The organism is Lentzea flaviverrucosa (assembly GCF_003350445.1).
Classification (GTDB): Bacteria; Actinomycetota; Actinomycetes; order Mycobacteriales; family Pseudonocardiaceae; genus Lentzea; species Lentzea californiensis.
The window spans coordinates 1-57,671 of sequence record NZ_QQAU01000012.1; the positions used below are offsets into that span (position 1 = coordinate 1).

A 57,671-nucleotide genomic window follows, 5' to 3' on the forward strand; every position below is an offset into this window, starting at 1 on the left:
AACCAGCGCGGGATCGACTGGCAGTTCACCACCGACGACGCCCGCACCCGACTCCGCCACCTCTACCCCAAAGATTAGAAGCGACGGTCTACTAGTCGCCAGCGCGGCGGTGACGCGGTCACCGTCCCCGGTCGCCAGCAGATCCAGCAACGCACCTCGCAGCAACGCGAGCTCACGCGTGCGTAGGGCCAGCCCGTCAGCGGTGTCACGCACGTCCTCGGGCTGGGAGGTCTTGAGCACCTCCAGCCAGTCCTCCACGGTCGCACGCGCGAAGCCCGCCCACGGCCCGTCAGGCTCCACGAGAGAGCGGGCATACGCCTCCAGCCACAACGTCAGCAACGGCCGGTGTGCCGGCGCGGCCAGCCACTCCCACAACCGCCGGACCACTCCCGGCCCCGCGCCGATGTCGGCGAGCAACGCCAGTTCATCGGCGCGAGCGCGCGCCAGCAGCGCCTTGACCAGACCTTCCTTGCTGCCGAAGAGGTAGAGCAGCACGCGCGTGCTCGATCCGATGGCCGCCGCGAGCGGCCGCAACGACACGTCGGCGAGGCCGTGGGTGAGCACGTACCGGTAGGCGGCTTCGAGCAGTTCGGTCTCGCGGGCGGACGGCATGGCGCTAGTCTCGCATCACTGAAACACTCGTGTCAGTGGAGGCGACCATGCTGATCCGCCCGCTCGGCCACCCCGGAGACCTGGGTTGGGTGGTCCAGGCGCACGGAGAGCTCTACGCGTCCGAACTCGCCTGGGACACCTCGTTCGAGGCGCTGGTCGCCAAGATCGTCGGTGACTACGCGGCGGACCACGACCCCGCGAGAGAAGGCGCGTGGATCGCCGAACTCGACGGCCGACGCGTCGGATGCGTGTTCTGCGTTCGTGAGGACGACACGACCGCGAAGTTGCGTGTGCTGCTCGTCCACCCGGACGCGCGTGGCCACGGCGCGGGCAACGCGCTCGTCACGACGTGCGTCGAGTTCGCCCGAGGCGCGGGCTACGAACGCATGGTGCTGTGGACGGTCGACGGGCTCGCGTCCGCCAGGAAGATCTACGAGGCGCACGGGTTCGAACTGGCCGAGGAGACGCCCCAGCACAGCTTCGGCCACGACGTGACCGGCCAGCTCTGGGCACGTGGCCTCTGAGCCGGCCGCGGTCCGCCGCTAGGAACAGGCCCAGGTGGACGGTCCCCAGAAGTCGTCCTCGGCGCGCCACTGGCGGAAGCCCGCCACGACACCGGTGTCCGTGACCGCGTAGACACGCGCCTCAGGTTCGAGGTCGCCGACGAACGTGCCGTTGAGCCACGTGCCGTACGTGTTGCCGACGACGCCGCGCTTGAAGTACGCGCTGAGGAGCAGGCCATCGCGGTTGATGCCCAACGGGCTGCTCGGCATGATCTTGTAGTCGCGCACGACCGCGCCGGTGAGGCTCCACTCCCGCAGCGAGTCGAACGCGCGGTCGACGCGGCCGACCACCCGGCCGCCCTGGAACTTCTCGAGCTGCACGGCCGGATAGCCGGCGATCTGCACGGTGGTGCCGTCAGCCGAGCGGATCACGCCGCTGCGGAATGCGATGCGGCCCTCGTCGTCGATCGCGACCGGGTTCGCGGTCGCGATGAGCTCGTAGGTGCCGGGGTTCGCGGCCTTCCACACGATCGCCGGGCTTCCGCCGTCGAGGTACCCGAGCACGTCACCGAGCTCGTTGATGTCGCGGACGGACGCCCGGCGTCCGGCAGGCACCGGCAGGTACTGCTTCGTGCCGTCGCGGTGCACGAACGCACCGGTGCTGTCGTTGCTGATGACGTGGCCGCTGCCGTTGACGCCGTGCGCCAGCGAGGCGCCCTCCGTGCCGGCGAGCTCGATCAGCTGACGGTCCTGCCAGAGCAGCAGCCCGCCGTCCTCCTCCTTGCCGGCGAAGTACCTGCCGTCCGGGCTCGCGGCCGACATCTGCCCGCTGGTCGCGTCCGCCGGGAGCGGCAGGTCGGTCGGTCTCCAGACACAGCCGGTCTGCGCCTGAGCGGGCGCGGCGGCCGCCAGGACGGTGATGACGGCAGCGCACAACGCAGCCACACGCATGATGGATCCCCCAGGTCGAAATGATGCTGCTCTTGCGAGAGCAGCATCATCTACGACGAAGTCACAACATGCGAGTGACATACGGCATGATGCCGCCGTACCTCACAGGTGAGATCCGCACCACGGCACCGGAATGCGGCGCTTCCACCATCATCCCTCCGCCCAGGTACAGCGCCACGTGCGTGCCGCCGCCCGGCCCCCAGAAGATCATGTCGCCGGGAGCCATCTGTGACAGCGGCACCTTGCGGCCGGAGTTGTACTGGTAACCGCTGTAGTGCGGCAGGAACACGCCGGCGCCCGCGAAGGCGTACATCATCAGGCCGGAGCAGTCGAAGCCGATCTTGCGGAAGTCGCCGTACGAGTCGGCGACGCCGCCGTCGCGCACGCCGTAGGTCGGGCCGTAGTGGTTGCCGCCGCCCCACGCGTAGATGACACCGCGCTGGGCCAGCGCCCGGTTGATCACGGTCTGCACGCGGTTGCCGGACGGCGCGGGTGCTGCCGCGATCGGGCGGGGCGCCTGGGGCTTCGGCGCGGCCTGGGCGGCGGCCGCGGCGGCGGCACGACGGGCGTTCTCCTCGTCCTCGCGCCTCTTCGCCTCGGTCCACTGGTCGTACTGCTGGCGCTGTGCTTCCAGGCCGTTGACCGCACCTCGCGCGGCGGCCAGCTCCCGTTCGACGGCGTCCCTGTCGGCCTGCAGCTCCTCGGTCGCCGCGGCCTGCGCCGAGTGCGCGTTCACGGCCACCTGCTGGGCCTGCTCGGCGACCTTCTTGGCCTCGTCCGCGGCGGCCTGCTTCGTCTCGGCCTTGGTGAGCGCGGCGCGGGCGGCGGAGTCGAGGTTCGCGGCGGTGCCCTGGTCACGGGTGACCTGGTCGAGCCGGTTCAGGCTGGACGCCGACACCGCCTCCAGCATCTGGGCACGGGCCAGCAGGTCCTCGGGCGACTTGGCGCCGATGTACGCGGAGAACGAGCCGACGGTGGTGCCCTGCGCATAGGAGGCCGCGGCGAACTCGTCCAGTTCGAGGCGGCTCTTCTCCACGGCCGCGGAGGCCGCGTCGGCCTCCACACGGGCGGCAGCGGCCTCACGACGGGCGGCCTCCGCCTCGGAGATCGCCGTCTCGAGGTCGACGCGCGCCTTGTTGGCGAGCTCGCGCTTGTACGAGACGTCGTCGAACAGCTCCTGCAGGCGTGACTCGGCCTGCGTGAGCCGCCCGGTCAGTTCGCCCACGCGGGCGGCCTTCGCATCCGCTTCCGCCCGCGACGCCGAGATCTCCGAGTCGCTCGGGTTCGGCGGCGGAGGCGGCGCGGCAGCGGCCGTCCCCGTGAGGACGGCCGTCATCAACACCGCGACCACGGCGGAGAGTCGTGTCAACACGGGACATCACCTCCAACCGCATTAGACCAATCAGACGCATCCGGCGCATCAGGAACTAACGCACCGTCAACCACTCGTGTCACAGTGGAACACGGTCGGTGGTCCTTTTGGGACGATCGGAGGTCTGGCGTGTCGCCGGTATGGACCAGCCGGCGCCTCTAGTTCACGCCTCGGTCCCGTCCGGTCCAGTACGGCTCGCGGAGCTTGAACTTCTGGATCTTGCCGGTCGCCGTGCGCGGGATGGAGTCGCGGAACTCGATCGACGTCGGCGCCTTGTACCCGGCGAGCCGCTCCTTGCAGTGCTCGACCAGTTCGGCCTCGGTGGCCTCGCCGGAGAGCACGACCAGCGCCTTGATCGTTTCACCCCACTTCTCGTGGGGTACACCGATGACCGCGACCTCGGCGACGGCCGGGTGCGAGAACAGGCAGTCCTCGACCTCGATGGACGAGACGTTCTCGCCGCCGGTGATGATCACGTCCTTCTTGCGGTCGGAGATCGTCAGGTAGCCGTCGTCGTCGAAGTAGCCGCCGTCGCCGGTGTGGAACCAGCCGTCCTCGATCGCGTCCGCGGTGGACTCCGGGTTCTCCCAGTAGCCCTCCATGACGACGTTCGAGCGCGCCATCACCTCGCCGTTCTCCGAGATCCGCAGCTGTGCCCCGAGCGCCGGCGCGCCCGCCCGCGACTGCTTCTTCGCCTTCTCGATACCGTCCACGCCCTCCGGCCCTGGCTGGGCGCGGTTGAAGGTGAGCAGCGGTGCCGTCTCGGTCAGGCCGTAGATCTGCAGGAACTCCCAGCCGAGTTCCTCGGTCACGCGCTGGATCGTGCGCGAGGGCGGCGGCGCACCGGCGCACACGATCCGCACGGTGCCACGGCCGGGGATCTCGCCGTCCCACGACGCGGCGGCGTCCAGCACGGCGTTCCACACGGCCGGTGCGCCGCACATGAGCGTGACGCCGTGGTCGCGCACGCGGCGCAGGATCTCGGCGCCGTCGACCTTGCGCAGCACCACCTGGGGCACCCCGAGCCCCGCGAGCCCGAACGGCATTCCCCAGCCGTTGCAGTGGAACATCGGCAGCACGTGCATGTACACGTCGCCCTCCCACGCACGGGTGTGCATGGCGAACGTAACGGCGTTGAGCCAGATGTTGCGGTGCGTCAGCTGCACGCCCTTGGGGCGCGCGGTCGTGCCGGACGTGTAGTTGATGGTCGCCGTCGCGTCCTCCGAGGGCGCGCTCCACGGCCGTGGCTCCACATCGAACCGGAGCAACGCCTCCGACTCCTCGCCGAGCGTGAACCGGTGGCGCGCCACGACGTCGTCCAGTTCCAGTTCCGGGTCGACGAACAACGCCGAGGCACCGCTGTGCTCGACGATGTACTTCACCTCGTCGGGGCGCAGGCGGAAGTTCACCGGCACGCAGATCCGCCCGCTGCCGGGCAGCGCGTGCAGCAGTTCGAGCATCCGCGCGGAGTTGTGGCTGACGACGGCGACCCGCTCGCCCTCGCCGACGCCCAGTGCGTCGAACCCGGCCTGCCACGCGCGCACGCGGGTCGCCATCTCCGCGTAGGTCGTCGTCGCGACCGGCTTCGCGGGCTGGCCGGGCTCGTCGATGGTCGCCGTCGTCGCCGCGAACGCGAACGACGCCCGGTCCAGGAAGTCGGTGGTGATCAGCGGTACGCGCATGAACCCGACCCTACGACCAGGTGCTCGGATCTCCCCAGGACGAGAATCGGCCTCCCCCGGATGGAGGAACGGAGCTCAGGTCGGGCAGCACGTCCCCCACGGGTTCGTGCAGCACAACGGCCGCCACGGCGTCGTACGGCGTCGGTTCGGCGTTGCAGATGATGACCTGCGCACCGGCCTTGGCCGCCAGCGACACGAGACCCGCGGCGGGCTGCACCGACAGCGATGTTCCCGCCACCAGCAGCACGTCGCAGTCCAGGGCGGCGAGCCGGGCGCGGCGCAGCACCTCGCCGTCGAGCTCCTGCCCGAACGAGATGGTGGCGGACTTGAGGATTCCCCGGCACCGCGGGCAGTCCGGCTCCTGCTCGCCGCCGGCCACGCGCTTCAACGCGTCCCGCATAGGACCCGTGGCACCACATCCCAGGCACACGGTGGCATGCAGCGTGCCGTGCAACTCCAGCACGCGATGGGGATCGGAGCCCGCCTTCTGGTGCAGGCCGTCGATGTTCTGGGTGACCACGGTGCGCAACCGGCCGGACCGTTCCAGTTCCACCAGCGCCTTGTGCGCCGCGTTCGGCCTGGCCGTCCACACGGGACTGTCGAGCTTCGCGCGCCAGGCGAGCCTGCGCAGTTCCGCATCGGCGAGGTAGGCCTGCAGCGACGACCCGCGCCCGGCGTCGGCGTCGCGGGTCCACAGCCCGGCCGGGCCGCGGAAGTCCGGGATGCCCGAATCGGTGGAGACGCCCGCCCCCGTCAGCACCGTGATCCGGTGCGCCGACGCGACCAGAGCGCGTGCCTCTGCGCACGCCTGGGAAGGCATCGGTTCACACTAGTCCCGTGCGCAGCGCTGTGGGAGCCGCGATCGCGGCAGTGGGCTTGGTCACCACCATCGTCGGGACTTTCCTGCCGTGGCTGAAATCCGGATCGACCACGAGAGACAGTTACGAAGTGCTTTCGCTGCGTGATCTCGCCGGGTTGGACGGGGTGTCGGGCACCGTCGTCACGTCGGTCTGGGTGGGACTGACACCGCTGGCGATGGTCACGATCGCGCTGTACGTGGTCCGATTTCCGCGGTTTGCCGGGTGCATCGGAATTCTCTTTGGCACGATCGGGGGAACCGTGGCCATGGTTGCCACAGTCCAAGGGGACAACAAGGGTGCGTTGGTCGGGATCAGCACCTCCGGACCAGTCACGACCCTTGCCGGTGCCGTACTGACGATCGTGGGGGCGATCACGGTGCTCACCTCGACAAGGCGCAGCGCAGTGAGAACCTCAGGAGGGAACCCGTGAGCTACCCAGGTGGTGGCGGCGACCAGTGGCAGCCGCAGAACAACCCGTACGGGCAGCAGCCCCAGCAGGGCGGCTACCAGCAGCAGCCGCAGCAGCCGGGTGGCTACCCGCAGCAGCCAGGCGGCTACCCGCAGCAGGGCGGACACCCGCAGCAGCCCCAGCAGGGCGGCTACCCGCAGACCGGGCCGCAGGGCTTCCCGCAGCAGGGCTACCCGCAGACGGGCCCGCAGGGCTTTCCCCAGCAGGGCTTCCCCCAGCAGCCGTACGGCTACGCGCCGATGGGCGGCGAGCCGCCGAAGAAGAAGCGCACCGGCCTGGTCGTCACGGCCGTCGTCGCCGTGCTGCTGCTGATCGGCGGCGGTGTCACCTTCTTCGCGATCCAGAAGGCCGACCCCGGGGCGAACGCGGGCCAGGACTCCCCGGCCGTCGCGGCGAAGAACCTCGTCGAGCAGCTGGGCAGCGGTGACGTCGTCGGCATCATGGCCTCGCTCGCGCCGGCCGAGGCCGCGTTGTCGAAGGACTACATGGACTCGATGACGAAGGAGATGAAGCGTCTCGAGATCCTCAAGCCGGAGGCCGACCCGAACAAGCTGAGCGGCGTCGAGTTCAAGAGCGAGAACATCAAGTTCGACGAGGCCAAGGCCGAGAAGATCAACGACCACCTCACCATCAACAAGCTGGTCGAGGGCAAGATCACGATCACCTCGGACGCGTCGAAGATCCCGCTCACCGACAAGCTCGTCGACGCGATCGGTGACGACCTGAACCTCACCTCGTCGAAGTCCGAGACCTTCGACATCACCGCCGAGGTGCAGAAGCGCGGCACGCCGATCGGCATCGCGTCGATCAAGGTCGGCGACAAGTGGTACCCGAGCGCCTTCTACACGATCGCCAACGCGGTCCTGGAGGAGGACAAGAAGAAGTGGCCGGCACAGGGCATCGCACCGCAGGGCGCGAGCTCGGCCGAGGACGCCGCCAAGCAGATGGTGAACGCCGCGCTCGACGCCGACCTGACGAAGGTCATCGCGCTGCTGCCGCCCGACGAGGCCGGTGTGCTGCAGGACCTCGGTCCGCTTCTGCTGGCCGAGGCCGGCAAGCAGAAGCCGACCGGCGCCAAGCTGAACGCGCTGGAGACCGACGTCAAGGACGTGGCCGGCGGCAAGCAGGTCACGGTCAAGAAGGTGTCGATCACCGCTGAGGGCGAGACGGTGACGATCACCCGCGAGGGCGACTGCTACGCCGCCGACGTGCCCGGCCAGGGCTCGCAGAAGCTGTGCGCGGACGAGATCACGCAGCTGCTGCAGCAGCAGGGCGGCAAGAAGATCCCCGCCGAGGCCGTAGAGATCATCGGCCGGGTGGCCGGGTCGGTCATGAAGACCGGTGTCGGCGTCGTCACCACCGAGGTCGACGGCAAGTGGTACGTCAGCCCGGTCCGCTCCTACTACGAGCTGGCCCTGACGCTGTTCCGCGGCTTCGAGCCGAAGGACGTCGACGCGCTGATCGCGCTGCTCAAGAAGTAAGTTCTCGCAGGTCCGCCACGGCCCTGTCACCCGCAACAGCGTGGTGGCAGGGCCGTGGCAGTCGCGGGGCCGAACCTCTGGTCATGGACACTCAGGTTCTGATCATCGGCGCCGGCCCGACCGGCCTCACCCTCGCCCTCGACCTCTCCCGCCGCGGGGTGCCGTTCCGCATCGTCGACGCGGCGTCCGCGCCGTTCGCCGGCTCTCGCGGCAAGGGCCTCCAGCCGCGCAGCATGGAGGTCTTCCACGACCTGGGCGTGATCGAGCCCGTGCTGGCGTCCGGCCGGCTCGACCTGACCATGCGCGCCTACAAGGGCCGCGAGGTGCTGCGTGAGTGGGACGTGCACGAGGGCCGCCACCCCACGGTCGAACGCCCGTACGCCCGCACCATGCTCATCCCGCAGTTCCGGGTCGAGCAGGTCCTTCGGGAAGCACTCCCCCAGCCCGTCGAGCACGGGATGCCGCTGACGTCGTTCACCCAGGACGACTCCGGCGTGACGGCCGTCGTCGGCTCGGAGACCGTGCGGGCGAAGTACCTCGTCGGGTGCGACGGCGGCAAGTCGTTCGTGCGCAAGGAACTCGGCGTCTCGTTCGTCGGCGAGACCCACGACGACCTGCGGATGCTCGTCGGCGACGTGCGGGTCTCCGGCCTCGACCGTGACCACTGGCACCAGTGGGGCAGCCGCGCCGGCCAGTGGCTCGCCCTGTGCCCGCTGCCCGGCACGGACCTCTTCCAGTTCCAGGCGGCCGCCGACGGCGACCACGAACCGTCGTTGGAGCTGTACCAGCGGATCGTCCGCGAGTGCACCGGCCTGGACGACGTGGTCCTGCACGACGCGACGTGGATGTCCCCGCACCGCACCAACATCCGCATGGTGGACAGGTTCCGCGCCGGCCGGGTGTTCCTCGCGGGCGACGCCGCGCACGTGCACTCCCCCGCCGGTGCGCAGGGCATGAACACCGGCATCCAGGACGCCTACAACCTGGGCTGGAAGCTCGGGATGGAGACGCTGCTCGACACCTACGAGGCCGAGCGCAAGCCCGTCGCCGAGTGGCTGCTCGGCATGACCACCGCGATCATGATGTCCGGCAACCCGTTCGAACGCCGCGGGGACGAGACGCTGCAGCTCTCGCTGTCGTACCGGACCGAGGACGGCCCCGGTCTGCGCGCGGGCGACCGCGTGCCCGACGGGATCACCGAGCAGGGCCGGATCTTCGACCTGCTGCGCGGCCCCGACTTCGTGACGCTCGACTTCGCCGGCGGCCCGGTCCTGGTGCGCCCGGACGGGTACGTCGCCGCGATCGGACGGTCAGCGATCGACGCGTACTTCGGCGCGAACCCGGTCACGCAGCTGCACCACCGCCGGGTCGCTGCTCGGTCCGCCGCGTAGCCGTTCGGCCTCGTCCAGGGCGTTCCCCGCGCTGACGGGATCGCCCTGGGCGCACAGCCAGTCCGCGTACCACTCCAGCACCATGGCGCGGGCCGGGCCGTCAGCGCTCCTGTTGACGGTGTCGAGCGCCCGGCCGTGGTGCTCGCCCGCCTCGGCGAGCTGACCGAGACGCGTCAGCGCCAGTCCCAGTCCCGCGTGGGCGGTGGCGCGGAACTGGTTCGCGGGCGAGTCCTCCGTGGCGTCGAGCACCTGCCGGTACAAGGCGACGGCCTGCTCGAAGTCACCGCGGAAGTACGCCATCTCCCCGTGTGCCTGGGTGATCCGTGCCTGGTCCAGCTCGAACGGGGACGGCGGTACCAGCTTCAGGTCCTCACGGGCGCCGGCGAAGTCACCGATCCTGATCTTGATGCGCGCCGCCTGCATGAGCACCGACATCGGCACCAGCACCGACTCCGGCTCGCCCAGCTCGGCCGCCACCTGCCTCGCCTCGGAGACCGCCCGCAGGCCCTCGGCGAACGCACCCCGGTTGATCAGCACCATGACCAGGCAGGACAACCCGAACACCACGGCCCACCGGTCGCCCACCGCCCGGAACCCGCGCAGCGCCTCCCGGTAGGCGGCCTCCGCCCGCGGCGCCGAACCCTCGCTGAACTCACCGGCCACCAGCCCCCGCACGAGCGCCGCGAACGCGCGCATCCACGCGTCCGGCGACCGGTCCAGCCGGCCGGCCAGCACCTCGAGCCGTTCCGCCAGCGCGGTCTGACCCCAGACCTGACCGCTCGTCAGCATCAACGCGCACAACGCAGTCGGCAGGTCCTCCTGCCACAACCGCTCCGCCGCGACGACGGCGGCCGGCGTGCCGAGCGAGGCCAGCACCTCCGACAGCGGGTCGTCCGGTGTGAGCGACGCCCAGCGGCGGATCTCCTCGAACCGCTTCGTCATCACGAGCCAATGCCACGTGCGTGCGGCCATCATGCGCCGCGCGATCGCCGGGTCGTGCCGGACGGCCCACGCCTGCGCCGCGTCGAGGTTGGCGCGTTCCACGTCGAAGACCTTCAACGCGTCCAGCTGCTCCGGGCCGCGCAGCAGCGGTTCGTTCCGCTCGGCCAGCTCCACGTAGTAGGCGGCGTGCTTCGCAGGATCGGTCTGCCCCTGCTCCAACGCGTACTCGCGCACGGTCTCCAGCAGCCGGTAGCGCTCGCCCACGCGCACGACCAGCGACTTCTCCACGAGCGCGGCCAGCAGGTCCTCGGTGTCCCAGAGGTCCTGATCTTGTCGGACCTCCTGAGTACGTTGTGATGCAGGGGTTCCCAGCAAGGGGGTACCCCTGCGCGAGCCTGCCCCGGACGCCTCGTTCACCGTCGCGGCGGTCTCCCCGCTCATGCCGGCGGTCTCCCCGCTCACGCCGGCCGCATCCAGGCCGGCCCTGCGCATGTCATTCGCCGCTGCGGAACCAGCCCCACCTGAGCCGGTCCCACCAGCACCACGCCCGCCCGTGTCGTGTGCCGGTCCGCCCAGGCCGGCCGCGCACACGACAGTCCCGCCACCCTGCTGCGCCGCCCCACCCAAGCCGGCCCCACCCGAGCCAGGGCCGCCCGCCTCGTCCACCACAGCCGACACACTCGCGCCGGCCGCGCACACCTCGTGCACCGCCGCAGCGGTCGCCCCGCCCGCGAAAACGGCCAGTCGCGCCAGCAACGCGCGCTCGGCCTCGTCCAGCAGCTCCCAGCTCCAGTCGATCACCGCCCGCAGCGTCCGGTGCCGCGCCGGCCCGGTCCGCGCGCCGCGGTCGAGCAGCCGCAGCCGGCTGTCCACTCGCGACTCCAGCTGCGCCGCCGACAACGACCGGGCCCGCGCCGCCGCCAACTCCAGGGCGAGCGGAATCCCTTCCAGCGCGGCACAAACCCGCCGCACCACGTCAGCGTCCAACGCCGTCCCGACCCGCGCCGAGAACAACCGCACGGCGTGGTCGAGGTCGAGCGGCGCGACCGGGCACACGACCTCGCCCGGAATGCCCAGCGGTTCGCGTGACGTCGCCAGGACGCGCGCGTCCGGCGCCTCGGCCAGCAGCCGGACGCACAACGCCGCGGCCGCGTCCACGACGTGCTCGCAGTTGTCGAGCAGCACCAGCGACGACCCGAGCCGCGAGAACACCGGCGCCGCCAACGGGTTCGGGCCCAGGGCGGCGTCCAGTGCCGCCAGCGGTTCGGCCGCCGAGTCGAGCTCGACGAACCACGCCTGCGGCTCCGACGCGGCGTGCGTCAGCGCGAGACGTGTCTTGCCCACGCCTCCGAACCCGGTCAGCGTCACCAACCGGTTGTCGCGCAACAACGAGGCCAACGCGGCCAGGTCCGCGCCGCGCCCGACGAACGACCCGACCTGCGCCGGCAGGTTCCCGCGCGCGACGCGCTCGCGCAGCACCGTCAGATGGGCGGCCGCCAGCGCCTCACCGGGATCCACGCCCAGCTCGTCGGCCAGAGCCGTGCGAACGCGCGCGAACACCGCCAGCGCGTCCGACCGCCGTCCGGCGGCGTTCAGCGCCAGCATCAACCGGGCCTGCACGTCCTCGCGCAGCGGATGCGCCGCCGCCAGCGCCTCCAGACCCGCGAGGTCGTCGCGCAGCAACGAAAGCCGCACGGCCTCGTCGACCGCGAACGGTGCCTCCTCGAACGCCGCGCCACGCCACAACGCCGCGTCACGCGTCCGCGAGAAGACCTCGACGTCGGTCTCCGCCTCCAGCCGGTAGCCCGCCGCGTGCGACGAGATCACGGCGGCACCGAGCACCCGCCGCAGCCGCGACACGAGCGACTGCAACGCCGCGGCACCGTCGACCGGCGGCTCGTCCGGCCACAGGTCGGCGATCAGCCGGTCCGGCGCGACGACGGTGCCGGGTTCCACCGCCAGCCGGATCAGCAGCCACCGCAGCCGTTTGCCGCGCACCTCGACCGGTGCGCCGTCGTCGGCCACGACCCGCAGCGGCCCGAGCACGTCGACCCGCATCAGGCCCGCCGCACCCCGGCCACCACCGCGGCCGCCACGAGCGCGACGCCGACCGCCGCCGTCCCCAGCAGGGACAGCGACACCCTGTTGTGGCCCAGGGCGTCCAGCACCCACCCGAGCGGGGTCGCCCGCCCCAGCGGGTACGTCAGCACCACCACCGAGAACACCGCCAGCACGGTGCGCCCGGTGGAGTCGAGGACGGGACGGGCGAACAGCAGGCCGACCCCGACGCCGAGCAGCGCACACCCAGTATGGGCCGCCAGTCCGACAAAAAATTCGCCTGCCGTGTACGGGTGGGGGTTCGTGACCACCGGCCACACCGCCGCCAGCACCGCCATGGCCATCGCGAACATCACCGCGACCAGCGCCGCCGCCGTCAGCACCCGCGGCCAGCCACCCGCTGTGACCACGGTGATCTCGCGCCGCACCACGTCCTCGGACGTCGCCACGACCACGGCCATCCACGCCGCGATCGGGTAGAGCAACGCGGACGAACCCGAATACGCCTCCAGCGGCTGCCCGGCGTCGGCCGAGAACAACATCCCCATCACGCCGAGGAACACGAGCAGCGGCGCCAAATACCGTTGCCCGCGAAGGACATCGACCGCGAGGTACCGGACGAGTGAGATCACCGCACGCTCCGCACCGAGCAGCCGAGCCGCAACGCCTCCGCCAGCACCTGGTCGCTCTGCTCCGGCGCCACCACCACCCGCACCGACGACCCGCGCGCCTGCACCGACCGCACGCCTTCCAGCGCCTCCAACGCGTCGGGCGCCGCGACCCGGCTGAGCTCGATCGTCACGTGCCCGCCGGAGAGGTCCACGCGCGCCGCCGACGCGAGGTGTCCCTCGTGGTCGGACACCAGCGCCGTCCGTCCCTCCAGCAACGACACCAGTTCGGCGGACGCCGCAGGGTCGAGCCCGGACCACGGCTCGTCGAGCACGAGCACGTCGGACGCCGCCAAAGCCTGCGCCAGCGCGACCTTCTGCGTGTTGCCCTTGGACAGCTCGGACATCGGCGCCGTCATCGAGCCGACGAACCCCAGTCGTTCCAGCGCATCGCCGGCCTCGGCGCCGCGGACGCGCCCCATGTGCGCGAGGTAGGACGAAGCGGACATCCTGACGTCCGAAGGGAACCGCTCGGGCACATAACCGACCGAGGCGGGCCGCTCGACACGTCCGGACGTCGGCCTCAGGACGCCGGCGGCGATCTTGAGCAACGTCGACTTGCCGGTGCCGTTCGCGCCGGTCAGCACGGTCAGGCCGGAGACCTCCAGCGAGAGGTCGCGCAGCACCCAGGGCCCACGCCCGTACCGCTTCGAAACACGATCTAGGAGCACCACGCCAAGATAACCACCCATGACACCGCTTCCGCTCGCTTTGGCGTGCATCTGGCTCGGCATGGTGCTGGCGATCTCGATCGAGGCGCCGCTGAAGTTCCGCGCGCCCGGCATCACGCTGCCGCTGGGACTCGGCATCGGCCGGCTGGTGTTCCGCGCCCTGAACTCGGCGGAGATCGTGCTCGCGGCGGCCACGACGATCACGTTCGCGCTCGTCCCGCGCCCGGTGGCCGCGACCGTGCTGCTGGTCGCGCTGGCCGTGACCCTGGCGGTCCAGGTGACGGTGCTGCGGCCCCGGCTCGAAGCCAGGGCCGCGCTGATCATCGCGGGAGAGACCCCGCCGAAGTCCCGGGCGCACCTCGCCTACATCGCACTGGAGGGCGCGAAGGTGCTGGTGCTGATCGCGTTCGCGGTCATCCTGCTGTGATCAGGTCCGCCAGCTCGGCGGGCCTCGACAGGAACGGCGAGTGCGAGCCCGGCAACCGCAGCGCACCGCGCGCCCGGAGCCGGTCCGCGAACGGTGCCGGGAAGATCACGTCGTCCGCGCACAGGATCGACGTGGTCGGAACGGTCCGCCAGGCGGCCGCGGTCACCGGCTCCTCGAACGACCGGGCGCTCTGCGGCCGCAACCGCGCAGCCGCCCACGCCGCCCGCTCGTCCGGCACGTCGGCGAACAGCAGGTCGCGGGCGGGCTCCGGCACGTCCAGCAGCTTCGTCCCCGGCTCGTACCAGGGACCGCCCAGCGGCGACACCACGGACTCGCCGGGCTCGAGCAGGTGCGCCGCCAGGTAGACGAGCCGGTCCGCGGCCTGGGCGGCCTCGCCGACCGGCACCCCGGCGTACGAGTGGGCCAGCACGGTCACCGGCCCGTCCAGTGCCCCGATCGCCGCCCGCACCACCTCGGCGTCCTCGCGCACGCCCGCGGCCGGGGCGCCCGAGGCGCTCGGCAGGTCGAGCACCGACGTCGTCCAGCCCCGGGAGCGCAGTTCGGGAACGAGCAGGTCCCAGCACCACGACCCGTGCCAGGCACCGTGCACGAGCAGCAGGTTCCCGCGGTCCATCAAGATCTCCTTCATCCGTTCGGACCTACGCTAGCCCCCCAAGATCACCGGCGACCGTCGTCAGAGTCCGCCCTTCTGTCGGGAGAGTCCGTGAACCCGCTCGAGCAGGTCCTGTCGGCGCTGAGCGTGAACTGGGTCGTCGCGACGCCCCTGCACGCCGGCGGACGGTGGGCGCTGCACTTCGTCGAACGGCTGGACCTGCGGGTGGAGGTCGTGGTGCACGGCCGTGCGCACGTGACGGTGGCCGGTGAGAGCTTCTGGGCCGAGCAGGACGACCGCTACGTCATCGCCGGGCGGCGGCCGTACCGCATCGCCGCGGACCCGGACACGCCGTCGGTGTTCGCTGCCCCCTACTACGAGGACCTGCGGCACCCGTGGACCGTCAGGGAGCGGGCCGCGGTCGCGGCGGTGTCGCGATCGGCGTTCTTCGCGCGGTTCGGGGAGAGCACGGGCATGACACCGCTCGGCTACCTGTACCGGCTGCGCATGCGGCACGCGGCCCGGCTGCTGCGCGACACCGGGGGCACCGTCGCCTCGGTCGCCGCGGCCACCGGACATCGGACGGAAAGCGCGTTCTGCGCCGCGTTCAGGAGGTTCGCCGGACGATCTCCCGGCGAGTACCGCACCGGGATCGTGACTTAGGGCAACCTGGCTTGAACCGGCTTACAGGACAAGCGTACTGTTTGGGGTCGAGGGGCAGGGGCCGACCCGGTGAGGAAGACTCTCCCCCATCCCGAACTGACCACCGCGCCGTCACCAGTTATGGAGTTGCACGTGACTGCACCAGCTAGCAAGGACAGCTTCGGCGCCCGCGGCACGCTCAACGTCGGCGACGCCTCTTACGAGGTGTTCCGGCTGAGCGCCGTGGAGGGCGCCGAGCGTCTGCCGTTCAGCCTGAAGATCCTGCTGGAGAACCTGCTGCGGACCGAGGACGGCGCGAACATCACCGCCGACCACGTGCGCGCTCTCGCCAACTGGGACCCGGCCGCCGAGCCGAGCACCGAGATCCAGTTCACGCCCGCCCGCGTCGTGATGCAGGACTTCACCGGTGTGCCCTGCGTCGTCGACCTCGCCACCATGCGCGAGGCCGTCACCCAGCTCGGCGGCGACGCCGAGAAGGTCAACCCGCTCGCGCCCGCCGAGCTCGTGATCGACCACTCGGTCATCGCCGACATCTTCGGCCGCCCGGACGCGTTCGAGCTGAACGTCGACCTGGAGTACGAGCGCAACCGCGAGCGCTACCAGTTCCTGCGCTGGGGCCAGACCGCGTTCGACGAGTTCAAGGTCGTCCCGCCCGGCACCGGCATCGTGCACCAGGTCAACATCGAGCACCTGGCCCGCGTCGTCATGGTCCGCAACGGCCAGGCGTACCCGGACACGCTGGTCGGCACCGACTCGCACACCACGATGGTCAACGGCATCGGCGTGCTGGGCTGGGGCGTCGGCGGCATCGAGGCCGAGGCCGCGATGCTCGGCCAGCCGGTCTCCATGCTGATCCCGCGCGTCGTGGGCTTCAAGCTCTCCGGTGAGCTGCCCCCCGGCGCCACCGCGACCGACCTCGTGCTCACGATCACCGAGATGCTGCGCAAGCAGGGCGTCGTCGGCAAGTTCGTCGAGTTCTACGGCGAGGGCGTCAGCGCCGTGCCGCTCGCGAACCGCGCCACGATCGGCAACATGTCGCCGGAGTTCGGCTCCACGGTCGGCATCTTCCCGATCGACGGCGAGACCATCGACTACCTGCGCCTGACCGGCCGCACCGAGGAGCAGATCGCGCTCGTCGAGGCCTACGCCAAGGAACAGGGCCTCTGGCACGACGCGTCCCGCGAGCCGGTGTTCTCCGAGACGCTGGAGCTCGACCTGGCGACGGTCGTCCCGTCCATCGCCGGCCCGAAGCGGCCGCAGGACCGCATCGAGCTGACGAACGCCAAAGAGGCGTTCCGCCAGGCCCTGGGTGCCTACGTCGCGCACACCGACTCCCCGGAGCTGTCCGGTGTGGACGAGGCCGTCGACGACACGTTCCCGGCCAGCGACCCGGTTGCCGTGCACGAGGGCGAGAACGGCTCGGGTACCCCGAAGGTGTTCCACACCGCCGCAGAGGGTGCCACCGGCCGCGTGTCGAAGCCGGTCAAGGTCACCCTCGACGGTGCCGAGTTCGAGCTGGACCACGGCGCCGTCGCGATCGCCGCGATCACGTCGTGCACCAACACCTCGAACCCGTCCGTGATGCTCGGTGCCGCTCTTCTCGCGAAGAAGGCCGTCGAGCGCGGTCTCGAGCGCAAGCCGTGGGTCAAGACGACCCTGGCGCCGGGCTCGAAGGTCGTCATGGACTACTACGAGCGCGCCGGCCTCATGCCGTACCTGGAGAAGCTCGGCTTCCACCTGGTCGGCTACGGCTGCACCACCTGCATCGGCAACTCGGGCCCGCTGCAGGACGAGATCTCGGCGGGCGTGCAGGAAGGCGACCTCGCGGTCGTCTCGGTGCTGTCCGGCAACCGCAACTTCGAGGGCCGGATCAACCCGGACATCAAGATGAACTACCTCGCGTCGCCGCCGCTGGTCGTGGCGTACGCGCTGGCCGGTTCGATGGACAAGGACATCACCACCGAGCCGCTCGCGTACGACCCCGAGGGCAAGCCGGTGTACCTGTCGGAGATCTGGCCGACCCCGGCCGAGATCGCCGAGGTCATCTCGACCTCGATCTCCGCGGAGGGCTTCACCAAGGGCTACAAGAACGTGTTCTCCGGTGACGAGCGCTGGCAGTCGCTGCCCACGCCGACCGGCAACACGTTCGAGTGGGACACCGAGTCCACCTACGTGCGCAAGCCCCCGTACTTCGAGGGCATGGAGATGGAGCCGAAGCCGGTCACCGACATCTCGGGTGCCCGCGTGCTGGCCCTGCTGGGCGACTCGGTCACCACGGACCACATCTCCCCCGCCGGTTCGATCAAGGCCGACTCGCCCGCGGGCAGGTACCTGACCGAGCACGGCGTGGAGCGCAAGGACTTCAACTCCTACGGCTCCCGCCGCGGCAACCACGAGGTGATGATCCGCGGCACGTTCGCGAACATCCGCCTGCGCAACCTGCTGCTCGACGACGTCCAGGGCGGCTTCACCCGCGACTTCCTGGCCGACGGCGCCCCGCAGACCACCATCTACGACGCGTCCGTGTCGTACGCGGAGGCCGGCGTCCCGCTGGTCGTGCTGGCGGGCAAGGAGTACGGCTCCGGTTCGTCGCGCGACTGGGCGGCCAAGGGCACCTCGCTGCTCGGCGTCCGCGCCGTCATCGCCGAGTCCTACGAGCGCATCCACCGCTCGAACCTCATCGGCATGGGCGTGCTGCCGCTGCAGTACCCGGCGGGCGACACCGCGTCGTCGCTGGGTCTCGACGGCACCGAGACGTTCGACTTCAGCGGCGTCACGGAGCTGAACAACGGCACCACGCCGTCGACGGTGCACGTCGTCGCCACCAAGGCGGACGGCTCGAAGGTCGAGTTCGACGCGGTCGTCCGCATCGACACGCCCGGTGAGGCCGACTACTACCGCAACGGCGGCATCATGCAGTACGTGCTGCGCAAGATGGTCCGCAGCTAGTCACCGTTTTGCCGAAAGGGCCGTCCACCACCGGTGGGCGGCCCTTTCGCCGTGAATGCACTCGTAACGGCGAGCGTGCACCCCGCGATGCCAAGTCACCCTGATCACCGCGGGAGACCCCTCATGAGCTTGACCGTGCTCGGCGACCTCAACTGGTTGGCCGTCGTCGTCGCCACGATCGCGTACTTCGCGCTCGGCCTGGTCTGGTACGCGAACTACGCCTTCGGCAGGGCCTGGCAACGCGCGGCCGGCTGGGACCTGAGCCCACCCGAGAAGGTAGGAGTGGGCGTCTTCGCCATCCCGCTGGTCACGTGCTTCGTCATCACGCTCGCCACCGCGATGATCGGCTACGCCTCCCGCACCGACAACATCATGGAAGGCATCCTGCTGGGACTGGTCGTCGGTCTCGGCATCGCCCTGCCGGTCAGGTTCGTGACCGGCGCCTACGACATGACGAAGCCCGCCCCGATCACCTTCGCGGCCATCGGAGCGGGCTATCACGTCGTCGGACTCACGCTCGCGGGCGCGATCCTCGGTCAGTGGATCTAGTTCCTAGCTGCCTTGTGGAGCTCACGCAACGCGCGCACGGACGAAACAGCGTAATCGCGGTCCACGGCCTGCACGGCCATCACCGAGATGTACTCGTCGTCCGGCAGCTCCAGCCGGGCCCACGCGGCACCGTCCGGGAAGCTGACCGACAGCACGTCGTTCCAGTCGAAGTGGTGTGACGTCACGACGTTGCGCACGTCGACACCCGACGCGTCGGCCGTGACGCGCGGACGGGTCAGCAGCAGCACACCACCCGCGAGCAGGAAGCCCAGCAGGATCATGGCGATCTGGTCGGAGGTCCGGAAGATCACGCCGGTCGGCGTGTTGCCCAGCAGCAGCCCCACCACCGTGAACACCACGACCAGACCGACCGCGCACGCCCACGCGACGCGGCGGATCTTCTTGGGGCGCAGGACGAGCGCTTCTGCCGTCATCATTCGAAACCCCGCTCGGTCCAGGGCTGGCGCAGGCCGCGCAGCACCAGTGCCGTGTCGATCGCGGCGACGGTCGCCTCGTACCCCTTGTCCTCCACCGAGTCCGGCAGGCCGGCGCGGGCCAGGGCCTGCTCCTCGGTGTTGGTCGTCAGCACGCCGTTGCCCACGGGCGTGGACTCGTCGAGCGCGACGCGCGTGAGCCCGTCCGTCACCGAGTCGCACACGTACTCGAAGTGCGGGGTGCCGCCGCGGATGACCACGCCCAGCGCGACCACCGCGTCGTGGTGACGCGCCAGTTCCTGCACCACGACGGGGAGTTCGATCGCCCCCGCCACGCGCACGACGGTCGTGTCGACGCAGCCCGCGTCCTCGGCGGCCTTCAGGGCGCGCTCGACGAGCTGGTCGGTGATCTTGGTGTGCCAGCGCGTCGCCGCGATCGCGACGCTCAGGCCCTTGCCGTCGAGCCTGGTCTGGTCTGGACGGCCCTCGCCGCTCATTCCTGGTCCTCCGTAGCGGGAACAACGGTCTCGTACTGCTCCAGCTGGTGCAGTTCGTGACCCATCCGGTCGCGCTTGGTGCGCAGGTACCGCAGGTTCTCCGGGTTCGGGGAGACCGGCAGCGGCACCCGGTCGAGCACCCGGAGACCGTATCCGGCCTCCAGCCCGACGCGCTTGGCCGGGTTGTTCGTCAGCAGCCGCATGGACTTGATGCCGAGTTCCACGAGGATCTGCGCGCCCGTGCCGTAGTCGCGCGCGTCGGCGGGCAGGCCCTGCACCAGGTTCGCGTCCACGGTGTCGGCGCCCTGGTCCTGCAACTGGTACGCCTGCAGCTTGTGCATCAGGCCGATGCCACGGCCCTCGTGGCCGCGCATGTACAGCACGACGCCACGGCCTTGTGCCGCAACGGCTTCCATCGCCGCGTCGAGCTGCGGGCCGCAGTCGCAGCGCAACGAGCCCAGGACGTCGCCGGTGAGGCACTCGGAGTGCACGCGCACCAGCACGTCCTCGCCGTCGCCGATCTCGCCGTACACCAGGGCGACGTGCTCGATGCCGTCGAGCAGGCTGTCGTAGCCGAACGCCGTGAACACGCCGTGCGCGGTCGGGATGCGGGCCTCGGCGGCGCGCACGACCTGGGTCTCGACCCGGCGGCGGTACGCGATGAGGTCGGCGATCGTGATGATCGCGAGGTCGTGGTCCGCGGCGAAGACCTCCAGCTCGTCGCGGCGGGCCATGTCGCCCTCGTCCTTCTGCGACACGATCTCGCAGAGCACGCCCGCGGGCGACAACCCGGCCATCCGCGCCAGGTCGACGGCGGCCTCGGTGTGCCCGGGACGGCGCAGCACGCCACCGGCCTTGGCCCGCAACGGCACGACGTGGCCCGGGCGGTTGAAGTCGCTGGCCTTCGCGGTCGGGTCCGCGAGCAGCCGGATCGTGCGGGCGCGGTCCGCGGCCGAGATGCCGGTGCTCACGCCCTCACGCGCGTCGACCGTGACGGTGTAGGCGGTGCCGCGCACGTCCTGGTTCGTGTGGAACATCGGCGGCAGGTCGAGGCGGTCGCAGTCCTCCTCGGTCAGCGGCACGCAGATGTAGCCGGACGTGTAGCGGACCATGAACGCGAGCAGCTCGGGCGTCGCCTTCTCGGCGGCGAAGATCAGGTCGCCCTCGTTCTCGCGGTCCTCGTCGTCCACGACGACCACGGGACGACCGGCGGCGACGTCCCTGATCGCGCGCTCGATCTCAGCGAAGTCCGTGCTCACTGGGCCTCCTCGCCCGCGATGGCCCGCAGGTGCGGGATCGCCAGTCGTTCGACGTACTTCGCCAGCACGTCGACCTCCAGGTTCACCAGGTCGCCCGGAATCCGCTGCCCGAGCGTGGTGAGTTCGAGGGTCGTCGGGATCAGGCTCACGGTGAACTGGTCCTCGGAGACCGTCACGACCGTCAGCGAGACCCCGTCGACCGTGATGGAGCCCTTCTCCACGACGTACCGGGAGAGGCTCGGCGGGAGTCCGATGTGGACGATCTCCCAGTGCTCCGCCTTCTCCCGCGCGAGGATCGTGCCCGTGCCGTCGACGTGGCCCTGCACGATGTGGCCGCCGAGGCGCTGGCCGACCGCGGCCGCGCGCTCCAGGTTGACCCGGTCGCCCGCGGCGACCTTCGCGAGGCTGCTGCGCGTGAGGGTCTCGCGCATCACGTCCGCGGTGAAGCTGTCGTTCTCGACTTCCACGACGGTGAGGCAGACGCCGCTCACCGCGATGGAGTCGCCGTGCTTCGCGTCGCTGGTCACGATCGGCCCGGCGATGCGGATCCGTGCCGCGTCAGGCAGGTCCTCAATCGCCTCGACGTGGCCGAGTTCCTCGACGATCCCGGTGAACACCGCTCCTCCTAAGTTCGCGGAACCGCGCTGATCCGCAAGTCCGGTCCGCTCATGGTGACGTCTTCCACGGTCAGCCTCACAGCGTCCGTGATGGTTGACACGCCCGCGTCCAGCACCGCCGCGGGACCGTCCCCGAGCAGCGTGGGCGCGATGTAGGCGAGGACCCGGTCGATCCTGCCGGCGCGCCAGAACGCACCGGCGAGCGTCGGGCCGCCCTCCAGCACCACGTCGACCACGCCGCGCTCGGCGAGCGCCGCCAGGACGGCGTCCGGCTCGTGCGTGCGCAGGTGCAGTGCCGTGTGCTGGAGCTTCGCTCCCTCCGGCAGGTCGCTCGTGCCCACCACCACCGGCAACGGCTGGTGGGGCAACGGCATTCCACCGGCATCCCTGGCCGTCAGCGCGGGGTCGTCCAGCCTCACCGTGTTCATGCCCACGACGATCGCGTCGAGCTTGGCGCGCAGACCGTGGACCTCCTTGCGGGAGGTCTCCGAGCTGATCCACTGGCTGGTGCCGTCCCTGGCCGCGATCCGGCCGTCGAGCGAGGCCGCGTACTTCCACGTGACGTGCGGACGGCCCGTGCGCGCGTAGTGCAGCCACGCCCTGAGGGGACCTCGGCTGACTTCCTGCTCCATCAGACCGCTCTCGACGGTGACGCCGGCAGCTCTCAGGACCTCGACGCCGCCCGCGGCCTTCGGGTTCGGGTCACTGGTGGCGTGGATGACGTGCTTGATGCCGGCTTCGATGAGCGTCTCGGCACACGGCGGCGTACGGCCGTGGTGCGCACACGGTTCGAGAGTGACAACCGCGGTGCCGCCACGAGCCTTCGAGCCCGCTGCCCTGAGCGCCATCACCTCGGCGTGCGGCCCGCCGACCGGCTGCGTGCCACCGAACCCGACCGCGTCACCGCCCTCGTCGAGGATGACGCAGCCGACCGGCGGGTTGGGGCTGGTGGTGCCGCGGACCCGTTCGCTCTCCGCGATGGCGAGCGTCATCGCGTCCTCCGGGGTCACCTCGCACCGGCTGCCTGGGCGCGCAGTGCCTCGACGGCCTTGCCGGGGTCCGCGGCGTCGTACACGGCGGACCCCGCGACGAAGCAGTCCACACCGGCCTGCGCGGCCTGCTCGATCGTGTCGGCGTTGATGCCGCCGTCGATCTCCACCAGCAGCTTGAGGTGCCCGGTGTCGACGAGATGACGGGCCTGGCGGACCTTGTCCAGCACGTCGGCCATGAAGCTCTGCCCGCCGAAGCCCGGCTCGACCGACATGACCAGCAGCGTGTCGTAGTGCTTGAGGACCTCGACGTACGGCTCCAGCGGGGTGCCGGGCTTGATGCTCAGACCGGCCTTGCTGCCCGCGGCCCTCAGGTTCTTGGCCAGCGCCACCGGGTCGTTCGCCGCCTCGACGTGCACGGTCACGTTGTACGCGCCGGCCTCCGCGTAGCCGATGGCCCAGCGGTCCGGGTCGTCGATCATCAGGTGGCAGTCGATCGGGATGTCGGTGACCTTCAGCAGCGACTTCACCACGGGCAGGCCGAGCGTCAGGTTCGGCACGAAGTGGTTGTCCATGACGTCGACGTGGATCCAGTCCGACGTGGGCACCGCGGCGAGCTCGTCGGCGAGGCGCGCGAAGTCGGCGGACAGGATGCTGGGGGCGATCATCGGCGTGTGGACCACAAGGGTGAAGTCTAGGTGTCCAGCAGGTCGAGCAGCCTGCCGGGAGCCACCTCTGAGACCACGACGACACCCGCATTGGTGAGTGTCGTGACGTGCGTCTCCCACATGGGGTGACGGCGCTTGTCCGCGTTGGCCTGGGGCAGGACGACGACCTTGCAGTTCTCGGCGCCGATGCCCTCGTTCAGGGCGGTCAGCGCCTGGTTGTCGCCGATGCCCAGGGCCAGCTTCGCCACGGAGTTCGCGCTGGCCGGGGCGAAGAGGAACGCGTCCGGCGTCGGGTAGGGCTTGGGCTGGCTCGGCATCCTCGGCTCCCAGCGGATCGGGAGGTCCGTCAGCGCCTGCAGCTCGCCGAGTTCACCGGCCTCCTCGAACCACGGGACGACTGCCGGCGTGAACGTGATGGCCAGCCGCCACCCCCGTCGCACGGCCGGCTCGGCGAGTTCCTTGCGGAACCACGACTCGACACCGCCGCACGCGGAAGCGACCAATCCGAGCAATCCACGCGTAGTCACTGCTGCGATGTTAGGCGGTCTTTTTTGTCGGGCACCGCCGATAACGTCCCCTACCGCGGGTGATCACCCGCACACTGAGGGGAGCAAGATGCGCAAGTGGAACCGGTGGCTCAGCGCCACCGCGATGACGGCCGTCCTGGTGGCGGCCACAGCCCTTCCCGCGTCCGCCGAACCGCCGCAGCGCACCGTGCCGCTGGCGCTGAAGTCCTTCTCGGACATCGCGGTCGACCCGACGCTGGGCCACGTGTTCGTGAGCAGCAAGACCGACAACGCCGTCGCCGTCACGGACCTGTCGGGCAACCCGGTCACCAAGCTGTCGAACCTGCCCGGCGCCACGGGTCTGGCGCTGAGCCCGGACGGCGAGACGGTCTTCGTCGCCCTGTCCCAGTACGGCGCGATCGCCGCGCTGGACACGCTCACGCTGACCGAGCGGGCTCGCTACCCGGTCGGTGAGGTGTGCCCGTCCGATCTCGCGATCACCGGCAACCGCCTGTACTTCAGCTACGGCTGCAACACGTGGGGCGGCGGCATCGGCCGTGTCTCGTTCAACGGCGCGGACGCCCGCACGGGCCTCGTGACCGGGCACTACAGCCCGCAGCAGCTCGCGACGTCGCCCGCCAGGCCCGGTCTGCTGGCGGCGGGCCAGCCGAGCCTGTCGCCCTCGGACCTCGTCGTCCTGCGCGAGCAGGGCGACGGGCTCGCCGTCCAGGCCTCCCGCGAAGCGGGCAGCAACCTGGCCGACGTCGAGTTCTCCCAGGACGGCAGCCAGGTCCACGTGGCGAGTGGGGCGCCGTACCAGATCCAGTCGTACACGAGCGACACCCTCGCGGTGCGCGGCACCTACAACACCGGGCCCTACCCGGTGGCGGTGGCGGTGAGCGCCGACTCGGGTGCTCTCGCCGCGGGGGTCAACAGCGGCACGTCCGTGCGCCTCTACCCGGCGGGCTCGCTCGACGAGTCCCGTTCGTACGAGGCACCGGACCTGTACCAGGCGAGCCTGGCGTGGGGTCCCGGCGGCCGCTGGGTCTACGCGGTGGGCAACCGGTTCGGCCAGCCGGCTCAGCTGCACGTGCTGAAGGCCTGACCTGAGTGGCCGGGCGAGCTGCTGCTCGCCCGGCCCGTGGTCCGGGCAGCGCTTCGTCACCCGATCCGGTGAACCCCGAAGCCGTTGCGCCCCTTTTGCGAGCCGACGGGGCCGAACCTGTCAGACCCCGTCGCTAGCGTCCTTCACGAGCGCTCAAGCAGGGCGTCGCAGCACCACGCAGAACATCGCGTCGGTGCCGTGCAGATGGGGCCACAGCTGAACATGCGGTCCTTCCCCGAGGTCCGGAACTCCGGGGAAGAACTCCCGCGTGTCCAGCACTTCGGCCCCGGTCCGCTGCGCGACGTCCGTCAACACCCCTACGGTCTCGGAGAGATGAGGTGAGCACACGACATAAGCCACCACGCCGCCAGGGCGCACCAGCCGCAGCGCCTCGGTCAGCAGCTCGCGTTGCAGCTTCGTGAGCGTGCCGACATCGGCGGGCTGGCGCCTCCACCGCGCCTCCGGGCGCCTGCGCAGCGCACCGAGACCGGTGCAGGGCGCATCGACCAGCACGCGGTCGAACGCTCCTTCGACGAAGCCGGTCTCGAGGCCGTCGGCCACCTCCACGGTGACCGGCAGGCCTGAGGTGAGCTTGCGCACGAGCTCGGCGCGGTGGGGCGCCTTCTCGACGGCGATCAACTCGCCGCCTTCGATGCCGACCAGCGCGGCGAGCAGGGCGGCCTTGCCGCCGGGGCCCGCGCAGAGATCGAGCCAGCGGTCGTCCGTACCTTCGATCGGCGCGCGCGTCAGTGCGAGTGCGCAGAGCTGGCTGCCCTCGTCCTGGACGTGGGCGAGGCGCTCCCGGACGGGCTCGAGATCGCCCGGGTCGCCCGCCCCGGCCTCCAGGTGCACGCCGTAGGGCGAGTACGGCGCCACGTCACCGCCGGTGATGGCGGCGAGCTCGTCGGCGCTCACCTCGCCCGGGCGGGCCACCAGATGCACGGCCGGCCGTGCGTCATCGGCCTCCAGGGCACGCTTGAGCGGCTCCTCGCGGCTGCCGAGGGCCTCCGCGAACGCCTGCGCGATCCAGCGCGGGTGGGCGTGGGTGAAGGCCAGGTTGCCGATCGGGTCGGTCTCCGGGTCGGGGGCGAGCTCGTCGACCCAGGCCGCCTCGTCCTGCGCCGCGACCCGGCGCAGGACGGCGTTGACGAAGCCCGCGATCCCGGAGCCCCGCTCGGCCCGGACGAGGTCGACGGTCGAGGCGACCGCCGCGTGTGACGGAATGCGGGTGCGCAGCAGCTGATACGCACCGAGCCGCAACGCGTCGAGCGCCGAACCGTCCACTTCGGACAGCGGCCGGTCGGAGCACGACTCGATGACGGCGTCGAGCAGGCCCTGCGCTCGCGACGTGCCGTAGGTGAGTTCGGTGGCGAGCGCCGCGTCACGGCCGGTGATGCGGCGTTCGCGCAGCAGCTGCGGCAGCACGAGGTTGGCGTACGCGTCGCGCTGGCGCACCGCGCGCAGCGTCTCCAGCGCGGCGAGGCGTGCCGGGTCCTCCACGGGTGGCCGGGAGGGGCCGGTGCGCCGCTTCGGCGGGTGGGGACTGCTCGGGCGCGACGGCTTGGAAGCTCCTCGCGAATGGCCGGTCATGCGATGCGCTCCCCTGCTTCGATACGCGTGCCGCGGGCCCAGTCGGTGGCGCCCATGCGTTTCTTGCCCTGTGCCTGTACCTCGCCCAGCGCCACGGCGGTGGTCGCCGTGCCCACGAGCACGCGCTTGCGTTCGACGAGGATCTCGCCGGCCGGCAACGTCACGTCGTCCACCGGCGTCACGGGGCCGAGCTTCAACCGCTCGCCGCGGAACTCGGCCCACGCGCCGGGTTCCGGCGTCACGGCGCGCGCCAGGCGGTCCACCGCCACGGCGGGCGCGGTGAAGTCGAGGCGCGCGTCCTCGACGGTGATCTTCCCGGCGTAGGTGACGCCGTCGGTGGGCTGGTCGACGGCGACCAGCGTGCCGTCCTCGATGCCGTCCACGGTGGACAGCAGGAGGTGGGCACCGGACTCGGACAGCCGGGTCAGCAGGTCGCCGGAGGTGTCGCGGTCGCGCACCTTCTCGGTGACGACGCCGAACACCGGGCCCGCGTCGAGCTCCTTCACGATGCGGAACGTCGAGGCGCCCGTGATGTCGTCGCCGTTGCGCACGGAGGCCTGCACCGGCGCGGCGCCGCGCCACGCGGGCAGCACGGAGAAGTGGAGGTTGACCCAGCCGAACTTCGGCACGTCGAGGGTGCGCTGCGGGAGCAGGTTGCCGTAGGCGACGACCGGGCAGAGGTCGGGTTCCAGCGCGCGCAGGCGGTCCAGGAACTCGGGTTCCCCCGCCTTGGCGGGCGTGAGGACCTCGATGCCGTGCTCGTCGGCGAGCGCGCCCACCGGGGAGCGCTCAAGCCTGCGGCCACGGCCGGAGGGTGCGTCGGGACGGGTGACCACGGCGACGACGTCGTGGCGGGAGGAGGCGATGAGGGCGCGCAGCGAGGGCAGTGCGACCTCGGGCGTACCGGCGAACACGAGTCGCATGGTCAGCTGGACCTGCCGAAGAGTGGGTGCGGGCTCTGTTTCAAGGTGGGCACCGTACCGTCGAACCACTCGGACTGCCGGATCTCCCGCATGGCCTGCTTGCGGGTGTCGGCGTCGAGGCGGTCGAGGAACAACACGCCGTCGAGGTGGTCCGACTCGTGCTGGATGCAGCGGGCCAGCGTCTCGGTGCCTTCGACCTCGACGGGCTCACCGTGCATGTTCCAGCCCTTGGCCACGACGTGCAGGTGGCGCTTGCAGTCCCACGACATGCCGGGGATCGACAGGCAGCCTTCGGAGCCGTCCTGCATCTCCTCGCCCACCACGTCCCACGTCGGGTTGACGAGATGGCCTGCGAAACCGTCGCAGTGGTACGTGAACACCCGCAGTCCGACACCGAGCTGAGGCGCGGCGAGTCCTGCCCCGCCCGCGTCCTGCATCGTGTCCCACAGGTCTTTGACCAGGGTGCGCAGTTCCTTGTCGAAGTCGGTGACCTCGGTGGCCGCGGTGCGCAGCACGGGGTCGCCGAACAGGCGGATGGGTTGGACGGTCACGCAGTGCTCCTCGTGTGGACTGGAGGTCAGTCTACGAGGAGCGCGGTCAGTGCTCGGACGCGCTGCCGAGGAAGATCACGCCCACCAGAGCCACGAGGAAGTGGCCGGTGAACCGCAGCGCCGTCAGCACGGGGCGGAACAGCGCGTGGAAGTCGATGTGGGCTGCCGGGGCGCGGGAAACAGTGGTCGTCGTCATGCCATGAACTGTGCCGTTCACGCAGGTCAACACACATCGGCTCGCGGTATCGAGCCTGCATCAGCCCAGGGTAGGAAGATCACGCGCCGACCTCGGCCGGAAGGTGGATCCGCCGAGGTCATGAGGCTGATGCGACGAGGCTGGGCGGTATCGGCTAGGCATGACTCCATGACCTGGACGGCACCCGAAGTCACCCCGGCCGACGAACCGCTGCTCGGCGCGGAGCGCCCGATGCTCGAAGCGTGGCTGGACCGCCACCGCGCCACCTTCCTGGCCAACTGCGCGGGCCTCTCCGGCGAGCAGCTCGCCGTGGCGTCCACGCCGCCGTCGAACCTGAGCCTGCTGGGCCTGATCCGCCACCTCACGGACGTGGAGCGCGTCTGGTTCCGCCGCCGCCTGGCGGGCGAGGACGTCGAGGCCCGCTACAGCGTGCCGGGCGACTGGGACGGCGCCTTCGAGCACCTGGACCCCGCACGCGCCGAGGCGGAGTACGCCGGCCTGCTCGCGGCCATGGCCGTGTCCCGCACGGCGGTGGCGACCCGGGACCTCGACGACACCTTCGTGCACGAGCGCGTGGGCGAGATCTCGGTGCGCTGGCTCTACATCCACCTGATCGAGGAGTACGCGCAGCACAACGGTCACGCCGACCTCATCCGCGAACGCATCGACGGACGCACCAACGAGTAGCGGCCTCCCTCTGCTGTGGCGGAGGATCACCGCGCGACTCGGCGCCGTGCTCGCCGCAGGCGTGGCGGCGGTGTCCGCTGTCAGCCCACCGGCCGGGGCGGCGACGGGGGAACTGCCTGCTCCCTGCGGCCTCACGCTGAGACCAGGCGGACTCGCCCGCCACCTACCTCCCGAGTTCCAGAACGGGGTCGAGGACTGGCCGCGGCTATGGCGACGTCTGGTTCTCCTTCAACAAGTTCGCGGACCCGCAGACCTAGGTGGGCGTCCACTGCGCCGCGGATCCCGGCCAGGACCTGTTCTGGGGCGAGACCGACGTGGTGTGACCGACCGGCTGGAGCGCGGCGTCGCGCACTCCAGCCGGTCGGTTCACCTCAGCCGACCTTCACCACGCGGGCGGCACCTCCGCCGCGCCGGGTCGGCTCGGCGACGGCACGCCAGCGGCCGTCCCCGGCCCGTTCGACGGCCGTGGCGGCGCCGATCTCGGCGTTCTGGCTGAACCTGTGCCCGATGGCCTGCAGGCCCGCCGTGGCCGAGGCCGCGATGAACGCCGCCTCGGCCGGGGTGGTGGCCGCGTTGCGCTGCGAGGCGCGCGGGGCCGCCACCGCGTCGACGAGGGACATCTTGCGGTCCAGGCGGGCGGTCAGGATCTGGGTGACCGTGGTGATGATGGTGGAGCCGCCCGGCGAGCCGACGGCGAGCAGGGCCTTGCCGTGGTCGAGGACGATCGTCGGGGCCATGGACGAGCGCGGGCGCTTGCCGGGGCCGGGGAGGTTCGGGTGCGGGACGCCGGGGGTCGGGGCGACGAACTCGAAGTCGGTGAGCTCGTTGTTGAGCAGGAAGCCGCGGTTCGGCACGACGATGCCGCTGCCGCCCTCCGCCTCGATCGTCAGGGTGTAGGCGACGACGTTGCCCCAGCGGTCGGCCGTGGTGAGGTGCGTGGTGCGTTCGGCGTCCTCGCGCTGCGCCGAGATGCCGGCGGTGGCCTCGCAGGCCTGGGGGTTGCGCGGGTCGGCGGCGGGCTGCGGGGCGGGCAGCACGGCGTCGGGCTTGATCAGGCACGCGCGGCTGTCCGCGAACTTCTGCGAGAGCAGGCCCTCGGTCGGCACGCGGGAGAAGGCCGGGTCGCCGACCCAGCGCAGGCGGTCGGCGAAAGAGAGCTTCGTCGACTCGATGAAGCGGTGCAGGTACTCGACGTCGGAGACCTTCGAGAGGTCGGCCGACTCGAGGATGTTGAGCGCCTCGCCGACGGTCGTGCCACCGGACGACGGTGCGGCCATGCCGTAGACGTCGAGGCCCCGGTAGCGCGTGTGCGTCGGGTCGCGGCGCTCGACCTGGTAGCGGGTCAGGTCGGAGAGCTGCATGTCGCCGGCGCGGACGTTGCGGGTCGAGCCGGGCACGACCGGCGGCTTCCGCACGGCCTGCACCAGGTCGCGGCCGACCGCACCCCCGTAGAGCGACGCGAGTTCGGTGCGGGCGAGCTCGCGGTAGGTGTCGGCGAGCTGCGGGTTGCGGAACGTGCTGCCGACCGCGGGAGCCTGCCCGCCGGGCAGGTAGAGGTCGCGAGTCGAGGTGAAGTCGGCGAAGCGGGCGGCGTTGTTCGTGATCTGCGAGTTGAACGTCTGGTCGACCACGAAGCCACGCCGTGCCAGCGCTTCCGCGGGCGCCATGGCCTCACGCAGGTCGAGCGTGCCCCACTTGCGCAGCGCCTGCTGCCACGTCTTGGGCGTGCCGGGGACGCCGACGGACTTGCCGCTGGTCATCGCCTCGGCGAACGGCAGGGGCTTGCCGTCCTCCACGAAGAGCTGGTCGGTGGCGGACCGCGGCGCGGTCTCCCGGCCGTCCAAAGTGGACACGCGGCGGGTGCGGGCGTCGTAGTGGACGAAGAACCCGCCGCCACCGATGCCCGCGCTGAACGGGTCGGTCACGCCGAGCGCGGCGGCGGTGGCGACGGCGGCGTCGACGGCGTTGCCACCGCGGCGGAGCACGTCGATGCCGATCTGGGACGCGTCGGGGTCGACGCTCGAGACCGCGCCTCCCCAGCCCACCTGCTCGGGCACGCGTGGCGATGATTCCGCCGCGCCTGCCGGAGCAGGGGCGACCAGTACGACGGAGAGCGTCAGTGCGGCAACCGTTCGCAACATGCGGAAACTTCTACTCCGTTACGACCGGATGGCAACACTCCTTGAGGAAGGCCTAAGGTGCGGGCGTGTCGATCGATCTTGACCAGTTGCGAACCAGTTTCACGAACACCCCGCTCGACGAGGCGGACCGCGAGGAAGCGCTGCACCTCCTGCTGCGCGAACGCCGCGACGGCGACGCCGATCTGCTGCGCCACCTGCTAGCCCAGGAGACCGCCTCCCACCAGGAGGGCTGGGGCGTGAGCGAGGCGTTGGGGCTCGCCGCCCTGCTGCTCGCCGAGTGCGGCCGCGAGGAGGACGTCTGGGCCCTGTGGGAGGCCAAGAACGCCTCCTTCGACACCATGGCGGGCCTCGACGGCTTCCTGCTGTTCCCGGCCGGCATCGCGGGCACGACGGCGCACGTCATCGCGGGCGAGGACCACCCCGAACGCGGCGACCTCATGACGTACCTGAGCGAGTACCTCGAGTACGAGAAGCTCACCGACGAGGACATCCGTGAGCACATGGCGGGTCTGCGCTCCCACTACGAGGGCTGACGCGCGGCAACCCCGGCGGGTAGTCCTCGATGACGGCGAACGGCTCCTCGTACTCCCAGTCGCTCCACTGCGCCGCGGTGATGACGTCGTTCTCCACGAAGATGTCGAGGTAGTCCTGGCCGTCATCCGGACCGCCGCAGTGCGTGCAGCTGTTCGCGGCGATGCCGCTCGCAACGACGAGGCGGTGGCCCTCCTCGCCGTAGGTCACTCCGTCCCAGGTGAGCTTGTCCCCCAGGGCGTACCAGGTGACGCAGTCGAGGTTCCCCCACTTGTGCTGGAACTCGAAACAGGACAGCCGGCCGCACGCTCGGCACTCGAAGTCGTGCAGTTCCAGCCAGGCGTAGGACCCCATGCACGAAGGCTGGGGACGGCCCGGCGCCGGCTCCACCGGTTTCAGCGCTACAGGACCTCCAGCGGGTCGAGCTTGATGCGCACCAGGTCCTGCTCCTTGCGGGCCGTCCGCACGGCCTGCGCCTCGGCCAGCACGGCCGCGAGCTGGCGGCCTTCCGCCCGGGAGACCCGGACCAGCGCGCGTTCCTTCGTCTCGTCGTCGCCCAGCGGCACCGGGCCGAGGATCTCGCCGGTGGGCGGCAGGCGGAGTTCGTCGAGCATGGCGTTCACCGCGTCCGGAGTGCCGTCGACCGTCGCCATGCGGACCGCCGGCGGAAAGCCGAGCTCGGTGCGGGCGGCCAGTTCGGTGGCGGCGTGCCACACCGGGTCCCAGCGGACCAGGGCCTGCACCGGGGTCAGGGACGAGTCGGCGATCACGACCACCCGGCCGTTGCCCGGCCGCACCAGGCCCGCCGCCGTCATCCACCGCCGCAGCGCCTCTTCGGAGGCCCTCAGGTCGGCCCTGCCCAGCAACGCCCACCCGTCGAGCAGCAGCACCGCGCCGTAGCCGCCCTCGGCCACGGGTTCGGCGCCCGGTGTCGCGACCACCAGCGCCGGTTTGCCCGGCACCTCGGTCAGCACCGCGTCCGCGCCGCTCGTCCGCACCGGGTGACCGGGGAACGCCCGCCCGAGCTCCTCCGCCGTGCGCTTGGCACCGATGACCTGGCCGCGCAGCTTGCGCGATCCGCACGTGGGACAGCGGAACCCGGCCTCCGTCGCCGCGCACCACCGGCAGTACGCGGGCTTCGGCAGCCCGTCCTCGGTGCCGCCGGGCAAGGCCAGCGGACCGGCGCACCGGCGGCACCGCGCGGGACCGCGGCACTGGCCGCAGGCGAGCGACGGCACGTAGCCCCGGCGTGGCACCTGGATCAGCACAGGTGAGTCGGCGAGGGCGAACCGGGCCGCGTCGAACGCGATGGACGGCAGCCGGGCGGTGCGAGCGGCCGGGTCCTTGACGTCCTGCCACTCGTTGTCGCCCACCGAGACCACCCGCGGCGCGACGGACCTCAGCGTCTCGCGCGACGCCACGATCTCGTGCGCCCAGCCCGTCTCGATCAGCAGCTGCGCCTCGGCCGTGCGGGCGAACCCGCCGATGAGCAGCGCGGCACCGGTCATGTGCGCGCGCTGCACCAGCACGTCACGCACGTTCGGATACGGCGACCTCTGTTCGACGTGCAGGTCGTCGCCGTCGTCCCAGACCACGAGCAGCCCGGGGTCCCGCACCGGCGCGAACGCCGTCGCACGCGTACCGACCACCACTCGCGCGACACCACGGCGCACGGACAGCCAACGCTTGTAGCGCTCCGACGGCCCGAGATCGGCCGACAGCGTCACCACGCCCTCGATCAACGCGTCACACGCCTTGGCGACACGAGCCAGATCGCGGTGGTCGGGCACCACGATGATCACCCCGCGCCCGGACGACGCGACCGCGGCGGCCGCCTCCGCGAGCCGGGCGGGCCAGTCCTCGGCGGGCAGCGCCTGCCAGACGGCGTGGGCGGGACGGCCCTCGTGCAGGGCCTCCAGGTACTTGGGGCCGCGGGGATAGCGCGACCAGGCGTCGGCCGGAACGGGCGGCAGCTGCGACCGCGCGGGCTCACCGTCGGCGGCGGACACGGGCATCCAGGCGGGAAGCTGAGGCAACGGCGGCGGCTCCCCCTGCGCCGCGGCCTCCGCGCGGGCGTGGCGGGGCGGGACGGCCAGCCGCAGCACGTCGATCATGCCGCCCGCGTACCTGTCCGCGATCGTGCGCGCCAGCGCGGCGATCTCGGGCGCGAGCACCGGTTCGGGCGACACGACCTTCTCGATGAAGGCGAGCTTCTTGCCGTACTCCGACGTCTCGACGCGCTCCAGCAGGTAGCCGTCGACCAGCTGGCCCGCGAACCTCACCCTGACCCGGCAGCCGGGCACCGCGGCAACGTCCAGTTCGGACGGAACCGAGTAGTCGAACGGCCGGTCCAGGTGGGCCAGCGGCACGTCCACCACGATCCGGGCGACCGGCAGCGACTCCGCGGGGACCCGCTCCCCTTTTCTCGCTCCGGTCTTCGCGTTCATGCCTCCTGGTGTATCAGACACCCCCGACAGTCACGCGTTGCGCCTCACCAATCCGGTGAAGCCCGCCACGAACAGGGTGGCGAAAGCCCACGCCAGGACCTGCAGCAGCCACGTCGACGCCAGCACCGCCTGGCCCGCGGCCGTACCCCCGTCGACCGTGCAGCGGGCGGCGTCGACCTTGACCAGCGGCGTCGCCACGTTCAGGGCGTAGCCGACCTGCTCGACAGTCGAGCACCGCACGGCACCGGAGATCAGCACCACACCCACCGACACGGCGAGCACCCCGGCGAGCCACACGAGCGCGAGGCCGGGCCGGTAGCCGTGCCCGACGGTCACACCGCGGACCAGGTGCCAGACGCGTCCCCAGCGCGAGAGCTGACCGCGCCGGCGCAGATCACGTTGCTGGGCAACGCGGATCCGCCGCACGTCGCGTTCGTGTCCGGCGGCCTGGTGCGCCGAGGCCAGCTGGGCCCACGGCTGTGCCGAGTAGCGCAGAGTGCGCTCCGACAACAACGACAGCCATTCGTCCACTGTGGCGTCGCGCGGCAGCCCCTCGTAGGTGAGCCCTTCGAGCTGCACCTGGCCGTCGATCCCGCCGAACGGCATCAGCAGGTCCTTGCCGACGCGCACGTGACGCAGGTCGAGCGCGACGCCGGACGAGCTGAAGCGCCCTTCGCGCAGGACGACCTGCCCGTCCACGCGGGTCCCACGCAGGCGCACTGCAGCGTGTCTGCCGCCGCCCGAGACCTCACACCCCGAGTTCAGGAAGATGCCGTCGCCCACCTGCAGGTCCACCAGGGTCAGCCCCGACTCGAACCGCCCGCCGCCGAACATCAGCACGCCGGCGACCCGCGATCCGCTCAGCGTCACGGAACCCGGCGCGTGGAACCCCTCGTCCAGGTAGACGCTGCCGCCGATGCGCATGTGCAGCGCGTCGACCGACTCCCCGGCGCCCAGCCGGGCACCGCTGAGCCGGAGGTGGTGGTCGACGGTCAGGCCGCGGGCCTCGACCGCCGGCGCGACCAGGCCTCGCAGGTCCAGCAGCGAGAACTGCGCCCGGTTGAGCAGCACCGGCTGCTCCGTCGTGCAGTCCCGCAGCACCAAGGGCTTCTTGGCGACGACGTCGGACAGGTCGAGCCGGCCGGTGATCGTCGCGCCGACGATCTTCAGGCCTCCGGGGTCCAGCGCCTCGTGCTCGATCATCCGCTTCCGGATCTCATCCCCCGTGATCTCCACGGGGCCACGTTAGCCGGAGATCGACTCCTGACCGTTCTCAATGTGACCGCACAAACGGCGGCGGAACCTCGGCTCCTCCTCCACCGTCACCGTCAGGTCGTACCAGCCGGAGTTCATGGCGGTCAGCCAAGGGATGACGTGCCGATGCCCCGGCCTCACGACGTAACGACGCCGCCCCAGCACGAACGTCAACCGCGACGACCCGCTGTTCTCGAACGTCAACGTCAGCACACGACTGTATCCGCGCACCGACGACGAGACGCGCGCACGGTCAGAGGAAGACCCGGCGAATTCACGGCGGAAACCGTTGGGTCCCAGCAACACGAGGTCGTGGTCACCCGCGACCTCCACCGACGACGACGACGACGAGACGTCGAAGTGCTGTGGCAGCGCGAACTGCCCGGAGTAGGGGTACAGAGCGAAGTGCACGGACGACGCCCCGGAGTTCGACATCTCCAGCGTGGACCCGCGCAACGACGCGTCGGGCTGATAAGGCAGAGCGCGCGCACGCCGCCGTCCGGGCTCCTGCTCCGGCATCTTCTGCTCGGAAGGAGGTGCGGGACGCCACCGCGGCGTCGCGGGCGGTACCGGGGCGGGCTCGCCGACCTCGGGCCACGTCCGGCGCCGGTCGAAGTCGAACGCCGAGGTCAGGTCACCGGCGACGGTCCGGCGCCACGCGGAGATCTCCTCCGACCGCACCCCGGTCCACCTCTCCAGGAACCGCGTCATCGATGTGTGGTCGAACACCTGCGAGTTCACATAACCGCCCACGGACCACGGCGAGACGACGGTCATCGGCACGCGCGCACCCAGTCCCAACGGCCGGTCACCCACGTACTCGTCGGTGACGGACAACGGCGGGCGCGGCGGCGGGACGTGGTCGTAGAAGCCGTCGTTCTCGTCGTAGGTGATGAACAGGACCGTGGACTCCCACACCTCCTGGTTGGACGCCAGCGCGTCCAGCACCTGGTAGGTGATCGAGGCGGAGGCCGCGGGCGAGGACGCGCCGGGGTGCTCGGAGTCCACAGAGGACGGGACCAGGTACGACACGGCGGGCAGCCGGCCCGCGGCGACGTCCGCGCGGAACGCCTCCCCCAGTCCTCCAGGCTTCACGCGGTGCAATCCGCGCGAGTACAGGGACTTCTCAGCGGCGGTCAGACCGGAGAGGTCGAGCGAACCGATCAGCGCGGGGTCGCCGGTCCCGTACAGCTTGTCCAGCGACTTGAACCCGGCGGGCAGCACCTTGCGCGCGATCTCCTTGAACCGCGCGTAGAACTCCAGGTTGTTGTCCTGGAAGTTGTCCCACTCCTGATACACCCGCCACGACTTGCCGGCGGCTTCCAGGCGTTCCGGGTACGTCTTCCACGTGTACCCCGTGTGCGTGTCCTCGCTGTAAGCGGCGTTGCCCGTCGCACGGCCACCGGAGGGCTCGAAACCGGTGTACCCGGACACCCAGTAGTTGCGGTTCGGCGAGGTCGAGGACGGCACCGAGCAGTGGTAGGCGTCGCACAGCGTGAAGGTGTCCGCGAGCTCGTAGTGGAACGGGATGTCCTGGCGCGTGTAGAACGCCATCGTCGCCCCGGTCTTCGCGGGCACCCAGTTGTCGTTCCAGCCGCCGCGCAACGCCGAGTGCCCGCCGTTCCAGCTGTGGTCCAGGTCACCGATGTACTGGACGTCCCGCCCGGACGCCGCCTCCCGCACCGGGAACGGCAGCACACCCGACTGGTTGAACACACCCCTCAGCGCGTTGCGGTCGGAGAACCCCCGCACGCCACGGAGCGTTCCGTAGTAGTGGTCGAACGAACGGTTCTCCTGCATCAACAGCACGACGTGCTTGATCGCGCGCAACCCTCCCGCACGGGGCTCACGAGCCAATGCGGCGTACACCGACGGTGGCAGCAGCGTGCCCGCACCAGCAGCAGCGACGGCAGCCATGAACCCACGACGAGAGAGCGACATGAACCGAGTTTGTAGTCCGGGTACATGGCGCGGAACCAACCCTCGTATGAACAAAGGCCCTGGATGACCAGGGCCTTGTTCACAGATCACATCACGCGGCGGCCATGGCGGCCGCGACGCTCGCCTGGGCGTCGAGCAAGCCCTTGCCGCACTGGGTGGCCGCCGGCAGCACCTTTGCCTTCAAGTGCAGCAACACCTGTGCGGGTGTCAGCGACAACTTGCCCTGCTGCACGCGGGCATGCTGCATCAACGCCACGACACCGGCCACGTGCGGTGTGGCCATGCTGGTGCCCTGGTAGCGCGCGTAGAACGATGCGGCCGGTACGGTCGGGCCGTTGTTCAGCGTCGAGAGCACACCGTTCGCCGCCGACGGCGAGGTCTCACCGCCGGGCGCGCACACCTCGATCGTGACCCCGAAGTTCGCGTACGAGGCCCTGTTCGCCTGACGGTCCGTGGCGCCCGTGGTGATCACACCGGCGCAGTTCGCCGGAGTGGCTCCCGCGGCGTTGACGGCACTGTTGCCCGCGGCGACCACCACGGTCGCGCGGTGCACGTTGCGGGCGGTGTTGATCGCGCTCTGCAGCGTCGCGGGGCAGACCGCCGAGGGACCGCCCAGGGACAGGTTCAGCACCTTGGCCGGGTTCGGGTTCGCCGGAACACCCGGCACAGCGCCACCTGCCGCCCACACGATGCCCGCGGCGATGTCCGCCAAGGTGCCACCGCACGTGCCGAGGACGCGCACGGGCACGACCCTGGCCGACGGGGCGACGCCCGTGACACCGGTCAGGTTGTTGCGCAACGCCGCCACAGTGCCGGCGACGTGCAGCCCGTGCCAGCTCGACGCCCGCGCCGCCGTGCCGGGACCGCACTGGTTCGCCAGCCGCCAGTCGCCCTGGTCCGCCGGGTTGGCGTCCCGGCCGCCGCCGTCCTTGGCGTAGCCCGCGTTGCTGATGAAGTCGTAGCCGCCGATGTAGTTGGCGGACATGTCCGGGTGCGCGGTGCGGCCGGTGTCGATCACCGCGACCCGCTGGCCGGAGCCGGACGGCCCGAGGTCCCACGCCTGTGAGAGCCGGATGCCGCCGACGGCCTCCCAGTAGTGCCACTGCTGCGGCCACAGCGGGTCGTTCGGCACGGCTGTCGCCTCGAGCACGATGTTCGGCTCGGCGTACTCGACGTCGCCGCGCGCCATCAGCACGCGGATCGACTCGGTCGCGTCGCGGGAGGCGAGCACCTCGGCACCGTCCGTGGCGTCGGCGACGGCCCGTGTCCGCGACTGGGTCAGCGCGTCCCCTCGCGACGCACCGTCCCGGAACTTGACGATGATCTCCTGCTCTTCCGGTTCCTCCTGGGCAGCCGCGGACAGCGAGGTCAACGCGGGCGTCACCGTCAGCGCCATCACGACGCCCAACAGGGTTGCCATGCCGGTTCTCATGGTGTTCCTCCCCTTCACGAACGAACTGACGGCGAGAAGGGGAAACCCACGCGGTTGTGGCACGGATGCGGCCGCCACAACAGATTCACAACAGGCCGCGCGTACCCACGTGCACAACGTCTCCGAGGGGAACACCATGCTCACGCTCGTCGTCGCGGCCGTTCTGGCCGCATCGGGAACCGCCGCCGCATCGGACCCCGCGACCGTCGCGCGGGTCGAGGCCGGCAGGCTCGTCATCACCGGAGCGCCTGCGCGCGCCAGCAAGATCCACGTCTCCGGCACCACCATCAGCGATGCCGGCACGATGCGGCCGGGCACAGGGTGCACGCGCCTGTCGGCCTCACGCGTGCACTGCGCACCGGTCCAGAAGATCGTCATCCACCTGGGCGACCGCGACGACACCGTGCTCTACGACAGCGCCGTGCCGACCGAGCAGCACGGCGGTGCCGGTGACGACTCCCTGCGCGGCGGCTCCGGGGCGGACGTCCTGCAGGGCGGCGAGGGCGACGACGCGCTGAGCGGCGGCTTGGGCCCCGACCAACTCTTCGGCGGCGACGGCGACGACGTGCTGAACGAGCCGCAGGCCGACGCGGGCGGCAACCTCCTGCAGGGCGGCTACGGCAACGACAAGATCGACGGCACGAAGCAGAACATGCGCGACCGGGCGGACTTCAGCGACCACGCCGAGGGCATGACGATCGACCTCGCGGCGGGCACGGCGAGCAGGCCGGGCGAGATCGACGAGGTCGACAACGTGCAGGACGTCCACGGCACCCAGGGCGACGACGTGCTGAGCGGCAACGCCTGGCCCAACACGATGTTCGGCCTCGGCGGCACCGACACGTGCACACCGGGCCTCCACGACCTGTGCGTCCAGTGATTCGACCGCCCGATGTATCAGGAGCGGGCGTGAGAACTCCGCTCATGCGTGGACCAACTGGACGTCCGCCTGCTCGGACCTCTCGAAGTGACCGGGCCGGGCGGCGTGCTGCGCCTCGCCGGCACGCGCCAGCGCTCCCTCCTGGCGCTGCTGGCGTTGCGCGCACCCTCGGTGCTCCCCGCAGCGCGTCTCATCGACGCGCTGTGGGGCACCGAGCCCCCACCGACGGCGTTGCGGACGCTGCACAGCCACATCGCGCGCGTCCGTTCGGCCCTCGCCGCGATCGGACTCCCGGAGGTCCTGGTCACCACCAGCGCGGGCTATGCGCTGCGGATCGATCCATCGCACGTCGACGTCACACGGTTCGAGCGCGCTCCCTCACCTCGTGCGGCACTCTCGTTGTGGCGCGGCGATCCCCTGACCGACTGCGCCGTCTCCGAATGGGCGTCCGCTGAGATCACCCGGCTGCACGAAGCGCGCCTCGCGGCGGAGGAAGCGTTGGCGCGTCAGGAGATCGGCCGAGGTGCCTGCGGAACCGCCGCCGCGCAACTCGAACGGCTCGTCGTGAGTCATCCGCTGCGAGAACACTTCTGGGAGTTGCTCGCCGACGCACAACTACGTGACGGCCGACGAGCTGATGCGTTGAGCACGGTCCGACGAGCCCGCACCGTGCTTGTCGAGGAGCTGGGCGTCGACCCCGGACCGGGTCTGCGCGCGGTCGAGGCGGAAGCGCTGGCCTGTCCGCCACCGGACGCCGGCACGGGGCTCGTCGGACGGCAGCGCGAGACCCAGGACGTCGTGCGGCTGCTGGAGACGTCCCGGCTCGTGACCCTCACCGGACCGGCGGGCTGCGGCAAGTCGCGGCTCGCCCAGCACGTCACGCCGTCGTCCAGGGTGGTCGACCTGACTTCCGCGTCGTGCGTCGAGGACGCGGTCGCGGCGGCGTTCGCGATCACCACACGCGAGCTGAGCACGCTCGGCGACACGTTGGTGCTGCTGGACAACTGCGAACACCTGCGGGCTGAGTGTGCGGCGTTCACCGAGGCTCATCCTCGGCTCCGTGTACTCGCCACCAGCCGTGAACCCCTTGCTGTGCAGGGTGAAACGGTCTACCCGTTGCCACCTCTGGCCGTCCCCGACCCGGACGTGTCGCGCTCGCTGGCCGAACTGGCCGCGTACGACGCCGTGCGGCTGTTCCTGGACCGTGCGGCGCACACGTACACCGACGCCGATGCATCCGCGATCGCCCAGCTCTGCGCGGCGCTCGACGGCCTGCCGCTCGCGCTGGAACTGGCCGCCGCCCGCACGTCCGTGCTCACCCCCGCCCAGGTCGTGCGACGGCAGCGCGACCGGTTCGGGCTGCTGGAGCCGTTGCGGGCGGCGATCGCGTGGAGCCACGACCTGCTGACGCCGCCGGAACGCGCGCTGTTCGCCGATCTCGCGGTGTGCGCGGGCGGGTTCCCGGCAGATCTGGTCGAGGCGCTGGGAAGTTCGCTCGACGCGCTGACCGGCCTGGTCGCCAAATCGCTCGTGCGGGTCTCCCGGGTCGCCGGCGAGACCCGGTTCTCCATGCTGGAAACCGTGCAAGCGTTCGCGACGGAACAACAGTCGTCCGCGCACGCTCGGGCCGCCGACTTCTTCTTATGTCTGGCCGAACGCGCCGAAGCCGACCCCACGGGCACATTGCTCAACGAGCTGCGTGTGGAGCACGCGAACCTGCAACGCACCATGGAGTGGTTCAGGTCGGCCGGCGACGCGGACAAGGTCCTCCGCCTAGTGGTGGCGTTGACCCGCTACTGGCACCGCACCGGCAACTACGGCGAGGGCCGCCGATGGCTGGCGGTGGCACTGCGTGGCTCAGGACCTTTGCGCGGCAAGGCTTTGGCGTCCGCAGCCGCGCTGGCGCTGCTGGAGTGCGATTACGCCGAAGCGGTGCGCTATGCTCGTGATGGATTGGAGACCGATCCATCTCTGGCCGGAAGGCTGCACCGGCTGCTCGGCTCGGTCGCGCGAGAACGCGGTCACTACGAAGCTGCGCTGCACCACTACCAAGAGGCCGCGCGCGCCTCGAATCCAATGAACGCCGCCTACGCCCGGCAACTCGCGGGCGCCACGTCCTGGCTGGCCGGTGATCTCGCCGTGGCCGAGGCTGATCTTCAGGCATCACTGAAGTCACTGCGCGAACTGGGTGACCGACGTGGTGCCACCTCGTCGCTCGCCTACCTCGGTGCCGTCGCCTGGTACCGGGGCGATGTCACGCGGGCGCGCGGGATGCTGGACGAAGCGCTGGACACGTTCGGGGAACTGGAGTTCAAGGAGGGCATCGCCTGGGCGCTCAACCTGCTCGGTGTGGTCGAACACGGCACCGGCAACCCGCGGGCCGCGCGGCCGTTGCTGGAGCGCAGTCTCACGCTGCACCGCGAACTCGGCGACCGCTGGCGTGAGGCGAGCGTCCTGGAGGCGCTCGCCCGCTCGACCGGCCGGCGCGAACTGCTGAGGGAGGCGGCGGCGATCCGCAGCAGGATCGGGGCGCCGGTGCCGATCGTCGAACGGGACCTGGCGCGCTCCGGTTAGCGTTCGGGCAACGCACGGTCGCGACTCTCTCTTCAGGCAAGAAACCGAAGAGGGGAAACGACCATGAGACTGCGCATCGCCGCCGCCGCGCTCGCCATCGGACTGTGCACCGCCGGTGTCGCCCAGGCGGACGACGTCCCGCCGGAGTTCCAGAACAGACCCACCCCGGCGGCCTGCTACAACGCCGTGCCCACGATCGTCGGCGCGGGCTTCATCACCGGTGGCGCCGGACCGGACGTCATCGTCGGCAGCAACGGCCCGGACACCATCGTCGGATTGGAGGGCAACGACATCATCCTCGGGCTCGGCGCCGACGACGTGATCTTCGGCGGCGAGGGCAACGACCTGGTCTGCGCCGGGTGGGGCGACGACAAGGTCCAGGGTGGCCCGCACCACGACACGCTCTACGGCGAGGCCGGCAACGACAAGTTGCGCGGCGGCGACGGGATGGACCTGCTCTCGGGCGACCCGAACTTCGACGAGGGTGACGGCGAGGCCGGGTTCGACTTCTGCACGGCGTCCACCGAGGTCACCGTCAGCTGCTAGCGACCGCCTGCCTCAACAGGATCTCGGTGGCGGCGTCGGGTCCGACCCCGAGCTGCCGCAACGAGTCCAGCACGCGCGCACGCGTCTTCACCATCCTTCGTGGATCGCGTGCGCGCACTGCGGCGGCGAGCGCGAGCCTGTGCCCGCGCGGTTCGAACGGCTCCAGCGCCCACGCCCGTTCCGCGAGGTGGTGGGCCTCGGCCGGGTCGCCGGCGACGAGCCTCAGTTCGCCCAGCACCAACAGGTTCTGCACGTGGCGGCCTCTGATCTGGGCGATCTCCGCCTCGCACAGGTCGGCCAGATCGGTGAGCGGCTCGCCTCGCCACAGCGCCACGGCCTCGCCGGGGCTCAGTTCCTGGAAGGCCCACAGGTCCACCGTCAGCTGGTCGCTCCGGACGAGCCGGATCGTCTCGCTGTCGCTGCGCAGGAAGTAGCTGGCCTCACCGCCCGCGCGGCCGGGTTCCAGCAACCGCCTGAGGTGGGTCGTCGTCACGCGCAGGTTCCGCGCGGCGCTCGCGGGGTCGAGTTCGGGCCACAGCAGGTCCATCGCCTGCTCCCGGGACAGCACGGTGCGCAGCACGAGAAGGCCGAGGAGCTGGCGAACGCGTGCCCGTCGCAGTTCGGGCGCGTCCGTCGCGACGCCGTTCCTCGTGACTCGCATCGGACCGATGACCTCGATGCCGATCGGGTGGTCCGGCGGTGCGGGCACGGTGGCGAGCAGCTTGGCGGCGCCGGCGGCGAGATCCGGATCCCTGGTGAGTTCCCGGAACTGGCGGTGCGCGGCCGGTCCGACACGATCGGCGAGCCAGGTGCCCAGCCGCGTGCTGCCCGCTGCCGCCTGGCGGGCGGCGAGTTCGGCCGACCACGGCAACGGGAGGAAGCACAGCGCGTGCGCCTCCGGCAGCTCTTTGCGCGGATCTCCGTTCCTGGCCGCGATGAACGCCCGTCCGGCCGCTCGCGCCTTCCGGTGCGACGGCCCCAGTTCGGTGCCGTCCCACAGTTCTCTGAGCTCGTCGTTGAGCACGTACCCGAGCGTCAGGAACCGGCGCAGATGCCGTTCGGCGAGCTTGATCTCCAGCGGCCACCGGTCCAGGTGCCGCTTGTAGAGGTCGCGGGCCAGGTCTTCTTCTCCACGCGTGACGGCCGTCGCCGCCTGCGCCGCGCACGCCAGCACCGCGTCACGCGGGTTGTCCTGCTCGGCCGTCAGTTCCGCGGCGCTCTCACCGAACGACGCCGCGACGACCGCGTGAACAGCCCTCGCCACGAACTCGTCGCGGGCCGTGCTGTCCGCGCAACCTCCTTGGAAGTCAACGGGTTCGCCGTCGAACCAGCGCGCGGTGGTGGCGTGGCGGCGAGCCAGGTCGTCCGTGAGCATCCGTTCGGCGAGTTCAGCCGCGTCCTGGCCACGCCCGCACATCGCCAGGCAGTGCACGTGGAACCTCGTCGTGGACACCGCAAGCGCTTGGGGCACGGCGTTCACCGGCGCCTGCGCGAGATGCGCCAGCGCCGTCTCCGGGTCGCCGGCGAGTTCGGCGACCACCGCGGCGACGCTGTGCCGCAACAGCCTCAACACGGGCGACTGCGCGTCGAGTTGTTGTGCCCGTTGGGCGACGGCGACCAGCCTGACCAGATCACCCCTGGAGTGCGCGGTGATCACGGCCTGCCCCAGTGCCACCGCCGCGGCCTCGTGGTCGCCGGCACCGAGCATCAGCGCACAGGCCTGGTCGACCAGGCAGTCGATGGACGGGTCGGTGAAGTCGTGGGCGTGCACGACCGCGGCCTTCAGCAACAGGAACGCCGGCTCTTGTTCGCACTGCACCGGAACTGCCTTGAGCCAGGTCTCCGCGGTCGCGCTCGGCAGCACCGACAACGTGGTCCGCACGAGCTCGACCGCGAGCAAGGCGAGCAGCGCCCAGTCGCACGCACGGCACGCAACTCGTCCGGCGGCAGCCAGATCGCCACGCGCGGTGAGCACCTTGACGGCTTCGTCCCGGAGGTGACCGGTGGGCATCAGGCTCGCCCACAGGTCGTGGGCCCGGTAGCGCCCGTCGTCGAGCCGGTCGACCAGCGGAATCTCACGCGTGAGCTGCTCCAGGTCGACGTCCCCGCCCACCACAGTGCTGACCTCCGCGGCCGTCGCCGACCCGAGGGCCACCAACGCGGCCAACGTCGTACGCGTCCGTTCAGGCAGACGACTCAGCACTTCCTCCGCGGCGTAACGCCACGACGCGGCCGGCCCGGCCGTGAGCGACAACCGGATGAGCGCGGGCCAGCCCTGCAGGTCCTCGGTGAGCTCACGGCCGAGCTTCTGCGCCAGCGCGGCGGTCTCGGCGTCGGTGAACGCCAGGTCCGCCGTCTCGATCACGGTCACCTCCCCCGCCGCCTGCCTCCTGGCCAGCGGAAGGGCCGGCGTGGTGCGCCCGGACAACACGAGATGCGCGGTGCCGGGCAGGGCACGCGCGACCTGGGCGAGCAGGTTCGCACCCGGCGACCCGTCCGGAACCTCGTGGACGTCGTCGAGCAGCAGGCAGACGTCCAGCGGGGCCGCACCTCGCAACGCAGCGAGGACCGCCTCCGCATCGGGTGCGAGGCTCGGGCGGCCGAGGGCGTCCAGGATCGCCGCAGCCAGCCGGCCGGCGTCTTCGTGGCCGGGCCCGCAGGTCACCCAGGCGTCGATGCCGCGAGGCGCTAGGAGGTTCGCGCGAACGGCCTGCGCCAGCGCGGTGGTCTTGCCGAACCCGGCGCCGGCGGCGACCAGCGTGACCGGGCGGGACCAGCGGGTTCTGAGGCGGTCGACCAGCCGCAGGCGGGGCAGCTCGACGTCGAGTGGCCGCGGCACCGCGCGCAGACCGGTCGTGTTGTCCCCCACCTGATGCGGAGGTGGGCGGGGGTCCGGAAATACGCGGCGCAGGCTCGCGCAGGGGTACCCCCTGATCGGGAACCCCTGCGTTTCACCGTACTCAGCAGGTCCGACAAGATCATCGGACGCGATGCGGACCGCTTTGGCCGGGCTTCTGCCGCTCTCGGGCTCGCGAGGCCTCAGATCAGCCGGCCATGGACAGGCACGAGCACGATGCGACTGCACCCGTCGCACGCCCGCTCCCCCAACTGGGCCGGCCCGGCTCCGGCAGCGGACGGGCACCGGAGATCAGGAAGTACGCGCTGCGGGGCCCGTGTGGCCTCACCCCTGCCCACTCGTGAACTCACGAGTGGCTTGGGCGAGCGGTTCTCAGGCGGCCGCCCGCAGACACACGTGGCCCGGCAGCACACGCACGCTGCCGTCTCCAGGCTGCTCGCGGGCTCACTCGTCCTTGAGGACGGCCGTCCGCAGGCACAACGCGTCCCTGCCGTCGCACGCACGCTTCGGCCTCTGGCCGCACACGACCCGGAGGACCCGCTGGACGCGGAACGGCCCGCCTCCCCGGAGGGAAGCGGGCCGTTCGGGGTCTTGCGGGTGATCAGGCGCCGGCGGCGTTGCGCAGGGCCTCGGCGCGGTCCGTCGACTCCCAGGGGAGGTCGACGTCGGTGCGGCCGAAGTGGCCGTACGCGGCGGTCGGGGCGTAGATCGGGCGGAGCAGGTCGAGGTCGCGGATGATCGCGGCGGGCCTGAGGTCGAAGACCTCGGTGATGGCCTGCTGGATCTTCTGCGGGTCGACGGTCTCGGTGCCGAAGGTCTCGACGAACAGGCCCACGGGGGCCGCCTTGCCGATGGCGTAGGCGACCTGGACCTCGACGCGGGTGGCGAGGCCGGCGGCCACGGTGTTCTTCGCCACCCAGCGCATGGCGTAGGCGGCGGAGCGGTCGACCTTCGACGGGTCCTTGCCGGAGAAGGCGCCGCCACCGTGGCGGGCCATGCCGCCGTAGGTGTCGACGATGATCTTGCGGCCGGTGAGGCCCGCGTCGCCCATCGGGCCGCCGATGACGAAGCGGCCGGTCGGGTTGGTGAGCAGGCGGACGTCCGTGGTGTCGAGGGTGAGCTCGGCGATCTCGGGGGCCACCACGTGCTCGCGCAGGTCGACGCCGAGGAGCTTCTCGAGGTCGATGCCGTCCGCGTGCTGGGTGGAGATGACGACGGTGTCGAGGCGCACGGGCTGGTCGCCCGCGTACTCGATGGTGACCTGCGTCTTGCCGTCCGGGCGCAGGTACGGGACGGTGCCGTCCTTGCGGACCGCGGTCAGGCGGCGGGACAGGCGGTGGGCCAGCGCGATCGGCAGCGGCATGAGCTCGGGCGTGTCGGTGCACGCGTAGCCGAACATCAGGCCCTGGTCGCCCGCGCCCTGCTTGTCGATCTCGTCGTCGGCGCCTTCGACGCGGTTCTCGAAGGCGGTGTCGACGCCCTGCGCGATGTCCGGGGACTGCGCGCCGATGGCGACGTTCACGCCGCACGAGTGGCCGTCGAAGCCCTTCGCGGACGAGTCGTAGCCGATCTCCAGGATCTTCTCGCGGACGATCGTGGGGATGTCCGCGTACGCCTCGGTGGTGACCTCACCCGCGACGTGGACCTGGCCCGTGGTGACCATCGTCTCCACGGCGACGCGGGAGCGCGGGTCCTTGGCCAGCAACGCGTCCAGGATCGAGTCGCTGATCGCGTCGCAGATCTTGTCCGGGTGTCCCTCGGTCACCGACTCACTGGTGAACAGCCTGCTGCTGTGCTGGCTCACGGACACTCCTTAGGTGCGGGGTTGGGCCGAAGAAAAATTCTACTGAGAGGTAGTCAAGCGAGCGCTAACCGCGTCCCACACCTCGGACGCCACTTGTGTCTTGGGCCCGTGGGGTATAGGGGTCTCGGCGCCGTCCGGGGACAGCAGCCAGCCGGCGTTGTCGTCCTGCTCGAACGCCTTGCCGTCGCCGACCGCGTTCAGCACCAGGAGGTCGCAGCCCTTGCGCCGCAGCTTCGCCCGCCCGTAGTCGAGCACCGACGTCGTCTCGTCGCCGGTCTCCGCCGCGAACCCGACGATCAGCTGGCCCGTCCTACGTGCGGAAACGAGCTCCACGAGGATGTCGGGGTTCTTCGTCAGCGTGATCGGGTCGGGGTCGCCGTCGGTCTTCTTGATCTTGTGTCCGGTGAGCGACGACGGCCGGAAGTCGGCGACCGCGGCGGCCATCACGACCACGTCCGCGTCCGCCGACACCTTGTGCATGACGTCGCGCAGCTCCACCGCGGAGCCCACGCGGACGAGGTCGACACCCGCCGGCGTGGTCAGGTCCGCGGTGTTGCCCGCGACCAAAGTCACTCGGGCACCGCGTTGCGCCGCCACCCTCGCGAGCGCATAACCCTGCTTGCCGGACGAGCGGTTGCCGATGAACCGCACCGGGTCGAGTGGTTCCCGCGTGCCACCGGCGGAGATCGCGACGTGCACACCCTCGAGTGTCCGCCGCAGGGCGTCGGGCCGCACCAGCAGCAGCCGGGCGAGCTCGACGATCTCGGCGGGGTCGGGCAGGCGGCCCTTGCCCGTGTCCTTGCCCGTCAGCCGGCCGGAAGCCGGTTCGGCGACGACGACACCGCGCGAGCGCAGCAACGCCACGTTGTGCTGGGTGGCCGGGTGCTCCCACATCTCGGTGTGCATCGCCGGCACCAGCAGGACCGGGCAGCGCGCGGTCAGCAGGGTGTTCGTCAGGAGGTCGTCGGCGAGGCCGTGCGCGGCCTTCGCGATCAGGTTCGCCGTCGCCGGGGCGACCACGACGAGGTCGGCGTTCTGCCCGAGCTTGACGTGCGGCACCTCGTGCACGTCGTCGAACGGGTCGGCGGACACGACCTGGCCGGACAGCGCCTCGAACGTCGCCGCGCCCACGAACTTCAGCGCGCCCTCGGTGGGAACGACCCGCACGGAGTGACCGGACTCGGTGAGCCGCCGCAGCACCTCACAGGCCTTGTACGCGGCGATGCCCCCACCAACCCCGAGAACGATCCGGGGCTTGACGGGGGCATCAACGTCAGATGCAGCGGAAGTCAACAGCTCTCCTGTGGAGGAACGACCGCGAGGTCACCCTCGCGAGAACCACTCCCGCCGAGTCCAAGAATGAAGACCCGCTGGGTCCGGGGGCGAAACCCCCGGCCTTGGTTCGGGGGCGTAGCCTCCGGCCCTGGGGCCTAGGGGCGAAGCCTCTGGCCTTGGGGGTCCGGGGGCGAAGCCCTCCGGCTGGGGTGTGGGGGCTCGGCCCCCAGAAGACACTCGAAGGCGATCCGGTCTGCGCTTTCCGCAGACAGACCTCTCCCAGAGCCTTCGACCCCTTCTAGCCTTCGCTTCCCTCGGTGTGCTCGAGGAGACCGGCGTGGATCTCCCTGAGCGCGATCGAGAGGGGCTTCTCACGCGGGCCCGGCTCGACGAGCGGGCCGACGTACTCGAGCAGGCCCTCGCCGAGCTGCGCGTAGTAGTCGTTGATCTGGCGGGCACGCTTCGCTGCGTAGATCACCAACGCGTACTTCGAGCTCACCTGCTCAAGCAGGTCGTCGATCGGCGGGTTGGTGATGCCCTCCGGAGAACCGGTCAGGTGACCGAGCTCGGTGTGGGTGATCACTCGTCAATCTCCTGAAATTCGTGGTCCGACCATCAAGGATAGCAAGTCGGCAGCGGCCGACTGCACGTCGGCGTTCACGACGACCTCGTCGAACTCCTTTTCGGCCGCCAGCTCCTCGCGGGCGATAGCCAGCCGGCGTTCGACGACGTCCGGGTGTTCGGTGCCTCTGCCGGTCAACCGGTCGACCAGGTGCTCCCAGGACGGGGGCGCCAGCATGACCAGCTGGGCGTCCGGCATGGCCACGCGGACCTGCCTCGCGCCCTGGAGTTCGATCTCCAGGAGCGCGGGGCGGCCCGCGGCCAAAGCTTCTTCGACGGGCCTGCGAGGGGTTCCGTAGTGGTTTCCGGCGAACTCGGCGTGTTCGAGGAACTCGCCCGCCTCGGCCATCTGCTGGAACTTCTCGTGGTCGACGAAGTGGTAGTGCACTCCGTCGACTTCGCCCGGCCTCGGCTTCCTGGTGGTCGCCGAGACGGAAAAGTAGACATCGGGCTGCTGCCTGCGCAGCTCCGCCAGAACGCTGGACTTGCCAACGCCGGACGGCCCGGACAAGACGGTGAGGCGGGAACGGGCAGAGCCCGTTCCCGCCTCGGTGCCAATCACTCTCCGCTGAACTCGGAGAGCAGGGCCTTGCGCTGGCGGTCACCGAGACCGCGCAGGCGACGGCTGGGAGCAATCTCGAGGCGCTCCATGATCTGCTGCGCGCGCACCTTGCCGACGCCCGGGAGGGCCTCGAGGAGCGCGGACACCTTCATCTTGCCAAGGATCTCATCGCTCTCGGCGGACTTCAGCACGTCCGTCAGGGTCGTGCCGCCACGCTTGAGGCGCTCCTTGAGCTCAGCCCGAACGCGACGTGCGGCAGCAGCCTTCTCCAGCGCTGCGGCCCGCTGCTCCTCGGTAAGCTGGGGAAGAGCCACGATTTCCTCCGTGGTGTGGATTCTTTTCGGATCGGTGCCGCGACCGTACAGACCGCAATTGCCTGAGTACAACGTGACCCAGTCAAGAAATCTTCAGCGGCCATGATTGCGGCGGGTGGTAGTAGTACCAAACACCCTCCGGCGGCCTGATCACTGCCCTCCGGCAACCCGTCGCCCACTCGAGGTGTGCTATGAGGCCGGTGACCAGCGAGGCAGCCGGTGGCGTGGACCCTACCAACACATGTTTGCCCAGGTGAGCGCGCCACTCCCCAAAAGGCGTGGCGCGCCCCTCCTCAGAGGCTCTGCTGGACCCTCCGCACCGCGCTGACCAGCGAAGACACGTCGGGACCGTGCTTGAGAACATCTCGTGAAGAAGTCGGAAAGACGTTGCGCATGTCGGGTCCGAAGAGCCGTTTTAGATCAGCCACGGACCCGCCCTGAGCGCCGAAACCGGGGGCCAGGATCGGTCCGTTGAACCGGCTGAGGTCTACATCCGTTTCCCCGATCGTGGCGCCCACGACGAGACCGACATCGCCGCACGGGGAAATGCCTGAATTCCGAGCCGCGGCGAAATCGATGATCGTCTGCGCCACGGTTCGCCCGTCCGGAGCAACGACCCGCTGGACCTGCGCACCCTCCGGGTTCGACGTGAGGGCGAGCACGAACACGCCCCTGCCCGTCTCCCGCGCCGTGTCGAGGGCGGGCTGCAACGACCCGAAGCCGAGGAACGGTGAGAGCGTGACCGCGTCACCGGCCAGCGGCGAGCCGTCGCCCAGGTACGCCTGGGCGTAGGCGGCCATGGTCGAGCCGATGTCGCCGCGCTTGGCGTCCACGAGCACCAGCGTGCCCGAGTCGCGCAGCTCCGCGATCACCCGCTCCAGCACGGCGACGCCCCGCGACCCGTAGGTCTCGAAGAACGCCGCCTGCGGCTTCACCACGGACACCTTGCCGCCGAACGCCTCCACGGCCGTCAGCGCGAACCGTTCGAGGCCCTCCGCGGTCCTGGAGAGGCCCCAGGCGTCCAGCAGGCTCGGGTGCGGGTCGATCCCGACGCACAGAGGTCCGTGCGCCGCAACGGCTTTCGCGAGTTTCTCGCCGAACGTCACGCGTCACCCCGCAGGGCGGCCTGGAGGGCCTGCAACGGCTGGACCCCGATGTCACCCTGGATGAGCGCCTCGATGCCGTGCACGGCCGCGGCAGCGCCCTGGATCGTGGTGACGCACGGGATGTCCTTGGCCACGGCGGCGGTGCGGATCTCGTAGCCGTCGATGCGCGGACCGCTGTTGCCGTAGGGCGTGTTGAAGATCATGTCGATCTCGCCGGCCATGATCATGTCGACGACGTTGCCCTCGCCCTCGAAGTGCTTGCGCACCTCGGTGCACGGGATCCCGTTGCGCTTCAGCACCTCCGCGGTGCCCGTGGTCGCGAGGACCTGGAACCCGAGGTCCGCGAGGCGCTTCACCGGGAAGATCATCGCGCGCTTGTCGCGGTTCGCGAACGACACGAACACCTTGCCGGACGTGGGGAGCGAGCCGTACGAGGCCGTCTGCGACTTCGCGAACGCCTTACCGAACGACGAGTCGATGCCCATGACCTCGCCGGTGGACTTCATCTCCGGGCCCAGCAACGAGTCGACGCCGTGGCCCTCGGGCGTGCGGAAGCGGTGGAACTGCATGACCGCCTCCTTCACCGCGACGGGCGCGTGCTCGGGCAGCCGGGCACCGTCACCGGTGGCCGGCAGGATGCCCTCCACGCGCAGTTCCGCGATCGTGGCGCCGAGCATGACCCGCGACGCCGCCTTGGCCATCGAGACAGCGGTCGCTTTGGACACGAACGGCACCGTGCGCGACGCACGCGGGTTTGCCTCCAGGACGTACAGCACGTCGTCCTTGAGCGCGTACTGGACGTTCAGGAGCCCCTTCACGCCGATGCCGTGCGCGATGGCCTCGGTGGAGCGGCGGACGTTCTCGATGTCCGAGGCGCCCAGGGTGATGGGCGGCAGCGCGCACGACGAGTCGCCGGAGTGGACGCCGGCTTCCTCGATGTGCTCCATCACGCCGCCGATGAACACCTCGTCGCCGTCGCACAGCGCGTCGACGTCGATCTCGATGGCGTCGTCGAGGAACCGGTCGACCAGCACCGGGTGCTCGGGCGTCACCTCGGTCGCGCGGGCGATGTAGCCCGACAGCGACTCCTCGTCGTACACGATCTCCATGCCGCGCCCACCGAGCACGTAGGACGGTCGCACGAGGACCGGGTAGCCGATCTCGTCCGCGATCTCCTTGGCCTCGTCGAACGACGTGGCGGTGCCGAACTTGGGCGCGGGCAGACCGGCCTGGTTGAGCACCTTGCCGAACTGGCCGCGGTCCTCGGCCAGGTGGATCGCCTCGGGCGTCGTGCCCACGATCGGCACACCCGCGTCGGCCAGGCGCTGCGCCAGACCCAGCGGCGTCTGGCCGCCGAGCTGGACGATCACGCCCGCCACGGTGCCGGAGCGCTGCTCGGAGTGCACGACCTCCAGCACGTCCTCGAACGTCAGCGGCTCGAAGTACAGGCGGTCGGAGGTGTCGTAGTCCGTCGACACCGTCTCCGGGTTGCAGTTGACCATCACGGTCTCGTACCCGGCCGCCCGCAGCGCCATGGCCGCGTGCACGCACGAGTAGTCGAACTCGATGCCCTGGCCGATGCGGTTGGGCCCGGAGCCCAGGATCAGCACCTTGGGCTTCTCCCGCTGCTCCGCGACCTCGGTCTCGGCGTTCGGGTCGAGCTCGTACGCGGAGTAGTGGTACGGCGTCTCGGACTTGAACTCCGCCGCGCACGTGTCGACCGTCTTGTAGACCGGACGCACGCCGAGGCGGTGCCGCAACGTGCGCACGCCGTCCTCGCCGGCCAGCTCGGACCGCAGCGCGGCGATCTGGCGGTCGGAGAGCCCGGCGCGCTTCGCCTTGCGCAGCAACGGCTCGTCGAGGACGGGAGCGTCCAGCAGCTCCTGCCGCAACGTGCCGAGCCAGGCGATCTGCTCGATGAACCACGGGTCGATCTTCGACGCGTTGTACACGTCCTCAATGGACGCGCCGAGTCGAAGAGCACGCTCGACCGTGTAGAGGCGCCCGTCGTGGCCGCGCTCCAACTGCTTCAGGGTGGACTCCAGGGTAGAGCCCTCCGGGTCCGGCTGGGTCCAGAAACCGACCGATTTCGTTTCCAGCGAACGCAGCGCCTTGCCCAGCGCCTCCACGAAGTTCCGGCCGATCGACATGGCCTCGCCGACCGACTTCATCGTGGTCGTCAGCGTGGGGTCCGCGCCGGGGAACTTCTCGAAGGCGAACCGCGGTGCCTTCACGACCACGTAGTCGAGCGACGGCTCGAACGACGCCGGGGTCTCCCCCGTGATGTCGTTGGTGATCTCGTCGAGCGTGTAGCCGATCGCGAGCTTCGCGGCGATCTTGGCGATCGGGAAGCCCGTGGCCTTCGACGCCAGCGCGGAGGACCGCGAGACGCGCGGGTTCATCTCGATGACGACCATGCGGCCGGTGTCCGGGTGGATCGCGAACTGGATGTTGCAGCCGCCGGTGTCGACGCCGACCTCGCGGATGACCTGGATGCCGACATCGCGCATGTGCTGGTACTCGCGGTCGGTCAGCGTCATGGCGGGCGCGACCGTCACCGAGTCACCGGTGTGCACGCCCATCGGGTCGATGTTCTCGATCGAGCAGATGACGACGACGTTGTCGTTGCGGTCGCGCATCAGCTCGAGCTCGTACTCCTTCCACCCGAGCACGCTCTCCTCGATGAGCACCTCGGTGACCGGGGACTCCTCCAGGCCGATCGCCGCGAGGCGCTCCAGCTCCTCGGCCGTGTACGCCATGCCGGAACCCAGGCCGCCCATGGTGAACGAGGGCCGGATCACGACCGGCAGGCCGAGGTCGGCGACGGTCTTGCGCACCTCGTCCATCGACTTGCAGACGGCGGAGCGCGGGACCTCGGAACCGATGCCCCGCACCAGGTCCTTGAAGATCTGGCGGTCCTCGCCGCGCTGGATGGCGTCGATGTCCGCGCCGATCAGCTCGACGTTGTACTTCTCCAGCACGCCACGCTCGTGCAGCGCGATGGCCGTGTTCAGAGCGGTCTGGCCGCCCAGCGTCGCCAGGATCGCGTCCGGGCGTTCCTGCGCGATGACCTTCTCCACGAACTCGGCCGTGATCGGCTCGATGTAGGTGGCGTCCGCGAACTCCGGGTCCGTCATGATCGTCGCCGGGTTGGAGTTCACCAGGCTGACCCGGATGCCCTCTTCGCGCAGCACGCGGCACGCCTGGGTACCGGAGTAGTCGAACTCGCACGCCTGACCGATGACGATCGGACCGGAGCCGATCACCAGGATGTGCTTGAGATCAGTCCTCTTCGGCATCAGCGGGCCTCATTCATCAGCGTCACGAACTCGTCGAACAGGGGCGCGGCGTCGTGCGGACCTGCCGCGGCCTCGGGGTGGTACTGCACGGAGAACGCCGGCGCGTCGAGCAGCCGGACGCCCTCGACGGTGCCGTCGTTCGGGCAGTAGTGCGACAGCACGGCGCGGCCGAACTCGGAGGAGAACTCCTCACCCGGCGTGCCTTCCAGCGCGAACCCGTGGTTCTGCGAGGTGATGGCGACCTTGCCCGTGGTCACGTCGATGACCGGGATGTTGATGCCGCGGTGGCCGTAGCGCATCTTGTACGTCCCGCGGCCGACCGCGCGGCCCAGGATCTGGTTGCCGAAGCAGATGCCGAACAGCGGCAGCTTGCGGCCCAGGGCCTCCTTCGTCAGCGCGATGGCGTGGTCCTGCGTGGCCGGGTCGCCCGGGCCGTTGCTCAGGAACAGGCCGTCCGGGCTGACCTCCAGGATGTCCTCGAAGGAGCTGGTCAGCGGCAGCACGTGCACCTCGATGCCGCGCGCCGCCATCATCCGCGGGGTGTTCGACTTGATGCCCAGGTCGAGCGCCGCGACGGTGAACCTCTTCTCGCCGATGGCCTCGACGACGTACGGCTGGTCCGTGGTGACGTCGACCGCGAGGTTCGCGCCGACCATCTGCGCGGAGGCCTTGACCTGCGCGACCATCGACGCGTCGTCGGTGAGGTCGGAACCGGAGAACACCCCGGCGCGCATGGCGCCCTGCTCGCGGATGTGGCGGGTCAGGGTGCGGGTGTCGAGGCCCGCGATGCCGACGATGCCCTGGTTCACCAGTTCCTCGTCGAGGCCGCGCCTGGACCGCCAGTTCGACGGCGTGCGCGCGGGGTCTCGGACCACGTAGCCGGCCACCCAGATCTTCGAGGACTCGTCGTCCTCGTCGTTCCAGCCGGTGTTGCCGATCTGCGGTGCGGTCTGCACCACGATCTGGCGGTGGTAGGAGGGGTCGGTCAGGGTTTCCTGGTACCCGGTCATGGCCGTGGAGAACACGACCTCGCCGAGCGAGACGCCGGTCGCTCCGTACGCCTCACCGCGGAAGACACGTCCGTCTTCCAGCACCAATGCCGCGTTCGTCACGCCTTGCCTCCCACGAGTGCTGCAACCCATTCTTCGTAAACGTCTTTGTCGTCACCGCGAAAACCAGTGTCGAACAGGTGGCCATCGTTTTCCCACTGGACCACCAACAAGCCCTCGTCGCTGAACATGACCTTCCCGGCGAGGCCGCGGTCCGTGCGGGCGTCCCGGATGGACTCGGCGGGGATGAACAACGCCGACGCGCCGACGCGTTCGATCGCGATGCCCTCCGGCACCAGGCTCAGCGTGGCCTCGGCGCGGTGGCCGATGTCACCGACCTGGATGCGGTCCTGCCAGTTGCCCGCGTTCGTCGTGCCGAGGTAGACGCCCGTGGTCGCGAGCTTCGGCGCACCCAGCGCGGCCGGCGTCGAGGGGAACGCCGGCAGGTCTGCCTGCTTGCGCTGGCGTCGCTTCCAGCCGTGCCACATGCCGTAGACGCACAGGGCGAAGAAGACGAAGACCGCCAGGGACAGGAGGATCCGGGTCATTCCGCAATCCTCCCCGCCACCGCGGTCACCCGGCCACGCAAGATGGTGGCCGTCACCGCCGCGGGCAGTTCCATCCCCTCGAACGGGGTGTTGCCCGCGATGCTCGCGAACTGCGCGCCGTGCACCGTCCACGACGCGTCCGGGTCGACCAGCACGAGGTTCGCGGGCTCGCCGACGGCGATCGGACGGCCCTGGTCGGTCAGGCCGGCGATCTCGGCGGGTTTCTCGCTCATCACCCGTGCGACGCCGCGCCAGTCCAGCAGGCCGGTCTTCACCATCGTCTCGACGACGACGCCCAGCGCGGTCTGCAGGCCGAGCATGCCCGGACGGGCCGCAGACCACTCGCAGTCCTTGTCCTGCACCGCGTGCGGGGCGTGGTCCGTGGCGACGCAGTCGATCGTGCCGTCCGCCAGGGCCTGCCGCAGCGCGTCGACGTCGGCCTGCGTGCGCAGCGGCGGGTTGACCTTGTTGACCGGGTCGTAGGTGCTGAGCCGGTCGTCGGTCAGGATCAGGTGGTGCGGCGTGACCTCGGCGCTGACCTTGGTGCCGCGCGCCTTGGCCCACTTCAGGACGTCCGCCGTGCCGGTGGTGCTGACGTGGCAGACGTGCAGCCGCGCGTCGACCTGCTTCGCGAGGATGCAGTCACGGGCGACGATGGACTCCTCGGCCGCCGCCGGCCAGCCCTGCAGGCCGAGCCTGGACGCGTTCTCGCCCTCGTGCGCCTGGGCGCCGACCGTGAGGCGCGGTTCCTCGGCGTGCTGGGCGATGACGGCGCCCAGGGACTTCGAGTACTCCAGCGCACGGCGCATGATCAGCGGGTCGTGCACGCAGTGGCCGTCGTCGGAGAAGACGCGGACGTTCGCCTTGGACTTCGCCATCGTGCCGAGCTCGGCGAGCTTCTCGCCCTTGAGGCCGACGGTGACGGCGCCGACCGGGTGGACGTCGACGAGGCCGACCTCCTGGCCGCGGCGGGCGACGTGCTCGACGATGACGGCGTTGTCGGCGACCGGGTCGGTGTTGGCCATGGCGAAAACGGCCGTGTAGCCACCCAGAGCGGCGGCCTTGGAACCGGTCTCGATGGTCTCGGTGTCCTCACGACCTGGCTCACGCAGGTGGGTGTGCAGGTCGACGAAACCGGGCAGCAGAACCGCGCCGTTGCCTTCGATGACTTCGGCTTCTGAATCCGTGCCCTCTGCGATCACGCCGTCGCGGATCAGCAGGTCGATAGGATCACCCTCGCCGTAGGGCCGTACTGCCTTGAGCAACAAGGATTTCTTCACTTTGGCTTCCTGCAAGGGCTTCACTGTGTTCGATGGTTCGGTCGCAAGCTCCCTCACGAGGTTTCCTCCTCGTGGGCAAGCAGGTGGTACAGCACGGCCATGCGCACGTGGACACCGTTGCGGACCTGCTCGGTGATGGCGGCCTGCGGGCTGTCGGCGACGACGGAGGCGATCTCCATGCCGCGCAGCATCGGGCCGGGGTGCAGCACGACGGCGTGCTCTGGCAGCAGCTTCAGGCGGCGCTCGTTGAGGCCGTACGCGATCGAGTACTCGCGCGAGCTCGGGAAGAACCCGCCGGTCATCCGCTCGGCCTGCACGCGCAGCAAC

52 protein-coding genes (1 of these 52 running past the window's edge) are annotated in these 57,671 nt (G+C 70.6%); 14 read left to right on the top strand and 38 right to left on the bottom strand.

Annotated features, from left to right (window positions below; genetic code table 11):
* The coding region (locus DFR72_RS30935; protein WP_147290345.1) for a TetR/AcrR family transcriptional regulator at window positions 1–612 on the bottom strand (612 nt) is incomplete at its 3' end.
* A 47-nt stretch (window positions 613–659) separates the two neighbouring features.
* Here DFR72_RS30935 and DFR72_RS30940 point away from each other — a divergent pair.
* Window positions 660–1,136, top strand: coding sequence for a GNAT family N-acetyltransferase (locus tag DFR72_RS30940; protein WP_090069195.1), 477 nt, complete (start codon window positions 660–662; stop codon window positions 1,134–1,136).
* Window positions 1,137–1,154: 18 nt separating this feature from the next.
* Here the strand turns inward: DFR72_RS30940 and DFR72_RS30945 are convergent, their stop codons facing one another.
* The 4 genes from DFR72_RS30945 to DFR72_RS30960 form a co-directional block, all read right to left on the bottom strand.
* A complete protein-coding gene (locus DFR72_RS30945) occupies window positions 1,155–2,066 on the bottom strand; it encodes a hypothetical protein (RefSeq protein WP_114773816.1) in 912 nt (303 codons plus the stop codon).
* Window positions 2,067–2,127: 61 nt separating this feature from the next.
* Window positions 2,128–3,438 (bottom strand): NlpC/P60 family protein, encoded by a 1,311-nt coding sequence (locus DFR72_RS30950; protein ID WP_245983667.1) that lies wholly within the window; start codon window positions 3,436–3,438, stop codon window positions 2,128–2,130.
* Window positions 3,439–3,596: 158 nt separating this feature from the next.
* The gene (locus tag DFR72_RS30955) at window positions 3,597–5,120 is read right to left on the bottom strand and encodes an AMP-binding protein (RefSeq protein ID WP_090069117.1); all 1,524 of its coding nucleotides are present in this window, start codon (window positions 5,118–5,120) and stop codon (window positions 3,597–3,599) included.
* Between the two features lie 10 nt (window positions 5,121–5,130).
* A complete protein-coding gene (locus DFR72_RS30960) occupies window positions 5,131–5,940 on the bottom strand; it encodes an SIR2 family NAD-dependent protein deacylase (RefSeq protein ID WP_090069116.1) in 810 nt (269 codons plus the stop codon).
* A 17-nt stretch (window positions 5,941–5,957) separates the two neighbouring features.
* Between DFR72_RS30960 and DFR72_RS30965 the strand changes: the two genes are divergently transcribed.
* The 3 genes from DFR72_RS30965 to DFR72_RS30975 all read left to right on the top strand — a co-directional run bounded on the left by DFR72_RS30965 (window position 5,958) and on the right by DFR72_RS30975 (window position 9,321).
* A complete protein-coding gene (locus DFR72_RS30965) occupies window positions 5,958–6,410 on the top strand; it encodes a hypothetical protein (protein WP_143086850.1) in 453 nt (150 codons plus the stop codon).
* The gene (locus tag DFR72_RS30970; RefSeq protein ID WP_090069113.1) at window positions 6,407–7,930 is read left to right on the top strand and encodes a hypothetical protein; all 1,524 of its coding nucleotides are present in this window, start codon (window positions 6,407–6,409) and stop codon (window positions 7,928–7,930) included. Before DFR72_RS30965 ends, DFR72_RS30970 begins: the two co-directional genes overlap by 4 nt.
* An 83-nt stretch (window positions 7,931–8,013) precedes the next feature.
* A complete protein-coding gene (locus tag DFR72_RS30975) occupies window positions 8,014–9,321 on the top strand; it encodes an FAD-dependent monooxygenase (RefSeq protein WP_090069110.1) in 1,308 nt (435 codons plus the stop codon).
* Here the strand turns inward: DFR72_RS30975 and DFR72_RS30980 are convergent.
* From DFR72_RS30980 to DFR72_RS30990, 3 genes are read right to left on the bottom strand one after another with little or no spacing between them, the layout of a single operon-like run.
* Window positions 9,241–12,321, bottom strand: coding sequence for an ATP-binding protein (locus DFR72_RS30980; RefSeq protein WP_090069109.1), 3,081 nt, complete (start codon window positions 12,319–12,321; stop codon window positions 9,241–9,243). The genes DFR72_RS30975 and DFR72_RS30980 overlap by 81 nt on opposite strands.
* Window positions 12,321–12,953 (bottom strand): hypothetical protein, encoded by a 633-nt coding sequence (locus tag DFR72_RS30985; RefSeq protein ID WP_090069107.1) that lies wholly within the window; start codon window positions 12,951–12,953, stop codon window positions 12,321–12,323. Before DFR72_RS30985 ends, DFR72_RS30980 begins: the two co-directional genes overlap by 1 nt.
* Window positions 12,950–13,660, bottom strand: a complete 711-nt coding sequence (locus DFR72_RS30990; protein ID WP_245983669.1) for an ATP-binding cassette domain-containing protein — start codon at window positions 13,658–13,660, stop codon at window positions 12,950–12,952. Before DFR72_RS30990 ends, DFR72_RS30985 begins: the two co-directional genes overlap by 4 nt.
* Before the next feature lie 19 nt (window positions 13,661–13,679).
* Between DFR72_RS30990 and DFR72_RS30995 the strand changes: the two genes are divergently transcribed.
* Window positions 13,680–14,087: a hypothetical protein gene (locus DFR72_RS30995; RefSeq protein ID WP_090069190.1), complete on the top strand. Its 408-nt coding sequence runs from the start codon at window positions 13,680–13,682 to the stop codon at window positions 14,085–14,087.
* Here DFR72_RS30995 and DFR72_RS31000 read toward each other — a convergent pair.
* The gene (locus DFR72_RS31000; protein ID WP_170176484.1) at window positions 14,074–14,721 is read right to left on the bottom strand and encodes an alpha/beta fold hydrolase; all 648 of its coding nucleotides are present in this window, start codon (window positions 14,719–14,721) and stop codon (window positions 14,074–14,076) included. The genes DFR72_RS30995 and DFR72_RS31000 overlap by 14 nt on opposite strands.
* A 90-nt stretch (window positions 14,722–14,811) precedes the next feature.
* On the opposite strand from DFR72_RS31000, the gene DFR72_RS45105 reads away from it, so the two are divergent.
* The 3 genes from DFR72_RS45105 to DFR72_RS31015 all read left to right on the top strand — a co-directional run bounded on the left by DFR72_RS45105 (window position 14,812) and on the right by DFR72_RS31015 (window position 18,861).
* Window positions 14,812–15,363 (top strand): AraC family transcriptional regulator, encoded by a 552-nt coding sequence (locus DFR72_RS45105; RefSeq protein WP_170176485.1) that lies wholly within the window; start codon window positions 14,812–14,814, stop codon window positions 15,361–15,363.
* A gap of 132 nt (window positions 15,364–15,495) precedes the next feature.
* Window positions 15,496–18,312 (top strand): aconitate hydratase, encoded by a 2,817-nt coding sequence (locus tag DFR72_RS31010; RefSeq protein WP_256239456.1) that lies wholly within the window; start codon window positions 15,496–15,498, stop codon window positions 18,310–18,312.
* Between the two features lie 123 nt (window positions 18,313–18,435).
* Complete coding sequence (locus DFR72_RS31015) at window positions 18,436–18,861, top strand: DUF1761 domain-containing protein (RefSeq protein ID WP_170176486.1); 426 nt, start codon at window positions 18,436–18,438, stop codon at window positions 18,859–18,861.
* Here DFR72_RS31015 and DFR72_RS31020 read toward each other — a convergent pair.
* Genes DFR72_RS31020 through DFR72_RS31050 form a run of 7 tightly spaced genes read right to left on the bottom strand, consistent with a single transcriptional unit; the run spans window position 18,858 to window position 23,852 of the window.
* On the bottom strand, window positions 18,858–19,298 hold the full coding sequence (locus tag DFR72_RS31020; RefSeq protein ID WP_425459923.1) for a PH domain-containing protein: 441 nt from the start codon (window positions 19,296–19,298) through the stop codon (window positions 18,858–18,860). The genes DFR72_RS31015 and DFR72_RS31020 overlap by 4 nt on opposite strands.
* Window positions 19,295–19,792, bottom strand: coding sequence for a 6,7-dimethyl-8-ribityllumazine synthase (gene ribH / locus DFR72_RS31025; protein WP_090069097.1), 498 nt, complete (start codon window positions 19,790–19,792; stop codon window positions 19,295–19,297). The genes DFR72_RS31020 and ribH overlap by 4 nt, the downstream gene beginning before the upstream one ends.
* Window positions 19,789–21,051 carry a bifunctional 3,4-dihydroxy-2-butanone-4-phosphate synthase/GTP cyclohydrolase II gene (locus tag DFR72_RS31030; protein WP_090069096.1) on the bottom strand — a complete coding sequence of 421 codons (1,263 nt, stop codon included), beginning with the start codon at window positions 21,049–21,051 and terminating at the stop codon, window positions 19,789–19,791. Before DFR72_RS31030 ends, ribH begins: the two co-directional genes overlap by 4 nt.
* Entirely contained in the window at window positions 21,048–21,668 is a 621-nt protein-coding gene (locus tag DFR72_RS31035; protein WP_090069094.1) for a riboflavin synthase, read from the bottom strand. Before DFR72_RS31035 ends, DFR72_RS31030 begins: the two co-directional genes overlap by 4 nt.
* A gap of 8 nt (window positions 21,669–21,676) precedes the next feature.
* Window positions 21,677–22,660 (bottom strand): bifunctional diaminohydroxyphosphoribosylaminopyrimidine deaminase/5-amino-6-(5-phosphoribosylamino)uracil reductase RibD, encoded by a 984-nt coding sequence (ribD, locus tag DFR72_RS31040; RefSeq protein ID WP_090069188.1) that lies wholly within the window; start codon window positions 22,658–22,660, stop codon window positions 21,677–21,679.
* 14 nt (window positions 22,661–22,674) lie between these two features.
* Window positions 22,675–23,325 carry a ribulose-phosphate 3-epimerase gene (rpe, locus tag DFR72_RS31045; protein WP_090069187.1) on the bottom strand — a complete coding sequence of 217 codons (651 nt, stop codon included), beginning with the start codon at window positions 23,323–23,325 and terminating at the stop codon, window positions 22,675–22,677.
* 26 nt (window positions 23,326–23,351) lie between these two features.
* Window positions 23,352–23,852, bottom strand: coding sequence for a flavoprotein (locus tag DFR72_RS31050; RefSeq protein ID WP_090069093.1), 501 nt, complete (start codon window positions 23,850–23,852; stop codon window positions 23,352–23,354).
* An 88-nt stretch (window positions 23,853–23,940) separates the two neighbouring features.
* On the opposite strand from DFR72_RS31050, the gene DFR72_RS31055 reads away from it, so the two are divergent.
* Entirely contained in the window at window positions 23,941–24,936 is a 996-nt protein-coding gene (locus DFR72_RS31055; RefSeq protein WP_090069091.1) for a YncE family protein, read from the top strand.
* A gap of 153 nt (window positions 24,937–25,089) precedes the next feature.
* Here DFR72_RS31055 and DFR72_RS31060 read toward each other — a convergent pair whose 3' ends face one another.
* From DFR72_RS31060 to DFR72_RS45810, 4 genes are read right to left on the bottom strand one after another with little or no spacing between them, the layout of a single operon-like run.
* Window positions 25,090–26,526, bottom strand: a complete 1,437-nt coding sequence (locus DFR72_RS31060) for an RsmB/NOP family class I SAM-dependent RNA methyltransferase (RefSeq protein ID WP_090069090.1) — start codon at window positions 26,524–26,526, stop codon at window positions 25,090–25,092.
* Window positions 26,523–27,449 (bottom strand): methionyl-tRNA formyltransferase, encoded by a 927-nt coding sequence (gene fmt / locus DFR72_RS31065; RefSeq protein ID WP_090069088.1) that lies wholly within the window; start codon window positions 27,447–27,449, stop codon window positions 26,523–26,525. Before fmt ends, DFR72_RS31060 begins: the two co-directional genes overlap by 4 nt.
* A 2-nt stretch (window positions 27,450–27,451) precedes the next feature.
* Window positions 27,452–28,000, bottom strand: a complete 549-nt coding sequence (gene def / locus DFR72_RS31070) for a peptide deformylase (protein ID WP_090069087.1) — start codon at window positions 27,998–28,000, stop codon at window positions 27,452–27,454.
* 46 nt (window positions 28,001–28,046) lie between these two features.
* Entirely contained in the window at window positions 28,047–28,196 is a 150-nt protein-coding gene (locus DFR72_RS45810; RefSeq protein WP_170176488.1) for a hypothetical protein, read from the bottom strand.
* 168 nt (window positions 28,197–28,364) lie between these two features.
* Between DFR72_RS45810 and DFR72_RS31075 the strand changes: the two genes are divergently transcribed.
* Window positions 28,365–28,883, top strand: coding sequence for a DinB family protein (locus DFR72_RS31075; protein WP_090069085.1), 519 nt, complete (start codon window positions 28,365–28,367; stop codon window positions 28,881–28,883).
* 371 nt (window positions 28,884–29,254) lie between these two features.
* On the opposite strand, the gene ggt is transcribed toward DFR72_RS31075, so the two are convergent.
* Window positions 29,255–31,024 carry a gamma-glutamyltransferase gene (gene ggt / locus DFR72_RS31080; RefSeq protein ID WP_090069084.1) on the bottom strand — a complete coding sequence of 590 codons (1,770 nt, stop codon included), beginning with the start codon at window positions 31,022–31,024 and terminating at the stop codon, window positions 29,255–29,257.
* Window positions 31,025–31,089: 65 nt separating this feature from the next.
* On the opposite strand from ggt, the gene DFR72_RS31085 reads away from it, so the two are divergent.
* The gene (locus DFR72_RS31085; protein WP_090069082.1) at window positions 31,090–31,557 is read left to right on the top strand and encodes a hypothetical protein; all 468 of its coding nucleotides are present in this window, start codon (window positions 31,090–31,092) and stop codon (window positions 31,555–31,557) included.
* On the opposite strand, the gene DFR72_RS31090 is transcribed toward DFR72_RS31085, so the two are convergent.
* From DFR72_RS31090 to DFR72_RS31110, 5 genes are all read right to left on the bottom strand, one after another.
* On the bottom strand, window positions 31,499–31,909 hold the full coding sequence (locus DFR72_RS31090) for a hypothetical protein (protein WP_114773820.1): 411 nt from the start codon (window positions 31,907–31,909) through the stop codon (window positions 31,499–31,501). The two genes, DFR72_RS31085 and DFR72_RS31090, sit on opposite strands and share 59 nt — an antisense overlap.
* Window positions 31,910–31,956: 47 nt before the next feature.
* A complete protein-coding gene (locus DFR72_RS31095) occupies window positions 31,957–34,002 on the bottom strand; it encodes a primosomal protein N' (protein ID WP_090069081.1) in 2,046 nt (681 codons plus the stop codon).
* A gap of 30 nt (window positions 34,003–34,032) precedes the next feature.
* Window positions 34,033–35,238, bottom strand: coding sequence for a hypothetical protein (locus DFR72_RS31100; RefSeq protein WP_090069079.1), 1,206 nt, complete (start codon window positions 35,236–35,238; stop codon window positions 34,033–34,035).
* A gap of 9 nt (window positions 35,239–35,247) precedes the next feature.
* The gene (locus DFR72_RS31105; protein WP_090069078.1) at window positions 35,248–37,197 is read right to left on the bottom strand and encodes a phosphocholine-specific phospholipase C; all 1,950 of its coding nucleotides are present in this window, start codon (window positions 37,195–37,197) and stop codon (window positions 35,248–35,250) included.
* A 91-nt stretch (window positions 37,198–37,288) separates the two neighbouring features.
* Window positions 37,289–38,617, bottom strand: coding sequence for a S8 family serine peptidase (locus DFR72_RS31110; protein ID WP_170176489.1), 1,329 nt, complete (start codon window positions 38,615–38,617; stop codon window positions 37,289–37,291).
* Window positions 38,618–38,765: 148 nt separating this feature from the next.
* Here DFR72_RS31110 and DFR72_RS45815 point away from each other — a divergent pair, with 148 nt between their 5' ends.
* From DFR72_RS45815 to DFR72_RS31130, 3 genes are all read left to right on the top strand, one after another.
* Window positions 38,766–39,509: a calcium-binding protein gene (locus tag DFR72_RS45815; protein ID WP_170176490.1), complete on the top strand. Its 744-nt coding sequence runs from the start codon at window positions 38,766–38,768 to the stop codon at window positions 39,507–39,509.
* A 48-nt stretch (window positions 39,510–39,557) separates the two neighbouring features.
* Window positions 39,558–42,083 (top strand): AfsR/SARP family transcriptional regulator, encoded by a 2,526-nt coding sequence (locus tag DFR72_RS31125; RefSeq protein WP_090069075.1) that lies wholly within the window; start codon window positions 39,558–39,560, stop codon window positions 42,081–42,083.
* A gap of 63 nt (window positions 42,084–42,146) precedes the next feature.
* On the top strand, window positions 42,147–42,629 hold the full coding sequence (locus tag DFR72_RS31130) for a calcium-binding protein (protein WP_090069073.1): 483 nt from the start codon (window positions 42,147–42,149) through the stop codon (window positions 42,627–42,629).
* Here the strand turns inward: DFR72_RS31130 and DFR72_RS31135 are convergent.
* The 12 genes from DFR72_RS31135 to DFR72_RS31190 form a co-directional block, all read right to left on the bottom strand.
* Window positions 42,619–45,498, bottom strand: coding sequence for an AfsR/SARP family transcriptional regulator (locus DFR72_RS31135; protein ID WP_090069071.1), 2,880 nt, complete (start codon window positions 45,496–45,498; stop codon window positions 42,619–42,621). The two genes, DFR72_RS31130 and DFR72_RS31135, sit on opposite strands and share 11 nt — an antisense overlap.
* 589 nt (window positions 45,499–46,087) lie before the next feature.
* Window positions 46,088–47,290 (bottom strand): methionine adenosyltransferase, encoded by a 1,203-nt coding sequence (metK, locus tag DFR72_RS31140; protein WP_170176491.1) that lies wholly within the window; start codon window positions 47,288–47,290, stop codon window positions 46,088–46,090.
* Window positions 47,291–47,329: 39 nt separating this feature from the next.
* Window positions 47,330–48,583, bottom strand: a complete 1,254-nt coding sequence (gene coaBC / locus DFR72_RS31145; RefSeq protein WP_177224610.1) for a bifunctional phosphopantothenoylcysteine decarboxylase/phosphopantothenate--cysteine ligase CoaBC — start codon at window positions 48,581–48,583, stop codon at window positions 47,330–47,332.
* A 280-nt stretch (window positions 48,584–48,863) separates the two neighbouring features.
* On the bottom strand, window positions 48,864–49,148 hold the full coding sequence (gene rpoZ / locus DFR72_RS31150) for a DNA-directed RNA polymerase subunit omega (protein WP_090069070.1): 285 nt from the start codon (window positions 49,146–49,148) through the stop codon (window positions 48,864–48,866).
* A gap of 3 nt (window positions 49,149–49,151) precedes the next feature.
* On the bottom strand, window positions 49,152–49,748 hold the full coding sequence (gene gmk, locus DFR72_RS31155) for a guanylate kinase (RefSeq protein WP_090069068.1): 597 nt from the start codon (window positions 49,746–49,748) through the stop codon (window positions 49,152–49,154).
* On the bottom strand, window positions 49,745–50,062 hold the full coding sequence (gene mihF, locus DFR72_RS31160) for an integration host factor, actinobacterial type (protein ID WP_030481817.1): 318 nt from the start codon (window positions 50,060–50,062) through the stop codon (window positions 49,745–49,747). Before mihF ends, gmk begins: the two co-directional genes overlap by 4 nt.
* A 293-nt stretch (window positions 50,063–50,355) precedes the next feature.
* Window positions 50,356–51,168, bottom strand: coding sequence for an orotidine-5'-phosphate decarboxylase (pyrF, locus tag DFR72_RS31165; RefSeq protein WP_090069066.1), 813 nt, complete (start codon window positions 51,166–51,168; stop codon window positions 50,356–50,358).
* Complete coding sequence (gene carB / locus DFR72_RS31170; protein ID WP_090069065.1) at window positions 51,165–54,467, bottom strand: carbamoyl-phosphate synthase large subunit; 3,303 nt, start codon at window positions 54,465–54,467, stop codon at window positions 51,165–51,167. The genes pyrF and carB overlap by 4 nt, the downstream gene beginning before the upstream one ends.
* On the bottom strand, window positions 54,467–55,579 hold the full coding sequence (gene carA, locus DFR72_RS31175; protein WP_245983673.1) for a glutamine-hydrolyzing carbamoyl-phosphate synthase small subunit: 1,113 nt from the start codon (window positions 55,577–55,579) through the stop codon (window positions 54,467–54,469). The genes carB and carA overlap by 1 nt, the downstream gene beginning before the upstream one ends.
* On the bottom strand, window positions 55,576–56,064 hold the full coding sequence (locus DFR72_RS31180; protein ID WP_090069061.1) for a PH-like domain-containing protein: 489 nt from the start codon (window positions 56,062–56,064) through the stop codon (window positions 55,576–55,578). The genes carA and DFR72_RS31180 overlap by 4 nt, the downstream gene beginning before the upstream one ends.
* Window positions 56,061–57,344: a dihydroorotase gene (locus DFR72_RS31185; RefSeq protein WP_090069060.1), complete on the bottom strand. Its 1,284-nt coding sequence runs from the start codon at window positions 57,342–57,344 to the stop codon at window positions 56,061–56,063. The genes DFR72_RS31180 and DFR72_RS31185 overlap by 4 nt, the downstream gene beginning before the upstream one ends.
* A gap of 53 nt (window positions 57,345–57,397) precedes the next feature.
* A protein-coding gene (locus tag DFR72_RS31190) for an aspartate carbamoyltransferase catalytic subunit (protein ID WP_090069058.1) crosses the window boundary here: on the bottom strand, window positions 57,398–57,671 show its final stretch. Its footprint extends 659 nt past the window's final position; only the last 274 of its 933 coding nucleotides appear in the window; its start codon lies off the right edge, out of view; its stop codon occupies window positions 57,398–57,400.

Bases quoted from the DNA above. Each gene is read 5' to 3' on its own strand.
- DFR72_RS30940 (WP_090069195.1), top strand. From the start codon at position 660: ATGCTGATCCGCCCGCTCGGCCACCCCGGAGACCTGGGTTGGGTGGTC.
- DFR72_RS30945 (WP_114773816.1), bottom strand. From the start codon at position 2,066: ATGCGTGTGGCTGCGTTGTGCGCTGCCGTCATCACCGTCCTGGCGGCC.
- DFR72_RS30955 (WP_090069117.1), bottom strand. From the start codon at position 5,120: ATGCGCGTACCGCTGATCACCACCGACTTCCTGGACCGGGCGTCGTTC.
- DFR72_RS30960 (WP_090069116.1), bottom strand. From the start codon at position 5,940: ATGCCTTCCCAGGCGTGCGCAGAGGCACGCGCTCTGGTCGCGTCGGCG.
- DFR72_RS30975 (WP_090069110.1), top strand. From the start codon at position 8,014: ATGGACACTCAGGTTCTGATCATCGGCGCCGGCCCGACCGGCCTCACC.
- DFR72_RS30980 (WP_090069109.1), bottom strand. From the start codon at position 12,321: ATGCGGGTCGACGTGCTCGGGCCGCTGCGGGTCGTGGCCGACGACGGC.
- DFR72_RS30995 (WP_090069190.1), top strand. From the start codon at position 13,680: ATGACACCGCTTCCGCTCGCTTTGGCGTGCATCTGGCTCGGCATGGTG.
- DFR72_RS31000 (WP_170176484.1), bottom strand. From the start codon at position 14,721: ATGGACCGCGGGAACCTGCTGCTCGTGCACGGTGCCTGGCACGGGTCG.
- DFR72_RS31015 (WP_170176486.1), top strand. From the start codon at position 18,436: ATGAGCTTGACCGTGCTCGGCGACCTCAACTGGTTGGCCGTCGTCGTC.
- DFR72_RS31020 (WP_425459923.1), bottom strand. From the start codon at position 19,298: ATGATGACGGCAGAAGCGCTCGTCCTGCGCCCCAAGAAGATCCGCCGC.
- ribH (WP_090069097.1), bottom strand. From the start codon at position 19,792: ATGAGCGGCGAGGGCCGTCCAGACCAGACCAGGCTCGACGGCAAGGGC.
- ribD (WP_090069188.1), bottom strand. From the start codon at position 22,660: ATGACGCTCGCCATCGCGGAGAGCGAACGGGTCCGCGGCACCACCAGC.
- rpe (WP_090069187.1), bottom strand. From the start codon at position 23,325: ATGATCGCCCCCAGCATCCTGTCCGCCGACTTCGCGCGCCTCGCCGAC.
- DFR72_RS31055 (WP_090069091.1), top strand. From the start codon at position 23,941: ATGCGCAAGTGGAACCGGTGGCTCAGCGCCACCGCGATGACGGCCGTC.
- DFR72_RS31060 (WP_090069090.1), bottom strand. From the start codon at position 26,526: ATGACCGGCCATTCGCGAGGAGCTTCCAAGCCGTCGCGCCCGAGCAGT.
- fmt (WP_090069088.1), bottom strand. From the start codon at position 27,449: ATGCGACTCGTGTTCGCCGGTACGCCCGAGGTCGCACTGCCCTCGCTG.
- DFR72_RS45810 (WP_170176488.1), bottom strand. From the start codon at position 28,196: ATGACGACGACCACTGTTTCCCGCGCCCCGGCAGCCCACATCGACTTC.
- DFR72_RS31075 (WP_090069085.1), top strand. From the start codon at position 28,365: ATGACCTGGACGGCACCCGAAGTCACCCCGGCCGACGAACCGCTGCTC.
- ggt (WP_090069084.1), bottom strand. From the start codon at position 31,024: ATGTTGCGAACGGTTGCCGCACTGACGCTCTCCGTCGTACTGGTCGCC.
- DFR72_RS31090 (WP_114773820.1), bottom strand. From the start codon at position 31,909: ATGGGGTCCTACGCCTGGCTGGAACTGCACGACTTCGAGTGCCGAGCG.
- DFR72_RS31095 (WP_090069081.1), bottom strand. From the start codon at position 34,002: ATGAACGCGAAGACCGGAGCGAGAAAAGGGGAGCGGGTCCCCGCGGAG.
- DFR72_RS31105 (WP_090069078.1), bottom strand. From the start codon at position 37,197: ATGTCGCTCTCTCGTCGTGGGTTCATGGCTGCCGTCGCTGCTGCTGGT.
- DFR72_RS31110 (WP_170176489.1), bottom strand. From the start codon at position 38,617: ATGGCAACCCTGTTGGGCGTCGTGATGGCGCTGACGGTGACGCCCGCG.
- DFR72_RS45815 (WP_170176490.1), top strand. From the start codon at position 38,766: ATGCTCACGCTCGTCGTCGCGGCCGTTCTGGCCGCATCGGGAACCGCC.
- DFR72_RS31130 (WP_090069073.1), top strand. From the start codon at position 42,147: ATGAGACTGCGCATCGCCGCCGCCGCGCTCGCCATCGGACTGTGCACC.
- carB (WP_090069065.1), bottom strand. From the start codon at position 54,467: ATGCCGAAGAGGACTGATCTCAAGCACATCCTGGTGATCGGCTCCGGT.
- DFR72_RS31180 (WP_090069061.1), bottom strand. From the start codon at position 56,064: ATGACCCGGATCCTCCTGTCCCTGGCGGTCTTCGTCTTCTTCGCCCTG.